43 protein-coding genes (2 of these 43 running past the window's edge) are annotated in these 57,671 nt (G+C 43.0%); 10 read left to right on the forward strand and 33 right to left on the reverse strand.

What is annotated here, in order from left to right; all coding sequences use genetic code 11:
* Positions 1-467: the 3' portion of an ATP-binding cassette domain-containing protein gene (locus HNR50_RS02690; RefSeq protein ID WP_184743337.1), read on the forward strand. Its footprint begins 355 nt before the window's first position; only the last 467 of its 822 coding nucleotides appear in the window; its start codon lies off the left edge, out of view; it ends in the stop codon at positions 465-467.
* Between the two features lie 3 nt (positions 468-470).
* Here HNR50_RS02690 and HNR50_RS02695 read toward each other — a convergent pair whose 3' ends face one another.
* Positions 471-917 carry a septum formation initiator family protein gene (locus tag HNR50_RS02695; protein WP_184743340.1) on the reverse strand — a complete coding sequence of 149 codons (447 nt, stop codon included), beginning with the start codon at positions 915-917 and terminating at the stop codon, positions 471-473.
* Between the two features lie 121 nt (positions 918-1,038).
* Here HNR50_RS02695 and HNR50_RS02700 point away from each other — a divergent pair, with 121 nt between their 5' ends.
* The 4 genes from HNR50_RS02700 (at position 1,039) to HNR50_RS02715 (ending at position 8,189) form a co-directional block, all read left to right on the forward strand.
* Positions 1,039-4,110, forward strand: a complete 3,072-nt coding sequence (locus HNR50_RS02700; protein WP_184743343.1) for a midas domain-containing protein — start codon at positions 1,039-1,041, stop codon at positions 4,108-4,110.
* Positions 4,110-5,081 (forward strand): hypothetical protein, encoded by a 972-nt coding sequence (locus HNR50_RS02705; protein WP_184743345.1) that lies wholly within the window; start codon positions 4,110-4,112, stop codon positions 5,079-5,081. Before HNR50_RS02700 ends, HNR50_RS02705 begins: the two co-directional genes overlap by 1 nt.
* Complete coding sequence (locus HNR50_RS02710) at positions 5,078-6,538, forward strand: 6-hydroxymethylpterin diphosphokinase MptE-like protein (protein WP_184743348.1); 1,461 nt, start codon at positions 5,078-5,080, stop codon at positions 6,536-6,538. Before HNR50_RS02705 ends, HNR50_RS02710 begins: the two co-directional genes overlap by 4 nt.
* Positions 6,539-6,635: 97 nt before the next feature.
* Complete coding sequence (locus HNR50_RS02715; RefSeq protein ID WP_184743351.1) at positions 6,636-8,189, forward strand: motility associated factor glycosyltransferase family protein; 1,554 nt, start codon at positions 6,636-6,638, stop codon at positions 8,187-8,189.
* On the opposite strand, the gene amrB is transcribed toward HNR50_RS02715, so the two are convergent.
* Positions 8,177-9,007, reverse strand: coding sequence for an AmmeMemoRadiSam system protein B (gene amrB / locus HNR50_RS02720; RefSeq protein ID WP_184743354.1), 831 nt, complete (start codon positions 9,005-9,007; stop codon positions 8,177-8,179). The genes HNR50_RS02715 and amrB overlap by 13 nt on opposite strands.
* A gap of 71 nt (positions 9,008-9,078) precedes the next feature.
* On the opposite strand from amrB, the gene HNR50_RS02725 reads away from it, so the two are divergent.
* On the forward strand, positions 9,079-10,833 hold the full coding sequence (locus HNR50_RS02725; protein WP_184743357.1) for a nucleotidyl cyclase domain-containing protein: 1,755 nt from the start codon (positions 9,079-9,081) through the stop codon (positions 10,831-10,833).
* A 27-nt stretch (positions 10,834-10,860) separates the two neighbouring features.
* Here HNR50_RS02725 and HNR50_RS02730 read toward each other — a convergent pair whose 3' ends face one another.
* Positions 10,861-11,793, reverse strand: a complete 933-nt coding sequence (locus HNR50_RS02730; RefSeq protein WP_184743359.1) for a ribonuclease Z — start codon at positions 11,791-11,793, stop codon at positions 10,861-10,863.
* A gap of 70 nt (positions 11,794-11,863) precedes the next feature.
* Between HNR50_RS02730 and cls the strand changes: the two genes are divergently transcribed.
* The gene (gene cls / locus HNR50_RS02735) at positions 11,864-13,330 is read left to right on the forward strand and encodes a cardiolipin synthase (protein ID WP_184743362.1); all 1,467 of its coding nucleotides are present in this window, start codon (positions 11,864-11,866) and stop codon (positions 13,328-13,330) included.
* Between the two features lie 5 nt (positions 13,331-13,335).
* Here cls and HNR50_RS02740 read toward each other — a convergent pair whose 3' ends face one another.
* Entirely contained in the window at positions 13,336-18,228 is a 4,893-nt protein-coding gene (locus HNR50_RS02740) for an Ig-like domain-containing protein (protein ID WP_184743365.1), read from the reverse strand.
* A 163-nt stretch (positions 18,229-18,391) separates the two neighbouring features.
* A complete protein-coding gene (gene sfsA, locus HNR50_RS02745) occupies positions 18,392-19,489 on the reverse strand; it encodes a DNA/RNA nuclease SfsA (protein ID WP_184743368.1) in 1,098 nt (365 codons plus the stop codon).
* A gap of 451 nt (positions 19,490-19,940) precedes the next feature.
* Here sfsA and HNR50_RS02750 point away from each other — a divergent pair, with 451 nt between their 5' ends.
* Positions 19,941-20,384, forward strand: coding sequence for a hypothetical protein (locus tag HNR50_RS02750; RefSeq protein ID WP_184743372.1), 444 nt, complete (start codon positions 19,941-19,943; stop codon positions 20,382-20,384).
* Positions 20,385-20,426: 42 nt separating this feature from the next.
* On the opposite strand, the gene tyrS is transcribed toward HNR50_RS02750, so the two are convergent.
* The 5 genes from tyrS to HNR50_RS02775 all read right to left on the reverse strand — a co-directional run bounded on the left by tyrS (position 20,427) and on the right by HNR50_RS02775 (position 26,572).
* The gene (gene tyrS, locus HNR50_RS02755; protein ID WP_184744449.1) at positions 20,427-21,659 is read right to left on the reverse strand and encodes a tyrosine--tRNA ligase; all 1,233 of its coding nucleotides are present in this window, start codon (positions 21,657-21,659) and stop codon (positions 20,427-20,429) included.
* On the reverse strand, positions 21,656-23,047 hold the full coding sequence (locus HNR50_RS02760; RefSeq protein ID WP_184743375.1) for a glycine--tRNA ligase: 1,392 nt from the start codon (positions 23,045-23,047) through the stop codon (positions 21,656-21,658). Before HNR50_RS02760 ends, tyrS begins: the two co-directional genes overlap by 4 nt.
* A gap of 70 nt (positions 23,048-23,117) precedes the next feature.
* Positions 23,118-24,593 carry a glutamate--tRNA ligase gene (gene gltX / locus HNR50_RS02765; protein ID WP_184744451.1) on the reverse strand — a complete coding sequence of 492 codons (1,476 nt, stop codon included), beginning with the start codon at positions 24,591-24,593 and terminating at the stop codon, positions 23,118-23,120.
* A gap of 208 nt (positions 24,594-24,801) precedes the next feature.
* Positions 24,802-25,695 (reverse strand): GGDEF domain-containing response regulator, encoded by an 894-nt coding sequence (locus HNR50_RS02770; protein ID WP_184743378.1) that lies wholly within the window; start codon positions 25,693-25,695, stop codon positions 24,802-24,804.
* Between the two features lie 70 nt (positions 25,696-25,765).
* Positions 25,766-26,572 carry a hypothetical protein gene (locus HNR50_RS02775; RefSeq protein ID WP_184743381.1) on the reverse strand — a complete coding sequence of 269 codons (807 nt, stop codon included), beginning with the start codon at positions 26,570-26,572 and terminating at the stop codon, positions 25,766-25,768.
* 64 nt (positions 26,573-26,636) lie between these two features.
* Here HNR50_RS02775 and HNR50_RS02780 point away from each other — a divergent pair, with 64 nt between their 5' ends.
* Both HNR50_RS02780 and HNR50_RS02785 read left to right on the forward strand, forming a co-directional pair.
* Entirely contained in the window at positions 26,637-27,803 is a 1,167-nt protein-coding gene (locus HNR50_RS02780; protein ID WP_184743384.1) for an HD-GYP domain-containing protein, read from the forward strand.
* 60 nt (positions 27,804-27,863) lie between these two features.
* Positions 27,864-29,528: a nucleoside kinase gene (locus tag HNR50_RS02785; protein WP_184743387.1), complete on the forward strand. Its 1,665-nt coding sequence runs from the start codon at positions 27,864-27,866 to the stop codon at positions 29,526-29,528.
* Here HNR50_RS02785 and HNR50_RS02790 read toward each other — a convergent pair.
* From HNR50_RS02790 to HNR50_RS02900, 23 genes are all read right to left on the reverse strand, one after another.
* The gene (locus HNR50_RS02790; protein WP_184743390.1) at positions 29,518-31,065 is read right to left on the reverse strand and encodes a tetratricopeptide repeat-containing diguanylate cyclase; all 1,548 of its coding nucleotides are present in this window, start codon (positions 31,063-31,065) and stop codon (positions 29,518-29,520) included. The two genes, HNR50_RS02785 and HNR50_RS02790, sit on opposite strands and share 11 nt — an antisense overlap.
* A 153-nt stretch (positions 31,066-31,218) precedes the next feature.
* Positions 31,219-31,944, reverse strand: a complete 726-nt coding sequence (locus tag HNR50_RS02795) for a GIN domain-containing protein (RefSeq protein WP_184743393.1) — start codon at positions 31,942-31,944, stop codon at positions 31,219-31,221.
* Complete coding sequence (locus tag HNR50_RS02800; RefSeq protein ID WP_184743396.1) at positions 31,941-32,312, reverse strand: GntR family transcriptional regulator; 372 nt, start codon at positions 32,310-32,312, stop codon at positions 31,941-31,943. Before HNR50_RS02800 ends, HNR50_RS02795 begins: the two co-directional genes overlap by 4 nt.
* Positions 32,302-33,117, reverse strand: coding sequence for a hypothetical protein (locus tag HNR50_RS02805; RefSeq protein WP_184743399.1), 816 nt, complete (start codon positions 33,115-33,117; stop codon positions 32,302-32,304). Before HNR50_RS02805 ends, HNR50_RS02800 begins: the two co-directional genes overlap by 11 nt.
* A gap of 1 nt (position 33,118) precedes the next feature.
* Complete coding sequence (locus HNR50_RS02810) at positions 33,119-33,958, reverse strand: ABC transporter ATP-binding protein (protein ID WP_184743402.1); 840 nt, start codon at positions 33,956-33,958, stop codon at positions 33,119-33,121.
* Between the two features lie 122 nt (positions 33,959-34,080).
* Positions 34,081-36,333: a tetratricopeptide repeat protein gene (locus HNR50_RS02815; RefSeq protein WP_184743405.1), complete on the reverse strand. Its 2,253-nt coding sequence runs from the start codon at positions 36,331-36,333 to the stop codon at positions 34,081-34,083.
* Positions 36,334-36,382: 49 nt separating this feature from the next.
* Entirely contained in the window at positions 36,383-38,875 is a 2,493-nt protein-coding gene (locus HNR50_RS02820; protein WP_184743408.1) for an ATP-dependent Clp protease ATP-binding subunit, read from the reverse strand.
* 12 nt (positions 38,876-38,887) lie between these two features.
* Positions 38,888-39,901 carry a hypothetical protein gene (locus HNR50_RS02825; protein WP_184743411.1) on the reverse strand — a complete coding sequence of 338 codons (1,014 nt, stop codon included), beginning with the start codon at positions 39,899-39,901 and terminating at the stop codon, positions 38,888-38,890.
* A 266-nt stretch (positions 39,902-40,167) separates the two neighbouring features.
* On the reverse strand, positions 40,168-41,484 hold the full coding sequence (locus HNR50_RS02830; RefSeq protein WP_184743414.1) for an ABC transporter permease: 1,317 nt from the start codon (positions 41,482-41,484) through the stop codon (positions 40,168-40,170).
* The gene (locus HNR50_RS02835; RefSeq protein ID WP_184743417.1) at positions 41,481-42,155 is read right to left on the reverse strand and encodes an ABC transporter ATP-binding protein; all 675 of its coding nucleotides are present in this window, start codon (positions 42,153-42,155) and stop codon (positions 41,481-41,483) included. The genes HNR50_RS02830 and HNR50_RS02835 overlap by 4 nt, the downstream gene beginning before the upstream one ends.
* Before the next feature lie 18 nt (positions 42,156-42,173).
* Positions 42,174-43,448 carry an ABC transporter permease gene (locus tag HNR50_RS02840; RefSeq protein WP_184743419.1) on the reverse strand — a complete coding sequence of 425 codons (1,275 nt, stop codon included), beginning with the start codon at positions 43,446-43,448 and terminating at the stop codon, positions 42,174-42,176.
* On the reverse strand, positions 43,445-44,458 hold the full coding sequence (locus HNR50_RS02845) for a hypothetical protein (RefSeq protein ID WP_184743422.1): 1,014 nt from the start codon (positions 44,456-44,458) through the stop codon (positions 43,445-43,447). The genes HNR50_RS02840 and HNR50_RS02845 overlap by 4 nt, the downstream gene beginning before the upstream one ends.
* 80 nt (positions 44,459-44,538) lie before the next feature.
* Positions 44,539-45,450 carry a signal recognition particle-docking protein FtsY gene (ftsY, locus tag HNR50_RS02850; RefSeq protein ID WP_184743425.1) on the reverse strand — a complete coding sequence of 304 codons (912 nt, stop codon included), beginning with the start codon at positions 45,448-45,450 and terminating at the stop codon, positions 44,539-44,541.
* Between the two features lie 21 nt (positions 45,451-45,471).
* Positions 45,472-46,923: a PEGA domain-containing protein gene (locus HNR50_RS02855; RefSeq protein WP_184743428.1), complete on the reverse strand. Its 1,452-nt coding sequence runs from the start codon at positions 46,921-46,923 to the stop codon at positions 45,472-45,474.
* Positions 46,916-47,281, reverse strand: a complete 366-nt coding sequence (locus HNR50_RS02860; protein WP_184743431.1) for a response regulator — start codon at positions 47,279-47,281, stop codon at positions 46,916-46,918. Before HNR50_RS02860 ends, HNR50_RS02855 begins: the two co-directional genes overlap by 8 nt.
* Positions 47,278-48,385 (reverse strand): peptide chain release factor 2 gene (gene prfB, locus HNR50_RS02865; RefSeq protein WP_246433748.1). Its coding sequence is split into 2 segments (ribosomal slippage): positions 47,278-48,324 and positions 48,326-48,385, totalling 1,107 coding nucleotides; the frame shifts between segments, so codons are not numbered across the junction. The genes HNR50_RS02860 and prfB overlap by 4 nt, the downstream gene beginning before the upstream one ends.
* 12 nt (positions 48,386-48,397) lie before the next feature.
* Positions 48,398-48,673 (reverse strand): CRISPR-associated protein Cas2, encoded by a 276-nt coding sequence (locus HNR50_RS02870; RefSeq protein ID WP_184743434.1) that lies wholly within the window; start codon positions 48,671-48,673, stop codon positions 48,398-48,400.
* Positions 48,674-48,726: 53 nt separating this feature from the next.
* A complete protein-coding gene (locus tag HNR50_RS02875; protein ID WP_184743437.1) occupies positions 48,727-50,577 on the reverse strand; it encodes a hypothetical protein in 1,851 nt (616 codons plus the stop codon).
* A gap of 138 nt (positions 50,578-50,715) precedes the next feature.
* Positions 50,716-52,884, reverse strand: coding sequence for a bifunctional 23S rRNA (guanine(2069)-N(7))-methyltransferase RlmK/23S rRNA (guanine(2445)-N(2))-methyltransferase RlmL (rlmKL, locus tag HNR50_RS02880; RefSeq protein ID WP_184743440.1), 2,169 nt, complete (start codon positions 52,882-52,884; stop codon positions 50,716-50,718).
* A gap of 30 nt (positions 52,885-52,914) precedes the next feature.
* Positions 52,915-54,375 carry a TrkH family potassium uptake protein gene (locus HNR50_RS02885; RefSeq protein WP_184743443.1) on the reverse strand — a complete coding sequence of 487 codons (1,461 nt, stop codon included), beginning with the start codon at positions 54,373-54,375 and terminating at the stop codon, positions 52,915-52,917.
* A complete protein-coding gene (trkA, locus tag HNR50_RS02890; RefSeq protein WP_184743445.1) occupies positions 54,375-55,781 on the reverse strand; it encodes a Trk system potassium transporter TrkA in 1,407 nt (468 codons plus the stop codon). Before trkA ends, HNR50_RS02885 begins: the two co-directional genes overlap by 1 nt.
* 47 nt (positions 55,782-55,828) lie before the next feature.
* Positions 55,829-56,953 (reverse strand): Ldh family oxidoreductase, encoded by a 1,125-nt coding sequence (locus HNR50_RS02895; protein ID WP_184743448.1) that lies wholly within the window; start codon positions 56,951-56,953, stop codon positions 55,829-55,831.
* 79 nt (positions 56,954-57,032) lie between these two features.
* Positions 57,033-57,671, reverse strand: partial view of a DeoR/GlpR family DNA-binding transcription regulator gene (locus tag HNR50_RS02900; RefSeq protein WP_184743451.1) — the 3' portion only. The gene runs 138 nt beyond the window's last position; 639 of the gene's 777 nt are visible here — the last part of the coding sequence; the start codon falls outside the window, past its right edge; the stop codon is at positions 57,033-57,035.

Below are 57,671 nucleotides of genomic sequence, written 5' to 3' on the forward strand. Positions count from 1 at the left end.
TGCTGAAAACAATCATAGATGTGCTGGAGCTTGGAAGTCTGCTTGATAAAAGAACCGGAGAAATAAGCAAAGGCGAAATGCAGAGAACTGTTATCGCGTTCTCAATACTCTATGGCTCATCAATAATCATGATGGACGAACCGGTTTTCGCCCTGGAAAATAACAGGAAAGAAGTCGTACTGGCTTATCTTAATGAATATGCGGCTCAATATGGTGTGACAATATACTATTCCATACATGAAATCGATCTGTCCAGGAAGTATTCCACATCCGCGCTCCTTTTTACTAAAGAAGGACAGATTCTTTCTGGTCCGACAAGGGAAATCATGTCGAAAGAGAACCTTGAAAAAGCTTATCAGGTTCCGATGGATATGCTATACCAGAGAGAGAATCTTTACCGGAGCCATCTCTTGGAAGATGGCCTCCCAAAGGGATTATCCGGTATCAATACAAAAGTTATCGAGTAGATTTCAAGCTCTGCTTCTGTTAACAGACATATTGAAAACGATTCCTGTTATCATGGCGATAAGAACTCCCGCCAGGCTTAGCAGACGGAAAGAGCGTTCATCAACATCCATTCTGTATTCCCTTTTTACAACGAATCCCGGTCTGTATTCATCTGCACCGGGATTCCATCTATCTATATGAACAAGATGATCGTTTTCCTCGTAGTAACCTAAAGCTCGAGCTTTTACTTTAATGAGTTCGTTATCCGAAGAGAGCGCATCAAAATCAACTGTCAATTCTCTGTTGATTTCCCGTATTTCTTCCAGGTTTTCTGTTAAGAGCTTTTTGTAGGATTCGGCCCGTACCATAGCCGACAGTCCCGTATCTCCTCCGGCAAAAACAAGCAAGCTGTAAACGACCAGTCCGGCCAGTAAAGAATAAAGTAAAATTGACCATTTCATATGTTTCATTTACGGTAACTATTCAACTTTCCTGAACACTTTCATTTTGTTTAAAAATTTCGCTTCTATTGTCCGATAATCAATAAGATGTTAAATTATAATTACGTTTGGATAAGATTCAGGAGCGTTTATGGCAGCAAATAAACCGAAGAACTTCGAAGAAGCAGAAAAAGAGCTTGAGCAATATGGGAGCTGGGTAAAAGGCAGTCCCGAGGATCTCGAAGTTGAAAGTCTTGATGATGATTACCACCTGGAAGGAAACCCTGAAAACGCACTGATGACCGAAGAAGAGGAAATGCTTCTCGGAGAATTGGAATCCAGCGAAAGCGAAAGTTCTTTCGGAGATATTTCATTTGATGAGTTCGGTGATCTCGATGACGAAGTGGATGATACCTTCGGCATGGAAATCCCCGATGATGACTTTCCCGGCCAGCTGGTTCAATCGCCTGACCTCTCCATGAAAATCCTTCAGAGCATTGAAAATGAGCTGATGGGATTGAGAAATGAAGTTAAGGATTTAAAAAAAGAATTGAGTCAGATTCAGAAAGCTCCGGAATCGCCCATAGCCGATTCTCTTTCGGAAGATGAAGGAGTGTCATCATCTACCGGATTTTTCGAAGAAGATGATGATGAGACAATTGCTCTGACCGGCGATGAACTTGATAATATCCTCGTATCGGCCTCTGTGGAAGAAGAACCCGATCTTGATGAAATAATCAGTTCCGGGGAAGAAGAGGAATTACCAGAAGAATTTAACGAATCAAATATTCTCGATGAAGATGAGCTTCAGGATACGGAAGATCTTCTGGGTGATACGGAGTTGGATAATTCCCTTCTCGATGACCTCTCGCTCGGTGAGGACGACCCGGCTTTAGCGGAACTGACTGAAACAGAAATAGATACGTCATCTGATGAAATGATTATTTCAGATGAGATTCCTGAAGATTTTGATTTGGACAATATACCTGATATGGATGACATATCAGAAAGTTTTGATGTTGATGGGGAATCTTTTCAGGTTGAAGAATTCGAAGGATCCGATGGAGAGGATTTTATTGTAGAAGAATATAATGAACAGGATTCTCTGACTCTTTCCGATGAAACAGGAGAAGAGGAACTTGTTGAGTCTTTTGCAACTGAGAACCCCATTGAAGAAGCCTTTATTGAAGAGGATGATGAAACAAACTTCGATGAAGGAGAAGAGATTGATCTTTCCATTGACGAAGACGCCCAATTCTCGCTTGATGCGCAATCCGGCAAATCAGTACCATTTGAAGATATCGAAGATATAGATCTGTCGGCCTTTGATGAAAATCTTGTCATTGAAGAGGAAAGTGATGATTTTGAGCATGTGGATCTCAATTCGTTCCTTGATGATGAAGAAGAGAATGAAATAACTGTTGATATTGAACCTGAAGAAGACGTTTTCGGCGAGATTACCATAGATGAGGAATCACTGGAACCGGATACAGTATCTGACGAAGCTGCAGATGAATCTGTTTCAGAGGAGATATCACTTGATGAAATATCACTTGATGAAATCGAAGAAGAGTCTCTGGATTCAGAAATGGATGAAATCACTCTGGACGATATCTCTTTTGATGATGAAATGTCTCTCGACGAAATTGAATTGGAAGAGGACTCAGATGGGGATATCACACTCGATGAGATCAATCTTGATGATGAAATATCAGAGATGGATGAAGAGATCAGTATTGATGATATAAATCCTGAAGATGAAGTTTCATCTGATGAAATCATCATTGAAGAAGAAAACGACGATTCTGAAGATATTACGCTTTCGGAGTTAAATATTGATGAGGGATTTCCCGATCTCGATGAAGTAGATTTCGACGAGGAGATATCTGAAGAAGAAATCACTCTTGATGATATTATTTCTGAAGATGAATCCAGCGAATTTGAAACAGATGAAATCACTCTCGATGAAGTAGATTTAGACGAAGAAATATCTGAAGAAGAAATCACTCTTGATGATATAGTTTCTGAAGATGATTCCAACGAATTTGAAACAGATGAAATATCTCTTGATGAAGTAGATTTCGATGAAGAATTATCCGAAGAGGAGATCTCTCTTGATGAAATCATATTAGAGGAAGACTCCGACGATCCGGTAATTGAAGATAGCTCGGAAATTTCATTGGATGATATACTTGTAGAATCTGATAATGACGAATTGGAAACAGATGATATTTCTCTGGATGATATCATAATTGAAGAAGAATCAGCAGAGAGCTTTTCCGGAGATGATACTTTAGATGAAATCATTCTGGAGGAAGAACCGGAAGAATCGGAAGAACTTCTACTTGATGACGAGACAGAAGAAATAACCGTCGATAACGTATTTCCTGAAGAGGAAATGCTTCTTGACGATATCATGTCCGATGAACCTGAAGAAGATTTTTCCCTGGAAGGGACCGGCTTCGAAGACGAAATAGAATTACCGGATCTGGATGAAATAATCCTTGAAGAAGATGATAATGAATCAGAATCGATCCAGAATGAAGAAATAGATTTACCCGATCTGGATGATCTCTCTCTCGATGAACAAATCGATGACAATGTTGACCTGCCGGATTTGAGTGATCTCGATTCTGATAATTCAGCTATCGAAGATATTGAACTTCCGGATCTTGATGAAATAAAGCTCGATAGCGAAGCAAAGGATTATGCAGAACCGGAGCTGCCGGATCTTGATGAAATCGTCATCGATGACGAAGAAGAAAGCGATGTTCCCAATCTTGACGATATAATCGCTGATTCCGGAGAAGGTGATACAGAGTCTGAGCTTTCTGAAATTGAACTCCCCGATCTTGATGATATCATAATCGACGATAGCGAAGATGAGATTGATACTGATCCTGCAGCTGAAGATGACATTTTCGGTGGAGATAGTGAAATTGTTGATCTTGACTCTCTGGAGCAGTTGGCTATAGAAGAACCGGATAGAGAAATGACTCCTCAGGAATTTACGGAAGATCTGTCTGAAAGAGTAGAAGAGATCCGCGATGCTGCAATGAACGGCAACATCCCTGAAGAACTCCGTGATGAAATAAAAGATATACTTCTTTATATGGATCAGCTTCTGGAATCACTTCCTGATGAAAAAATACAGGAATTTGCCCGAAGCGAACATTTCGAAGTGTATAAAAAGATATTTGAAGAACTGGGAATCAAAAAATAATGGGTCTTCTCGACAAAGCACTGACTCTTGAAACGGAAAAAAATGCAGAGATTGAAAGCTCTCTGCATTTTAATCCGAATCTTGAGAGTTTATATAACAGGTTGAATACATCAACAAAAGGATTGGATTTTCCCTCCCTTCTCTTCGGCGGTCTGGTTAATGAGCTTCAGATTCAAAAAGGTGCTTTGCTTCTTCCCGATGAAAGCCATGTTTTCACGCCCTGGGCAGTCGAAGGTTTCGATCAGACAACATCGAGAAGAATCCGAATTCCCGACAGCCTTTTACCCAGTCTCAATAAAGAGCATTTTAATTATGTCGAATTACAGAATACCGAGATCGATTTATTAAAAGATTTTTTTTCATTTCGCGAATACTCAGTTACATCCAGAGTAATATTAGTTCCACTCAAAAATAATTCTCAGGTGATTGCTGTTTTATTTATCACTGAAGGAAACTTATTAAATCAGGATAGAAGAACACTAAATGACTTATTTGAAAATATATCCCGAACCGCAGGTTCTCTGCTTAAGGAAAAAAGAGATTCCATCCTGTTAAGGCTTGAAGATGTTACTAATGAACATAATGACATCTCAACATTCCTTAAAGAACGGATCAGTTCCGATTCCTCGCCTTTCCTGCTATTGTCTCTTAAACTTGATTCTTTTATGGATAAAATAAAGAGTAATGACAGAAATTCCGTTGAATTCAGAATGATTGAAGACATTCTCAGACTAGTGAAAACATTGCTGGGGGGGAGAGGTTCCGTAACAATAAAAGATTCCCGTTCGCTCTATGTTCTCCTTGGAAGCTCTCGTCAAGAGGAAGCTGAACTCTTCATTCATCAGATAGGACTTTCCCTGTCTTATTTTTATAAACTTGATAATTCCCTCTTTAAACCTGTTTGGAAAATGGTCCGTTTTCCCGAGGACGGTTCATCCGAACAGGACCTTATTCAGCAATTGGAAAAATGAGATTTTACCGATCCGATAAAGGATTCCAATGCGCGGAGCTGGGAGGAAAAAACATTCATTCCAGATATAATCCCCGTAAGGAAGCTGAAAGATTTATAGATAAAACCGTTACGGATATGCCGGAAACCATAGTCTTAATCGGTGCCGGTTTAGGTTATTTACAGAACTATCTAAAAACAAAATTTCCTCAAGCCAGGATTATCTGCATATTTCTTGATGATGAAATCTACAAAAATTCTTTTTCGGAAAAAAACGATTTCTTATGCTGGTTCCCCGGTTCTCCCGATTCAATAAGTCAGTTTTTTTTCAAAAATATACATGAAGACAGGTTAAGCTCTCTTTCCGTAATTGAATGGGAACCCTGTGCGCAGCTTTTCCCCGGATTATCTCTGGAAATATCTAAAGCATTAAAAACAACAATTCAGGAATTGAATGGAAATATCCTTACAACAGCCTGGTTCGGCAAAAAATGGCTTCGAAATCTGATAGTCAATTATATATCTATGGATTATTACTTAAGTCCGGTTACTATTGAGAAACCGATACTCATAGCCTCATCCGGTCCAACTCTAAGCGAAATAATTGATGATCTGTCCGTTTTCAGAAACCGTTTTTTTCTTATTGCCCTTCCCTCTTCTCTCGCGGCTTTTTCCAAAGCAGGCATAACTCCTGATCTTCTGATATCTACCGATCCCGGATATTACAGTTCGGTTCACCTCTATTATCTGGGATTGAATGTTCCTTTGGCACAACCCCTGACCGCCGGAAGAGGCTTCTGGAGAAAGAATGCATCAATAATGGTTCTCAACCAGGAAACACCTTTCGAAAAGGATCTCTTTAGTATTACCGGTTTAGAGCACCAAGCTGTTAAACCTAACGGGACAGTTTCGGGAACAGCTCTTCAGTTTTCAGGCTTATATAACAATCCCGTCTATTTTGCCGGTCTGGACCTTTGTTTCAGGGATATTCAGTCTCATACAAAACCTCATAGCTTTGATGTTTTACTATTTGACAGAACACTGAGAAACAATCCTCTTCATTCCATTTATTTCAACAGAGCGTCCGGAGCTGTTCCGGATTTTTCCAGGGGAATCCGGACCGGCCGTTCACTTGATACATACAGGAACTGGTTTGAGAAGTATATAAGATCAAATAATGCTGATGTTTACAGAATCAATCCCTCTCCGGTTTCTATAGAAGGCTTCAAAAACTGCAGAGTCGAAGATATTCCGGATAAGGATTACCATAACTCATTAACGTCACAAATATCGGAAACATCCCCAGTCGAGACACGAAAAAAACAGATTAATAAATTACTGGCAAAGTGGATACAAGAACAGGAAAATGGAGAAAACAGTTCTTTTTTTTATTTTCTTGATGCTGTAAATGCAACCGGCAGCAAAAACAGAACAGATGCCATAAAATATCTGAATAAACTTAAGGTCATTTATGAATAAAACAGCACTTTTCGATAGAAATCTTCTCGCTTTGGGAACAGGTAACAAGCAACTTTCCTCGCGTTGTGCTTATTGTAAAAGCTCTAATAATTTTCACATGATTGAATCTAAAACGGGAAAAAAAGTTCCAGCTGTGGAAAATAACGGCCGGATAACACCAATGCATTCCCGCTTTGATCCTGAAAAAGAAGGATCCAGATTTCCCCAGGTTTATACGAGTCGGGGCTTTCTTCTTTTTTTCGGCTTCGGAGGAGCCTACCACATAACACCTTTTCTGAAAGATGAAACAGTAGAAAAAATTGTTATTATAGAAAAGAACCTGGATTTTTTTACCTATGTTTTAACTCAGATGGATTTAACTGATCTTCTTTTTGATAAACGGGTTGTCTTACTGGTGGAAGAGGAACAAGAATCCATCAGGAATTCACTTCTAACCCATTACCTCCCCATACTGACCGGTGATATTCAAAGCATTCTTCTCAGGCCCTCTGTTCAGATGGACGAAAATTATTACAACGAAATTGCAGAACTGATCAGAGAAACACTTGAACAGGTCAGCGATGATTTGACTGTTCAAACGCGATTTGGCAAAAAATGGTTTCGCAATACTGTAGCCAATCTCGAGAAAGCCGAAAAAGCGATTTTTAAAATCGGTTCAATCGGAAAAGCCATGATAACAGCAGCGGGTCCCTCGCTTGATGAAAATATCGAAAAAATCAGGTCTATGAGAAAAGAAATCTTCCTGATAGCTACAGATACTTCGCTCCCGGCTCTTCTTCACCGGAGCATCATTCCCGATATAGTCATATCTATCGACTGTCAGGACATCAGCTACAACCATTTTATGCAGGGTTATCCCGAACATGTTCCGCTATTGCTTGACCTGGCATCTCCCACCCGGCTCAACCGATTCACCGATAACAGGCTATATTTCTCCAGCGGCCATCCATTTTCCAGATATGTTAACAGACATTTCAGAAATTTCCCGCAAATCGATACCAGCGGAGGCAATGTAACATATGCAGCCCTTTCTCTGGCGGTTTCGCTCGGCGCAAGAGAAATTTATGTCTCAGGCGCTGACTTTTCATATCCCCGCGGTAAATCCTATGCCATGGAAACCTATCTTTATCCCTGGTTCAGGAACCTTGAATCCCGTTTCCAGTCCCTTGAAAGTTTCTTTTTCTCCTTCATCATGCACAATAATTCAATGATACGGGATGACTCAGATGGATTCATACGTTACATTTCAAAACCGATGATTGGTTACAGAAAACTCTTTGAAGCGGCAGCCACCGCCATCGACCCCAAAGTCATTCCTCTTGAGGGAAGCGGTTGCGAACTTAAAATATCGAACAGAAAATTGAATCCCTTTCCAAGTATCAGGCCGGTTTTATCAGCAGGCTCCCCCATGATGAGCTCAAAGAAGTTTCTCGGGGAATATCTTAAAAACCTTAAGATGCTGCCTCTTCCGGACGGTCCTTTATGGAGATACCGGGAAAAGTTGACTGATAGCGAATTGGAACTTATTACAACCGTTTTACCGGCTGCTGCGGAATTCAGCCGTAAATTTTCAGACAGAAAGGAATCTCTAAAAAAAGCCATTCAATGGACGATCAGCCTGCTTGAAAGAGAAATAACTCAGACGGGATAAACGAGAGCCCCATAACCCACAAAGGAAGATGACTGATGCCTGGAAAGACTGTTTTCGTATTGAAGAAGGACACCCTTCTCCGAGCCGCAGGATTTTCCCCAAAGAGCTGCGGCGGCCGCGGCTCCTGCAGAACAGGCTGACCGGTCCTGATCTGCAAGATCCAGAATATCCTTTCCCCTGAAGTTCTCCATTGCTCTAAGGATTTTCCTATCGCTGTTTTCAACCCATATCTCAGGATTTTCAATAGAATCCCCGGGAATGTAGCCATAGTTAGGTCCGTAATGTGTCAGATCTGTAGATCCGATGACAACAGCACTCTGCCCGACATCTGAAATGACGTCTCCTAACACTTCATGAAAACGCAATGAGCTGGTTCCGGCCGGAACGCGCAAAGGGACAATGGGTATATCAACAAAATGACTTTTGATAAAAGGCAGCTGGAGTTCGATCGTGTTGTCAGGGCTGTCGTCGGAAACTCCGTTCAATCTTTCAAGAAGACGATCCCTGATCCCCTTATGAACTTCCAATGCACCAAGCGGCGTATTACAGATATTGTCCGTCCAGAAAAGAAAGGGATAATCGGCAGGGAGATGTCCTCCCAGTATAAGAACAAGATCAACATCCTGTTTTAACCGTCTAATGGCATCATAGGCCAGATGACCCGAGAAATACCAACCGGCATGAGGAACAATGGCGGAAACAGAATCCATCTCCGCTTTTCCCAGTATCTCTTCGTATTTTTCTATCTGGCGTCTCACATCCTCTTCCCGTTCCGGATACCAACTGCCGGAAAAATGGGAAGATCTGATTTTATCCATTTTGGCCTCTAAAAAATCTTTTATAAATAAATAATACTGCAAAATAATCAATAATTGAATATAATAAAGTTATGAAACAGAACCTCTCTAAAATCTACACCATTGTGGTTGTATTAGTATTATTGATTCTCGGAGGATGGTCAGCCTGGGATATCTACCGGCTCAGGACCTCTAACAGCGAAGCCGCCCGTGTTAATGTTGATCAGATTAAATCAAATGTTGAATCAAGTTATAATGCAGCAAAGTCCTTTTCCGACGAATCTTTTTTCCGATCAATCAGACAGCTTTTCAAAGACAATCCCGATCTGGAAATCCTCACTGTTTATTCGCATGATTCCGATGTGGGAATTGAATATCATTACAACCGGGGTGAAGATGTCGAATTGCTGAATCTGGATGAAACGACACCACTCACAATGAAAGATCTTCCTGATTATAAATACAATCAGCTGATGAAAAGCAAACTCACTTCTTCACTGAACACACCGGGCATGTCGGGAATGGAGCTGGATCTTATTTATAAAGTTGTCGACGGTGCCACCATATATAATATTCTCATTCGCCTTCTCATAGTTGTTGTAGTTTTGTTTTTTACGACATTATTTATGATTTTTACAGTATCCAGGCATAATGCTGATGAAGATATCGAAGATGATGACAGTGACATGTCCGACCATATGGACAGTTCTTTCGACTCTGAAGACAGCCATGACGATCTTTCACTGGGCTGGGATGAAAATGAAGATTCTTCCGGTGGTGAATTTGCGATGGATGACTCCGAGTTTGATAATCTTGATCTGAATTCATCGGGGGGGGATTTTGATGATCTTAATCTCGATGACATGAATGATGATTTCGATTCAGCTTCTGAAAGCTCTTCAGATGATTTCAGTTTTGATGAATCTTCTGACGACTTCGGTAATGAACTGAATGATGAATTAAGTCTGGACGAACCTTTTGAAGATTTCAATCTTGAAGAGAGTTCAGATGATTTCGAATCGGTCTCTTCTGGAGAATCAGAGCTCAGCGAAGATACTGATGACTATTCTTTTGATGACGTTACCGATGACTTCGGTGATAGCGAGGCAGATGAATTAAATCTTGACGAGCCTGTTGATGATTTCAACCTCGAAGATGCTAGTGAGGATTTCAATCTTGATGATAATGAAAATGAAATGTCATTTGATGATCTGGACGATGTAAACCTCGATAGTGATATTCCGGAAGAAGAAGACCTTATGGCTATGGATCATGAGATCTCCCCATCTTCCGATTTTGATGATGATTTCGATTTTGACAATATTGAGGATACATTTACCGATAATGTAGATTCAGATTCCAGTGAAAACGGACCATCGTTATTTTCTCCCAAGAGCGGAGTCGGCTGGGAAGATTTTATCGAAGACAGAGTGAACTTTGAACTGGAGCGAGCCGCTTCTGAAGATCAGGATCTGGTTCTCGGTTTAATCCAATGTGACAGCCTCACAGAAGATAATTACAAAATCTTTGCAGATCAGCTCAAAGAGGATTTCAATTATCCGGATCTGATTTTTGAGTACAAGGACAAGGGATTCGCCCTGATAGTTCCCAATAATGATCTCGATCAGTCTTTAAAAACACTTGAAGCTTTCACAGGTAGAGAGATTGAAGAATACGGAGAAATCAATGTGGGTATATCTTCCCGTAACGGTCGATTGATAACCGGTGGAAGAATCTTTATGGAAGCTGAAAATGCTTTGCATAAAGCTGTTGATGATCCGGAAAAAAATATAGTCGGATTTCGTTCCGATCCGGATAAGTTCAGAGAATTTCTTTCTAAGAAATAAAAAAACGGGGTTTAAAGCCCCGTTTTTTTATTCGTTGTTCGGTATTTCAAGCACCATCTGATCTCTGCAGAGAAAGGTTTCCGGAAAGTTTTCTTTTGCTTCCTTTTTCAATCTGCGAAGTTGTTTTTCCGTGTAGCGGGGACTGTAATGTATTAATCCCATTTTTTTTACGCCTCCGGCTTTTGAGGCGATTAATCCGGCCTGATAAGCGGTAAGATGTTTTTTTTCTTTTGCAGAGTCTGCCAATTCTTTCTCGAACATCCCTTCGCAGATAAGAAGATCCGAGCCGGTAACTTCTTTGCTTATCGACTCGCGATAAAGCGTGTCAGTAACAAAGGAAAATTTCCGTCCTTTTCTTTCCATTCCCATAACATCCTGAGGATGAATAACCTTACCGTCATTAAGAACAACATCTTCGCCGCTCTGAAGTTTTGACCAGAGAGGTCCAACAGGTATTCCCGCTTCCTTAGCTTTTTCCGGATAGAAGATACCAGGGCGCGGATCCTCTTCAAGTGTATATCCGACGCAAACTTTCGAATGTTTCAGAGGGAAAGAACGCACTTTATATCCTTCCCCTTCATAGACGACTTGAGATACCGAAGGTTTTTCAATCTCCCGGATCTCGATATCATAATTAATATACATATCGAGAACTTCCCGGCTTGTCTCAACATATTCCCTGATTTTCGGAGGTCCGATTATTACCAGAGGTTCTGTTCTGTCTACTTGTGCCGAGAGCATGAGAATTCCCGGCAATCCTGTAATATGATCAGCATGAGTATGCGAAATAAAAATCGTATTTATTTTTTTCCAGCGTAAATTTAGTGATCTAAGTGAAATTTGTGTGCCTTCTCCACAGTCGAAGAGAAATAAATCTCCTTCTCTTCTCAGAAGAACCGATGTAAGATATCTCCCCGGCAGAGGCATCATGCCGCCGGTTCCTAATATAAATGTTTCCATACAGTATAAGAAAATAACAGATTTCATTTTTTAAGTGAATAGATCACAATTTTCTTTTATATTATTTATTATGTTTAAATTTGATATGTATCAGATTCTGGCCATAACAAGTATTCTGATCACTGTTGCCGCGGCGCTGAGTATTCTTCTCGATGAAGACAAAACTACCGAGTCTGTTATTTCATGGCTTCTCTTCATTTTCATTTTCAGATGGATCGGTGTAATTTTTTATATCCTTCTAGGTATTAATTGGAAAAAGAATAATCTGGTACAGGAAAAGCCTGAAGACATTTTCAAAAAGTACCTTCAGTCAGCACTGGACAGGCAAAGCCGGTTCCTGGAAAATTCTCTGAATACTGATTCAGATGAGACCTTTAACGACACGATAAAAACAATCCGACTCTTATTGTCCGGAAATAGTTCGATCCTGACATTAAATAACCGGATCAAGCTCTATTACGATGGACAGGAGGCGTTTAACGACCTCCTACGTGATATTGAACGGGCGGAAGATTCCATTCATATGGAGTTCTTTATATGGCGTTCAGACGTCCTGGGAGAGCGTATAAAAGAAGCCTTGATAAAAAAGGCTCTTCAGGGACTGGATGTGAAACTGATATTCGACGGCCTCGGCTCTTTTGGAAAAATATCTTTTAAATACAGAAGGGAATTGAAAGAAAACGGTATTCAATTCAGATATTTTCTTGATCTCAACTCAGCAATGGCAAGATTGAAAATCAATTATAGAAATCACAGGAAAATAGTTGTTATAGATGGACGTAAAGGCTATACGGGAGGAATGAATATCGGGCAGGAGTATATAGACGGAGGCAGACGGTTCAGCACATGGCGGGATACAGCTCTTCGCGTTACCGGAGATTCGGTCATGCTTCTACAAGCACTTTTTTTAACAGACTGGAACTCATCCGGACCCGCAGAATATATCGTTGATAGCAAATTTTTTCCATCCTTTCATCCTGATGAGGTTCAGATTCCCATGCAGATTGCTGTCAGCGGTCCCGATTCACGCTGGTCTTCCATTGAACAGTTATACTTCATACTTCTTACAAACGCCAATAAGGAAGTATGGATTCAAAGTCCTTATTTTGTTCCCAACGACAGTATCCTGAAAGCCATGCAGGCATCGGCACTAAGCGGAATTAAAATACATCTGATGATGACAGGCATCCCCGATAAACGGGTGCCTTTCTGGGTGGCACAGACCTATTTCGAAACTCTTCTGGAATCCGGTGTCAGAATCTACATGTACAAAGCCGGATTTCTCCATAGCAAAATGATGGTTTCCGATAAAAAAATCAGTACGGTAGGAACCTGTAATATGGATGTCAGAAGCTTTCATATCAACTTTGAAGTCAACTCAGTTATATATGATGAAAAGATCTCTTCTGAACTGGTTGACAGATTCAATCTGGATCTGGAACATTGCGAGGAAATCACACTTCAGAGTTTGAGGAAAAGAGGGTTCTTCAGAAGGGTGAGAAATAACTTTTTACGTGTATTCTCACCCATCATGTAGAAGTGCTAAAAGATTCCGATTCTAGCTCCGAAACTGATTGTCGGTGTTACACCAGCCTCAATATCTGAAGAAATAAACCAGAGCGCTGCCTCCGCGTATAGAGAATAAGAGTTGAACAACGACCAGTTCTCTATCTCAAACTTGGCAAATTCGTATTGAACGAGAACAGAACCCAGAACGACTCCGTTCTCAGTAAATGAATATCCGTCTTCAGACATAGTAAAGTAATTGAAATTGGCTCCCACAGCCAGAGACATGGAAAAGAAATCCCAGTCATACCCAAAGAAATAGCTGAAAGGTATATCCAGAATCGTAGCGAGAAGTTTTGCTCCGATAACGATTCCTGTAAAACGACCGGGAGGAGCAAGTCCTGCCTGAACCTGAAGCTTTACCACATCGTCAAAAAAGCTTAATCCGACTCCGATTTCTCCATAAGTTGAACCCAGCGCATGGAAATCGATATACAGCCCCTGTATGAAAGAAGGAACTTCGTACTTTTCTTTCCTTCCTTCCCGAATCAGAACTTCAACTGTATCAAGACCATTGGCATCGCTTGCCGTACCAACAAGCGATATATTCTCATTGAATGTTCTGTTTTCTTCGGGATAGAAAAGATCGACATCCGGTGCCGTCTCGTCAATGTTGACAAATAGCTTGGATACAGCGACAGTTCCATCTCTGAAATGAGCACTGATAATCAACTGATTGATGCCTTCCGGAAGATCATATGTTTCCAGTCGGAACTCCCAGTTTTCTCTTCCTTTTGCTCTGGAGAAAGTTTGACCATTATCCAGACTCACTTCGACATAATCAACAGTCTTTGTTTTATCGGAATCTTCCCCATTGAGACCGCTGTAACCCGCATTTCCTGTAACCATTGGCCGGCCTGATACAAATTGGCCGCTTATAATATTTCCGACCTGGACCCATGGTCCATCTGTCATATATTCAAAAGTCCGTTCCCGCGAGATGATTGATGATTCGCCTGTTCCGATTTCCACCTGAGCAACATGTTTTCCATCGGAAAGAGAGTTAACATCAATGGGAAAAGAGAATAAGCCGTTTTCATCGGCTTCCAAAGTCTCAAAAATCTCACCATCAATTTTAAGAACGATCCGTTTTGATTCTGAACCTTTGACAATTCCGTCAATAGCGAAGGGGCCGGCAAAAGACTTGCCTTCTTCGGGAAAAAAGATATCAACTGAACGGCTTTCTGAATCGGGAATGATTTTCAGATTTCTCGTTTCACTGATGCTGTTATCCGCGAAGTCGACTACTGTTATATTCAGGTTATACAATCCAGGTTTATAGCCGGATATATCATAAACTTCTCTGAATACGCCTTCCGTGACGATTTCATTTGTGAAAGTTTCAAATTCCGGATCATCCAGTGCATTGAGTTCAGCAATTACGCTCTTGAGACCTGTACCATCATAAACTTTACCATCCAGAATCAGTTGACCGGCGAAAGAGCTGCTCTCTCCCGGCGTATCAAGCTTAATCTCAGGGACAGTATTGTCAATATTGATAATCGTTGAACTGATACCGACTGTTCCTGCGCCATCGATAGCTTTAATTAGAATGGAATGAGTACCATCTCCCGGTAATCGAGTATCAAATGAATATTCCCAGAATACTGTTTTTACTGTTTCCTTTTCGATAGTTTCATTTTTCGGAGTATCTTCGCCATCGATATTAACTACCGGTTCGGGATCCTCTGCAGAAATGCCTTCCGGATTATTATTCTGAAGAATTGTTGCTTCATTAAAGGTGATACCGTTATCATATGAAATAAAAACATTTCTGATTCCGTTCTCATCAAAACTCTGCCCTTCCACGACAATTGTTGACTTTATATAGTCATCAATAGATGGATTGATAACAGTGCTTACAGGTTCAGATTTGGAAATGAGGAATTTCGACTCAACAATATCACTGGGGAAGCCACCGATATCTTCAGCATATATACTGATTTTATGTTCTCCGTCATCAAGATCATCAAGAGAAAAGGGAATGTTGTAATAAAAATTCCCTTCGATAGATCTGAATTCCCCGCCGTCTACAGAGTAATAAATAGAATCCACTGCATCATCATCAAAAACGAGACCGGTAATGGAAAAATCGTTTCTCAATGTCGAGCCGGTTGACGGGACTTCAATTACGGCAGATGGTTTATCAGCATCGAGGTCCACATTGAAAACGGGTTTGTATTCGACTTCATTTCTTCCGCCATCGACTGCTTTAAAAACAAAGAGAGAAGAATCGGAATTTTCCACCGATAAATCTATGTTATGAGAGAAGGTATTGTGGGAAGTTAACTCTACGGGATTAAAAGTTGCACCATCCTCTGAAAAATACAATTTCCCCTGACCGTGAAAACCTTCAATTACACCGCTGACCGTGATTATTCCCTCAACAGGTTCTTCCGGCCCGGGGGATAAAATACGAACTTCCGGGATTGTCCGATCGATAATAAAAGGCATGGTTGTACGCGAAATATTGCCCATATCGTCTTCCAGTACCAAAGTAAAAAAATGCGAACCTTCATTGATGGATGAAAGATCAAACTCCTGATCGATCAGATATTGTTCGCCTTCCCGGTTGAAATCAATGCTCAATGGATTACCAGATGTACCGGTAGTGCCGGAGTATTCAAGCGAAACTTTTCGGAGAGGAGACATATCGTCGAATTCCCCTTTGAGAATCATCAAATTTTGTATGAAATTACTTGATATTTCATCAATTTCTGTAATCTTCTCAACTGATTCGACAAGAACTTCTTCTCCTTCACTGTTTTTCTGAAGTGTTTCCACTGTTCTGTTTTTCTTGATTTTCACTGGAACCCGAATGGGATTCAGTGTAAGAACCGGCGGAGAGAAATCTGATGCCGCATATATTTCTTCAGAGACATACTCTTTTCCCGAAGTGCCGAACACTTTAATTTTGAAACGCACAGGTGCTGTTTCTGAAAGAGGAACGAGAGAAAATCCGCTTTCAAGAACCTCAGCTTTTATAGAATTCTGAGGAGGATCAAGTTCTACGGAACGGACTGAATCTCCGGCAATGAATCCCGTCAGGGGCATTATTTGAGATATATTAACAGGATCCTGACTCCGCAATCTGATATCCGAGATGATCAGTCCCTGGTCATTTAATTGAAGCGGATTAAAGCTTTCATCTTTTCCAGGAGCAGGGGCAATATAAATGCGACAATTTATTTCACTTTTCCGTTCCAGAGAATCCTCAACTCTCATAGATAAATCATAGGCACCGGGTTCAGGTTTTCCCGGTAAAGCAATTGAAAATAGGCCTTTGGTTACTTTCGAAGTCAATTCTTCCTGACCGTCAAAAGAATAAAAGAGTGTGATATCATTCTCTCCTCCTTCGACTCGCCCCGATATCTTTGCAGTTTTTCCCTGCTGAAAAACAGCTCCGTTAAACCAGGGAAGAATTTCTTTATCACGGGTATATTCGGTAAGGATGAGAACGGGTTCACTGGTTGCTTTATAGAAGACATACTTTGAGCTAACCCCATTAATTCCATATATATCTGTTCCGGAAATTTCAAGAATATGTTTACCCGGTTCCAGATTATAAAAATCCAGGACAAAAGGACCATAAGTATCCTGATTGATAACCTCTCCGCCATCAATAGAAAATGAAACGGAAGCTGGTCCATCGTCATCATTTACAATTCCTTTCAATACCGGTTCATCGTAATTGAGATAATCTCCATCTGTAAAATCGATCAGCGAAACGACCGGCAAGTCTTCTTCCAGAGCGGTCTTGAATTTATATTTGATCTCTTCCGTATTATCCGATAGATCAGTAGCGAGGAAAGAGATTGTCCCGCCTTTCAAGCCTGAATAATCAAATGTCTTATTCCAGTAGGGATTTCCCGGAATAAGAATGATTTCTTCTTCTTCTCCACCATCCTGCACACAGATAAACGACTTTATTCCCACTTCATCAGTTACAGTACCTGTAACGGTAATTCTTCCATTTAATATATCTTCTTCTGTTGGTGAAATGAGAGTGATAACAGGTTTTTCGTTATCGGAATAATAGACAAAAACCGTTGAACCTTCAGATCCTGTATTATCTAAAGCACGGAATCTTACATATGAGGTTCCCCCGGCATTTTCTCTTGTATCCAGATCAAGGGAAAACGCTCTTTCCGCATGTTCTTCTTTTCCTGATAATTTCAGATTTTCCCAGGTTTCTCCATCCAGACTGAACTCAAGAGACAAGACTCCATTAGTATCAACAACACTACCGCTGATTTTCTTTTTGCCCGACAGGATTTCTCCATTTTCATGAGAATCAACTGTTATGACCGGTTTCGTTTTATCCAGATTTATTTCAACAGCATACTCCGGCCCCGTAAGACCGTTAACATCTGATGCCCTGGCATAAAGAGTGTATTTTCCGTCATTCCACTTATCTGTATTGACGAAAGCGGCCCAGAATATGGTCCCGTCCGCTTTCATCCAGGTTCCATCGTTTATCCTGTACTCTACGAATGCAACAGCATCATCGTCTTTTGCGGTTCCGACTATATTGAAATTTCCACCGACACGCATAGATCTGGAAGGACTGGATATTGTCGCTACAGGCAGATCTGATTCGGAATCTATAAAAATATTGATTGGTCCATCTATAGAGATATTACCGGCTCGGTCCCGGCTACGGATTATTAAATTGTACGTTCCATCTTTAAAACCGGAAATGTCGTAATCGTATGTCCAGTTTTCCAGACCGTTTACCTTGTGGTATTCGACTGAATCCTTAACTGATTCTTCAGTCGCTAAGGTTTTATCGTCACTCTGAGCATAAGTTAAGCCGGAAACAGCTATCAACCAGAGACAAATTAACTTTTTGATCTTTACTTTATACATGAGATACCAAACCCTTGAATGATCAGATTTTTTCAAATCTCAATTATTTAAAGCAATATTCGTGCCACTGATAACAGGGCGGAAATAATACTTTAAATTCAAATATTTTCTATTGTTTTCGACATACGGGGCGACGATTCGCCCGAATTGTCGAAAAAAGTAATCAGAGCCTTAAAACAGGTCTGACCATTCGGAAATCCAGTAAGACTTTCTGAAAAAACCTAGATAATCTTGGATTTTCTTTACTTTCCAACAAATAGTATTCATTACTTTTATCGGCAATTTTTATTTTGTTTGAAGAAATACATTTCATGAACTCATGACACTCCTCAACGGGAACTCTTAATGCCCACGTCATTTCAAGCCGCGATGAATTCCTTAATATTTCAAGTGTCGATTCCGGTTTTTTCCTTTTTCGCTTGTGCTTCTCAATCCTTTTGTTCAACATTTCTTTTTCTGAGGAAAGATAGAGATAATATTTCTGATCTTTATAAAATTGCATTATATATATTCCCCGATCAAATTGACCTTCATTCTCATAGAGATTCCACAATAGGGGTACTTCCTTATGATCCTTAATTATATTCAGCTCTTTATCCCATCCGGCCGTACAGGGAATTATTTTTACCAGATCTCTAGACTCGTATAAAGTTCTTGAAAATTCAGGATCAGTATGATAATCGGGACAAAAAGCATTAATCCGGTCAGACTGTATGATAAATAGAACAGCTGTGCGGATTCCCTTCCGACTCATTTCAGCCAGTTCTTCAACATGGCGTTTACCCCGGCTTGTCACGGCATCGGGAAACATGGCTAAGTGTCCGGCAAACAATGTCGATGATTTCACCTCACAATATAGTTCCTCTCCCCTTTTGTTCTCCAGCAAAAGATCAAAACGGCTATGACCGACCGAGACTTCCCTCTTCTTTAAGTAATAACCATTAAGAGACGGAATTGATTGAGTTTTGACAAGATATTCTGCGACTTTATTATTAACATGGGTATCGAGCATTATGACTTCATCTGAATCTGATACTACTGCCATTACACGATAAGGGTATTTAACGTGATCACCCATTTTCTGAACATAAAGCGTTGCTCCCGGAATAAAAAGCTCTCCCAGCTTTCCGGGATTGGGAAGAGATGCACCGGTCGTCCTCCCCTCTACCTCAATGATAACCACAAAACGGTTTGGTCTTTCAATGAGCTTGCCTGTCTTGAAGTTATACGGAAAAAAGCGATAGTCATCTTCCTCTTTCATAACTAAAGTATACAATAATTTGTTGCTTTATTTAATACTTATTGCGAATCATTATTATTTAACCCCTTCTATGGAAAGAAATTATTTATTCTTGAAAAAAAAGTTAACACTTTTCCTTGAAAGGATTCCGAAATGGAATATAATGTTATTATTAGTCACGAATCTGTTGGAGGGGTCAGATTTTTTTCTTTCAATACTAAACATTACCCTTCTCTGCTTGTTATGGCAGGAATCGGGTTTATTGAACCTCTTGTCCGGAAATTACGGTATTTCCGGAACAGACTTTCACTATGGAAGCTGGCAGGGGGTTGCCGGTTTACCGGCTTACCTTATCAGTAATACCCGTTAACTGATATTTTCCCCGGTTTGTAATGCCCCACAATCCGGGGATTCATTTTTTATAAATACATCTTATATTGACAATGGTGATCATTGAGGACAGAATTCAGTTATGGAATCACAAATAATTATAGACTTTGTCGCGAAATATTTTTACTGGGCTTTTCTTGCATGGATATTTATGACTCTCATTCAAAGACGTCATGGAAGCAAAGGCGTAAAGAAACGAATGGCCGTACTTTATCAGGCTATTCTGATTTTTTTAATTATGGTTTATGCCACTATTCTGAAGATGAACGATCTGACAGATATTTATCTGATTATTGCAGCCATAGTTGCCCTTATGATACTATTCTTCGGCAGGAAATTGATTCTCCCTTACCACTCTCGCTGCAGGGTCTGCGGCAAGAGAATGTCATTCGAACGGATTTTTTACTATGACGATCCTTTATGCAGTGAACATGATGAAGAAGAAATCGAAATGACCGAAGAGGTTAAGAAAAAAATCAAGGAAATCAAAGAGGAAGATCAAAAGGATAAGCCCGATAATAATTGATAAAAAAGGCGATCCTTGTATCAGGATCGCCTTTTTTTGATTTTATTTCACAATTATACGGAAGAATCGTTTCTTACCTGCTTTCAGAATTAGTTCGCCATCAACAATCATTGAAGAATCAATTAAAGCATCGGGATTATTAATTTTATCGCCGTTGACTGAAGCTCCGTTTTGCATCACCAGTCTTCTGGCTTCGCTTTTCGAAGAGCAGAGCGCTGTTTCGGAAAACAGTTCAAGAATGTTTATTCCCGCAGAAAAATCTGATGCCGCCATTTCTTTAGAAGGCATTCCCGACTTATCATCAGCCCCGCCGGAAGTGAATGCCGCATGCGCCGCAGCCAAAGCCTTATCAGCTTCTTCTTTGCCATGTATGATCTTAGTCTGCTCATAAGCCAGAACTTCTTTCGCTTTGTTGATTTCCTGGCCTTCAAGAGCACCGAGTCTTTTACACTCTTCAACAGGAAGGAATGTGTACATCAGCAGGAATTTTTCAACATCGGCATCATCAACGTTTCTCCAGTACTGGAAGAAATCGTAGACGCTTGTCATGGAAGAATCCAGGAACACAGCTCCTTTTTCCGTTTTACCCATTTTCTTTCCATCCGATCGGGTGACCAGGGGAAATGTCAGTCCCATTGCTTCTCCGCCCTCAACGCGGCGAATCAGTTCCATACCGGCAACAATATTACCCCACTGATCATCTCCACCGATCTGGAGTATACAGTTTTCTCTTCTGTACAGTTCGAGAAAGTCATAGGATTGGAGGAGTTGGTAATTGAACTCGATAAACGATAGTCCTTTTTCCAATCTCAGCTTGTAGGCTTCAAAAGTCAACATGCGGTTTACGGAAAAATGCCGACCGATATCTCTTAAAAATTCTATATAGTTCAGAGGTGCAAGCCACTCGGCATTATCTACGAGTTTAGCACCGCCTTCTTCAAAGCTGATAAAGCGTGAGATCTGCTCTTTCAGTTTTTCCGCGTTGCTCTGAATCTCTTCTACAGTCTGCATTTTTCTCATATCGGATTTTCCCGAAGGATCACCGATTCGCGCCGTGCCTCCTCCGACGAGTATGATCGGAAGATGGCCGGCTTTCTGAAGATGATGCATGGCAAAGAGAGGAACCATATGACCAATATGCATGGACGGACCGGTAGGATCCACACCCACATAAATGCGGGTCGGTCCGGCTTCGAGTTTCTTCAGGAGCATTTCTTCATCAGTACACTGTTTGAAAAAGCCCCTTTCTTTCAGTACGTCTAGAGCATTCACTATTCCGGTCTCCTGTAGTTTTTAATCTCTTTCCTGATTCTTTCAGACAGTTCGGCCCTGGGAACTCTGATCTGTTCCATGGAATCTCTGAAACGCAGCGTAACATCATTATTGTCTTTACTTTCGTAATCAACTGTTATACAAAAGGGTGTCCCGATTTCATCCTGTCTTCTGTAACGCCGGCCAATCGCTCCGGATTTATCATAGAAAGTGGTAAAATCGTCTCTTAACTCATCCTGAATGTCTTTTGCCAGTTCAGCCAGTCCGTCTTTCTTGACCAGGGGAAGCACGGCAACCGTAACCGGAGCGACATTGGGATGAAAATGGAGAACTGTTCTGACATCTTCATTTCCCTTGGAATCCGTGCCCAGGTTTTCTTCATGATAGGCATCCATAAGTGCTATGAGAACGGACCTTGTCAGTCCGGCCGATGTTTCAATTACATAGGGGATATAGCGCTCATTAGTCTGGGGATCAAGATAATTGATTTCTTTTCCGCAATATTCACTATGGCGCCCCAAATCGAAATCCGTTCTGGAATGAATACCCTCAAGTTCTTCCCATCCGAATGGATACTCATATTCGATATCGTAAGCATCTTTTGCGTAATGCGCCAGCTCCCCTTCTCCGTGCTGATGGAAGCGCAGTTTGGCTGAGTTGATTCCCATTTTGTCGTAATAAGCCATTCTGGTCTTTTTCCAGTACTCGAACCATTCGTCTTCATCGCCGGGTTTAACGAAAAACTGCATTTCCATCTGTTCGAATTCACAGGTTCTGAAAATAAAGTTTTTCGTGGTTATTTCATTTCTGAATGCTTTACCGACCTGCGCGATACCGAAAGGTATGGTTACTCGGCTCGTATCGACAACATTTTTAAAGTTCACAAAAATACCCTGAGCCGTTTCCGGTCTGAGATATATGATACTGCCGGAATCGGCAACAGGTCCCATCTGCGTGCTGAACATGAGATTGAACTGTCTGGCTTCTGTAAGCTCTCCGCCGCATTCCGGACAGATCCGGCTTTTCAGAACTTCCGGCTCAAGCTTGTCTTCCCGGAAACGGGTTTTACACTGCTTGCAGTCTACAAGCGGATCAGAGAAATTTTCAACGTGACCTGATGCTTCCCAGGTTCTGGGGTGCATCATTATGGCCGCATCAAGACCGACGATGTTATCGTGTTTTCTCGTCATCTCATTCCACCACAGCTTCTGAATATTATTTTTCAGCTCGCTGCCCAGTGGTCCGTAATCCCAAGTTGCCGAAAGACCGCCGTAGATTTCACTTGATGGATATACGAAACCTCTCCGCTTACAGAGAGAGACGATCTTCTCCATAGACGCACCGTACTCGTTTACTTTTGTGTTTGCATTTTCTTTTTTGTTTTTTGCCATTTTATCCACCTTGTATAGAGAAGCTCCGTCCCGGACAGACGGAGCTAATTTTTAACAGTTTCTGTAATTTTCAGATTTCTGATTTAAGCTGAGACAGCAGACCGTCAATCCGTTGCAGAGCTCTTTTCTCACCGAGCAATGAAAGAGACTGAACCATGGGAGGAGACATTTTCGTCCCGGTTACAGCAACACGCAGAGGCTGCATGAGATCGCCGAGTTTAATTCCCTGTTCTTCAACGGTTTTGCTGAAGAGTTCTTCGTTTTCCTCATCGCTTCTACTGTCAAAACCCTCAAGAAGGGTTCTGGCCAATTCCAGCATTTTGACAGCGCCGGCTTTATCCATTTTTTTGGGAACGGCATCATCGCTGTTCCACTCAAGCTCATCGGTGTAGAGGAACCGGACCAGACCGGATACATCAGTTGTCAGTTTCAACCTTTCTCTTATGATAGGAAATGCGCCGTCAAAAACAGACTTTTCTTTATCTGTCGGAGGATTACTGACAACTTCATCGTCGATCAGTACCGACATGAGAAGCTCTTTGAGCTCTTCATGATCTTTCATTCTGATATACTGCCCGTTAAACCAATCAAGCTTTTTATAATCAAAAACTGCCGGAGCCTTATTAATTTTCTCCAGATTAAAGAGCTTTTCCAGATCTTCTTTCGTAAAAAATTCTCTCGAATCATCAAAAGACCACCCGAGAAGAGAAATGTAATTGATTATGGCTTCCGGAAGATATCCGCCTTTACGGAATTCCCGAACAGATGTTGATCCGTGCCGTTTGGAAAGCTTCGAACCGTCTTTGCCGACGACAAGAGGCAAATGGCAATAAAGAGGCGGTTCCCATCCGAAAGCTTTATAGAGAAGAACATGAAGAGGTCCCGTGGGAATCCATTCCTGGGCTCTCAGAACATGAGTTATTCCCATCATATGATCATCGATCACATTAGCCAGATGGTAAGTGGGAAAACCGTCGGATTTGAGAATAATCGGATCGGGAGAAACATCTTTGTTTTTTCTTGTTATTTCGCCCATTATAACATCGGTCAGAGTCGTTTTCCCTTCGACAGGGATACGGAAACGAACGACAAAAGGTTTACCATCAGCGAGATTCGCGTCTACTTCTTCAGCAGTGAGATTGCTGCAGTGGCGATCGTACCCCTGCTCTTTCGATTTTGTTTTTTTCTGTTCCTCTCTAAGCTGTTCAAGACGCTCTTCAGTACAGAAACACTTATAGGCATGACCGGATTCGATTAGCTTTTCCGTATATTCTCTGTATATTTCAAACCGTTCAGACTGGACATAGGGACCATAGCCCCCGTCTTTATCGGGACCTTCGTCCCAAGTAATTCCCAGCCAGTTCAACGTTTCGTAGAGATCCTGAAGCGATTCATCATTATATCTTTCCCGATCTGTATCTTCGATCCGGAGAATAAACTTCCCGCCGGAAGATTTGGCGAAAAAGTAATTGAATACAGCTGTTCTGACTCCACCGATGTGCTGAAGCCCTGTGGGAGAAGGCGCATATCTGACTCTTACACTCATCTGAACTTCCTTTTTCATTCATTTTAATAATATTCGAAGGCCTTCATACGCCGATGTTTCCTTCGTGTATGAAGACTGGTATAAAGACGGCAAAGCCGCGACATTTACGAGTAAGAACTGCCTTAACTCATGGATAGGTAATTCTTATTTGATGAGTATAACTATTGTGACGATTTATGACTATACGGGGAGACAAAATTGGTCTGTTTTACTCAATTTCCTTCAATACGAGATCCAGATCATCATTGCCGGTGCAGACTTTCGAAGAAAAAGAAAGATCTATCCGGTGATTCATCCCTTTGAACTCAAAAGAGCTCTCCTGAAACACTTTATTAATTTTGGTCTGAATGATCTCAAGACCATCAGATTCCGTTTCCGGGAGAAGAATCATAAACTTATCGCCGCTCCAACGAGCGGTCAGATCCCGCTCTCTCAGTGAACCGTGAATGAGTTCAGCTGTTTTCTTTATAATAAAATCTCCGCATTCGTAACCGTGCCTTTCGTTGTAGTGGCGGCATTTGATGATATTAGCCAGCAGAAGGGTGAATTTTTTCTGACTTCGCCTGGATCGGATTTGCTCGTCGGTAATCTTCTCCAGAAAAGCTCTCCGGTTGTAAACCCTGGTGAGGGGATCGAGACGGCTCATTATTTCCATTTCAGTAAACGCTTCGTCGAGCTGCTTGGCAATTTTGTCTTTTCTCTGGCATTCATCGGTAAATTTCTGTCTGTCCAGAACCAGAGAAATATATGGTGTTACGCGGGCGACTAATTCATAGGGCATATAGGGTTTGACAATATAATCCGAAGCTCCGCTTTCGAACGCCGCTTTTTTCGATTCATCTTCGGAAAGCATCATCAGCACGGGAATGTTCTTCAGTTCCGCTTTTTCCCGGATTCTTCTGAGAACCCTGAAACCGTCTTCGTCGGGAAGTTTATCGGCTAAAAGAACCAGATCAAAACCTTTCTTCTGGAGATGAGTTACAACATTGAGCCCCTGCTTAACATAAGAGACTTTGCTGTTCATCTTTCTAAGAAGCGGAACAGTCGTTTCAACGTTTTTTGAATCAGCTTCAACAATTAGAACATTACACAATTGAGACATAGAATTTACTCCGGAAATAGACTGATAATATAAATACCATATCCTGAAAGAAAAACAAAGCCTTCCGACCTTAAGCGGCTGTTGGTGTTTTTGCCCATGACCGCGCTTCATCAAGCAGACCGGTCAGGAGCAGGATAAAGATATTTTTCCCTCTCAATGAATCGCAATAGGAAGCCCACTTGCGGTCATCGGAGAATTTATCCTGATACTTACTTAATTCTTCGTCAGCTGTTTCTGACTTATGGCCTATCGAGTTCAGTGAAAATAGAGTCAGGAGCCTGAGAACAAAATCATTTTTGCTTTCAAGAATTTCAAGGAGTACAGCTTCGGCCATCTCCCTGTTGTTATCCCTGATAAGAGAAAAGGCATAAGCCCATTTCACCCAGTCTCTATCTGCTGTGTTTTTTATATCCTTATATTCACCATAATGCATAAGTGATGCGGCGCTGTCATCTCTCAGAAAAGGCGGGATACCCAGAAGAAGCGCATACTTGGGAAGCAGAGAAGGTTTGCGTTCAGAAATCTCCCGTGAAAGCCTTTCAATTTTATCGAGGTTTGAGACAGCCAGAGCTGTGTTGATCATCAGTCTGATATACTGCCTTCTGAAACGGCCTCTCTCATATATTTTTTCTTCAAGATATTTTGTCAGATTTGGCCAGTCTTCCTTCTCGAGATAAATGAACAGGTTCCAGTTTATAATGAAGTACCCATCCAATCCCGCGATAAGAATGAGAAAGATCAGAGCAAGATACCAGTTATCCTTCCAGAACACCGTCGAATAACTTCCGCTCAATAAAATCAGCGGCAGGAGGAAAATCAGGGCAAAAGATAAAATAACCACTATATTAAAGAGAAAAAATATAGATTTAAACTTCATTTATTGAGCTCCTATATATATAATTAACACTAGGGAAATAGAATTTTGTTTCAATGGAGTTTTAATGAACAAAATACCGCAGGAAAACATAATTGACGGCATGGTTTTTGAATCACCAGTCTATCTCGATAAAAATTATATACTTCTCACACCGGAAATTCCAGTATCGGAATCTCTGAAAAGAAACCTGATGAAATGGGAATTCAAGGAACTGGAAACCGATGGCCCTATCATCGGGAAGGAATCTCTGACGGGAAGCGATCACAATCTGTCTTCAGCTTTCCTCGACCATGATGCCAAAGAGAAAGAGGGAATTAAAAAAGCCCGCCAGTTCTATGTGGAAATACTCGATGCTGTTGAAAAAATATATCAGCGCTATTCGAGAGACCAGCATCTTGATTTAAACTATATCACTGAATATATCAAAAAAATGATTACTATGATCAAGGAGAACCACGATTACATTCTCCGCCTGCCCGATCTCGACAACTACAACAAAGATTATCTGATTACCCATTCTGTCAAATCGGCATTGCTGGCACTGACTATCGGAGAGAGTATAAAAATGCCTCAGTTCAAACTGATAGAACTCGGAATCTCCGCACTGCTCCATGAAATAGGGATGCTGAAACTTCCGGACAATCTCTACAATTTCACCAGAAAACTGAGCGACACGGAAAAGAAAGCCCTTACAACTCATACCATTCTCGGCTACAGGCTTCTGAAAGATTTCTCTCTTTCGCAGGATATTCTCATGGGTGTTCTGCAGCATCATGAAAGATGTGACGGAAGCGGATACCCGCAGCAGCTGACAGCTCCTAAAATCTCTGATTATGCCAAGATAATAAGTATCGTTTGCGCCTATGATGCCCAGATTTCCGACCGCCCCCACAGTGCTTCACGGGATGGTTATCACACGCTGATGGAAATGCTGAAAGAAGGAGTGAAATATGATGAAACGGCGTTGAGAACTCTGCTGTATTCTATTTCACTTTATCCTCTCGGTAGTCATGTTGTTCTGGAAAACGGATCCATCGGCGTAGTGGTTCACAACAACAAGGGAAATCCTAAATTCCCTTTTGTAAAAGTGCTTATCGATCCGGACAGAAAACCGCTGGCCGATATGCCCGTTATTGAAACGCGGGACGAGAAAGGTCTTAAAATTCATAATATTCTGAGCCGTGAAGAAATCATGAAGCTGAAAGCCGATGGTTTAATACAAAAGGATTAGCAAGGGGTCTTCTTATACATTACAATTTGATTTATAAGATTGTTCTGGAAGGAGATTTTCATGCAGAAAGTTAAGGTTACGATTCCCGGCGGAAAAACCATTTCCTGTGAGAATGGAATGTCATTGCGGGAGATTACCGATAAGGAGAAATTGAATTCTACGGGTTTTCCTTTTATGGCCATGAGAGTAAACAACAAGATTTACTCTTTAGCTTCTACAGTCAATTATAACTGCGTTATCGAACCTGTAGAACTGGATAGCACCGATGGATTGAGAATATACAGAAAGAGTCTTTCTTTTCTGCTTGAAATGGCATCGAAAGAGGTTTTTCCTGATTTAAGATTGAAGATAAGTCATTCGATCGGAAGCAGTATCTATTATTTCTTTGACGATATCCGAGACATAAAAGAAGAAGACCTGCAAAGCCTCAGCAATAAAATGACAGAACTCGTTGCAACGGCTTATCCCATTGACATTATCAAAGTTCCCTATATTGAAGCCGTAGAAATGTTCGGAGAATTCAATCAGCCGGAGACTCAGCTGCTTCTGCAGGGAATGAATTGTTCTTCCGTCTCCATGAACATCTGCAACGGATTTATGGCGCCTTCTTTCTATCCTCTTGTGGATAACACTTCCGCCTTGCCCTATTTTGAGATTATGAAATACAGGAACGGGTTTCTGCTTCGCTATCCCGGTTCTAAAAGTCCCAGGGAAGTTGTTCCTTTTGAAGACAGGCCTCTTCTCTATTCCATCTATGAAGAGTACAAGAACTGGGGGAAAATCCTCAATGTAAACTGTGTCGGGCAAATGAACAAACTGACGACCAACAAAAAAGAGATCCAGCATTTCATTCGCGTGTCAGAAGCGCTTCATAATAAAAAAATCGCCCATATCGCTGATGAAATCCTGCACAGGAAAGGAGATGTAAAGGTTGTTCTCATCGCCGGTCCATCTTCTTCGGGAAAAACGACTTTTACGAAAAAACTGGCCATAGAGCTTCAGGTTGTCGGTTTCAATCCGATTATTGTCTCGCTTGACGATTATTACAGGCCCCGTCATGAAGTTCCGATTGATGAATTCGGCAAGGTTGATCTGGAAGCTCTTGAAGCCCTTGATGTTCCGCTGCTGAATAAAAATCTCATAGATCTTTTTGATAACAAAGTTGTCGAAATCCCGGTTTTCGATTTTAAAATCGGAGGAAGAAGAGATACAGGAAAAAAACTGCAAATGGGAGACAGAACGATCCTTCTTATGGAAGGAATTCACGGACTGAACGAAAGACTGACACCGGATATACCCGCAAGCAGGAAGTACAAGATTTATCTCTCTGCTCTGACTCAGCTGAACATCGATGACCATAATAGAATCGCCACAACAGATAACCGGATTATCCGCAGGATGGTTCGGGACCACCACTTCAGAAACTACGATGCCTTAAATACCTTCAGGATATGGCCATCCGTTAGAAGAGGAGAAGAAAAGAATATTTTCCCTTACCAGGAGTCGGCGGATTCGGCTTTCAATTCAGCCCTGGATTATGAAATCTCGGTTTTAAAAGTGTACGCCGAGCCTCTTCTTCAATCAGTAAAACCGGACAATCCCGAATACAGTGATGCCGCGAGGTTGCTTGATTTTCTCTCCAGCTTCACACCCATACCCAGTCATATGGTTCCCGAGGATTCAATATTGCGTGAATTTATTGGAAATAGTTCTTTCAAGTATTAGTTTTATCGGTTTTCAGCTCATTTTTGCAGCTGTCAATGAACTCGTGCATTGTTCCCTCTCCACTGTACACTGCTGAAGCGGTCGTATAAGAGAGGGACATTTCTTTATCATTTATTTTAAAACGCTGCTCAATCAGAGAGTGTTCCAGCCGTTCTCCTAGAAGAATTAGACTTTCTCGATCAGTTGAGGGAAGAAGAACGGAAAATAAAAAAGGTTTCCACAAGGCTATAAAATCCTGACCTTTCAGCTCCGTATTAAGAAGATCGCCGATGAATTTCTGAAATTTTTCTCCCGCTCCGTCTTCTATATCCTTATCCAGATTTCTATACTCACTGAATGATATAAAGAGAAGAGAGAAATCTTTCCGGTCTGTTTTCCACTGGAGAAATGCCTCTCTGATTTTCTCTTCGATTGCCTTGCGGTTCGGGAGCCCCGTAACAGCATCGGTTTTTGAAAGAACCATTTCTTTTTTCAGATCCCGACTCAGCTTTTCAACAACTCTTTGATTTCTGCGGTAGAGCTGGTAAAAGATGAAGAGAAGTGCGAGAAGTCCAACCAGAAGTAGAGTGCCATAAATAATTAATCGGTTCTGTGATGCAATTCTGACCCGCTGTTCATCTATTTCCTTTTCTTTTTCCAAAGTCTCGTAATAAGCTTTAATGCTATTCAGATTCTTCTCGTTTTTACCTGAATCGTAAATTTCCTTTTGCTTATAATACAGTGATAAATAATTATAAGCTTCTTCAAACTGATTCATCTGCCTGTAGATAAAAGCCAATGAAGAATAGGCTTCCAGCCTGTTTGGTTCATCTCCGCTGCTGACAGCCAGTAAAAGCGCGTCCTGTCCATATGAAAGAGCCCTAGTATTGTCATTGAGACGTGCATAATTTCTACCGAGAAGACTCATCGCCGAGGACCTGACAGCTGTCATAGCTGCTGTTTCAGAGGTTTCCCTGATAATGGCGATAAGCCTGCTGACAGATTCCCGAAGATTCCCGTTTTTATAAGCAATATCCCCGGAAAGCAGTTGTAATTCCTGAATAATCAGCTGCTCCTCCAGTTCTTTGGCTATAAGAAGTGCCGATTCAGTGTATCCAGCTGCTTCAGTATATTGTCCCAGGTCTCTGTGAGTTTCAGCCAAGGCTTTCAGTGTAGATAGTTTTTGAATGGTATTTGCATCATCTTGATTCGCAAGACTTTCATGAAACAGTGTCAGGGCTTTTTCCTTATCATCGAGATATCGATAGACTATGCCCATATTGTAGGAGGCGTAACTTATCAAATCGGCAAACTGATATTTAAGAGCCGTATCATAGCAATAGTTCAGGTATTCAAGACTTTTATCAATTTCAAGAAGATAATAATAGGCAATGCCCATTAATGCCTGTGCTTCCGCTCCCAACTTATTGAAGTTTTCAGCTTCAGCCAGACTGAAGGCTTTTTTTGCAAGATTAAGCATTTCTCCGGCTTTGTCAGGCGTTAATGCTTCAGCCTGTTGATTATAGCTGCGAATCTGATCTTCAATAGTCGCAAACATAAAATCATTAGATTCTCCGTCCTGGGAGAAGATTGATAGAGAAAATATAAAGGCAAGAGTTAAACTTAATAATAGCCGTCTCATATTTTCTCTATTCTAGCCTTTAATGACGGGAGTTTCACGCAAAAACCGCCCCTTTCGAGGCAGTTTTTTTTAATTATGTTCCAGAGAACCGATTCCCGAAACCTGAACGGTCTGTTGAGACACCTTTCCTCTATAGTTGACGCTGGCTGCTCCGCTGACTTGTCCCGTCAGGGTTCCGCCTGTCATATTCAATCCGATCTTTGCAGCTCCGCTGATATCAAGGACACAGTTTTCCACTTTGATTTGCTCAAAATCCGCATTTGCGGCACCGTTAACGATCAGATTAAGATTTGTGATCTGTACATCTTCCGCCTCAATATTACTGGCTCCTGAATTTCTGACTTCCAGAGAATTGAGGTCGAAGTTTTTCAGTTCAATATTTCCCATGCCGGTAAACTCGATCTTTTGGATATCGGGCATTCCGATTTTGACTTTGACGACTTCTGATTGATCCGGGAGACCTCTGATATAGCCGTCATATGTCAGGGATAATGTTGATCCGTTCTTTCTAGCCTCAATAATATCCAGTAATGCTTTGTCTGCTTCTATTTCAACTGAGTAATTATCTGAACCGTATATTTCGACATCCCACATATTTTCGAAATACAGACTATCAAAATCAGAAATATCGTACGCGCGAGTATCGGTAATACCCTCCGCCTGGAGAACGGAGCTATTGTCACGGCTCCGTTTGACAAACTGCTCCGCATGATATCGGAAGAAGATCATCGCTGATAGTAAAATGAGCAGGATGAAAAGAGCGCCGCCCAGAAGCGTAATAGTGCTTTTTTTCATTTCCCGGCCTCCTTAAGATAAGTATTGTAAAGATCACTCAGTTCATCCGGTGTAATTCCCAGAAGCCTTCCGGTTCTGAATACATCGGGAAGATCAACTTTTACATAGTGATCTTTTTTGATTTTCCTTATTTTATCTGTAGATCCTTCGGAGATAAAATAACCGATGCCTCTCTGGTTGTACAGGACTTCTTCGCTCTGAAGATGATTGTAGGTTCTCATGACTGTATTGGGGTTTACTTGTAATTTCATTGATAACTCCCGGACTGACAGGATTCTGTCTCCTTCTTTCCATTTACTTGTCAGGATATTTTCACTGACATATTCTGCGATCTGAAGATAAATCGGCTGGTTTTTATTAAATTCCATCTCGAACCTCTTTTTCCGCAAGTTTGAAATAGGCCACGACATAAAAGAACGGAGCCAGGATACCCCAGAAAAAGACTTTTGCCGCTATGATTACAAATCGTCCGAACCCTGTAAGCTCAGACATGGAAAATCCGGTGAATCTCAGGAAATCCGTATCATTGAACTGTATGTTCTGCATTGTCTGAAAAAGACTACCGAATATGACTCTGGCCAATACTGCCCCGATAATGGATAGAGCTATCTGGAAAAGAGTGATACTGAGCAGCGTTTTTGCAAAGGGGTGTTTTCTGAACGTAGCAGCGCCGGCAAAAAAGATCGATTGGGAAACCAGATAATAGGGAATCAGCTGAAGAACTTCTTTGCTGAAAGGGTTGAACCAGTTATGCCTGATACCGAAAAGCAGAAGATTGAAACTTTCTGATATGGCTGCCAGGACCGGATATAACAATGTCAGAAGAATGGCATAGAAAACAGAGGAAATAAGCAGCCTTGAAAGCATTTTCTCAAATGTGGAACCCGGAAGAGTCAACCAGTATATATTTCTGGATTTATCATGGGCATCTTTGAACATTGATGATGAGAGAATATAACCTCCGGGAAACAAAAGTAGGATATAGAATATAAAATGGAATTGACTCCCATTGAGATCCGTTCCGTTTAACTTGAATAAAAGCATGTTTAATGCGCTTATGACAATCATGACTCCGGCTGCCGAGCTGAGCCATATAATCAGGTTTTTGTATTCGGAAAGCATATCTTTCCTGATGAGCTTAAGCGTTCTCTGCAATGAAAAAAACTCACTCATTTCAGACCTCCCTGCTTATGAGATTTTTGATTTTTGAACCGGAAGCCACAATTGTGTTGAAAAGAATTTCCAGATCGATCTCCCCTTCTTCTCCCGTCTCATTTCTCGTCACTATTGTGTAACCGTTCAATCCTTCCTCGCTGTAAAGCGCTTCGGGATTCTCTTCTTTTTCTACTGTCACCCTCAGATTCCTGTTAATGACCTCCATTGATTCGTTAAATAGGATTTGTCCATCATCGAGGATGATTACAGGGTCTATGAGATTTTCCACATCTTTAACCTGATGTGTCGAAATAATGATAGTTCTGTTATCGCTCATTGCCATGGAAACCAGCCTGCGAAACTGTCTTTTAGAGGGGATATCGAGACCGTTTGTGGGTTCATCAAGTAATAGAAGAGATGTACCGGAAGCCAGACCGAAAGCCAGAAGATACTTTTTTTTCTGACCGAGAGAGAATTTCGACAGCCGCTTATCCATATGGGGATCTATTTCGAACTCTTTCAGGTATTCATGGAATTTTTCTCCGTCGAAGTTCGGATAGAGACCACCGAACATAATCTCGTATTCGGAGGATTTTAACGGAGGTAGATAGAACTCCTCAGGCAGATAATACAGATCCTCGAGAAATGAAGGAAGTCTTTTAAAAGAAGATATGTTCTTTACAGCGCAGCTTCCCTCTTCAGGGTAAAGCATTCCCGAGATCACTTTAAGCAGAGTGGATTTTCCAGCTCCGTTTTTTCCCAGCAGACCATATATATTCCCCTCTTTCACATTCAGGCGGAGATTACTGAATAAAACATTTTTCCCATAACGGAAATTCAGGTTTTCAATATTTACCATTTTTACTCCTTATTAGTGTACTATTCACTTAATACACTAATAATGTAACAACTATTTTTTACTGTGTCAATAAAAAATCGCCTTTGAAAACAAAAGGCGATTAAATAAATCTATAAAACATTCTAATTTTTATTTTTGTTCATATCGTATGATTGTCTGAATCCGATGGACAGAACATTATCTTCAATTAGCGGAGAGAGAATTTGATATGTATCTTCAATCCATTGAGAGTCAGCCGCAATATACATCAGGTCTGTCATGACTAATGTCGTGAGAAATCCGGCTGTTTCATCAGGATAAGCCCCTATAAGGCTTCTGAAGATTAAAAGCGTTGAAGTTACATCGACCTTCTCGATCTGATTCATGGCCGCGGTTATAAGAACATCTTCAGGATTTCGCTTGCCCAGGGCATCCAGCTCTTTACGGAAAGCATCTCTTCTGTTCAGGGCAAGAAGAGAGACTAGTTTGATAAGGCGTAACTCATTGGGATAAACCCCAAGAGAAGTCACCATTAAATCGGAGAACTGAAGTGTCCTTGACCAGTCCTGCTGGAGAAAAATTGAGAGAGCTGTCATTTTCATTGCTTCTCTCTTGCTGTCAGAAGTTGAAGAGAGTTTTTCTGCAAGATCGGAAAAAATCCTTTCCGAAGTTTTGAAATTCAGCATATAGAAATAACTGCGTCCCATTTTGAATAACGCTTCTATAGACCTGTCTCCAACCGAAGCTTCAGCCGACCTTCTGAAAAAGTCAGCCGCGTCGTTGTACTTTCGCGCTTCCAGAGACAATTCGCCCTGTCTGAACAGGATTTCGTCTTTCCTCGGGAAATCGATATCTTTTTCAAGAAGAATGGTAAAGGCATAATCAGCTTGTTCCAATCGTCCCATGTCGTAGAGAAGAAGAGCTTTATCCACGAGAATATCGGTTCTCTGATTTTCCGTATCCGCTTCTCTCAGTGCAGTATCGAGAACAGTAAGTGCCTCATCTCCCTTATTCTGAGAAATGAGAATCCGGCCTTTTCTATGCAGAGCCGAAGCTAAATAATCCGAATCGGGAAATTCATCTATGATTCTCTCATAAGCAGACAGAGCTTCAAGCCGGTTCCCCTCCTGTTCATCAAGTTCACCTTTGACATAAAGAAAATAATCGAGATAGGCCGTATCCCTGTTTATCTGGCTGCCGATAAACATGGCAAGTTTTAAGGTATCACCTTTTTCCTGCAGGTATTCTGTTATAGTAAGAGAAGCATCATCGGCAGCAGTGCTGTCGGGATAGAGTTCGACAAGCCTGTACAGATATGAGACGGCTTCCTCATTACGTTTCCCATCCATTAAGATCTGGCCGAGATAGTAAAGGCTCATCTTCACTTTTTCTTCATCCGGACCTTTTACAGCTTCCTTGAGATATGATTCCGCTGCCGGGTTCTCAGCAGAATCAATTTTCATTAGAGCCAGTTCGAAATAATAATTCTGAATTTCGTATTCATCGTCACTGAGAGAAATAATCTCTTGATAAACTTCAGAGGCTTTTTCCATTTCTCCCGCGTCTTTCCAGGTTCTCCCCAATACTCTCAATCCGTCGAGGTAGTATTTCCCGTCGGGGTAATCGGACAGGAGCAGTTCCAGATATTTAACAGCTTCATCGCTCATGCCCAGATTCTGATAAATATCTCCAAGACGGAAAACTGCTGCTTCGCGGAATTTATTATTACTGTTCATAAACAGATAAAACTGGAGCTTGGAAGCGGCGTCTTTCAATTCTCCCATGTAATACAGCGATTCACCTATGTAAAACTGAGAATCAGAGACGAGGTTCGTATCTATGGAATTGTTAAGTATTTCCGCAAACTGTTCTCTGGCAGAAGAGAAATCCCCTTTATTAAAATAGAGAATGCCGAGTTTCAGTCTCGTCTGGGATATTATTTTTTCCTCTCCCCCTGCGACAATTCCATTTCTGTAGGCTTCCATGGCCTTTTCGGGCATGGCGGCTTTTTCATAGGATTCACCGAGATAGAGATAGCTTCGGCTTACAAAAAAGCTTTCGCTGCGGTAATCCGTCTGTTCGAGAAAATTTTCAGCAGCTTTATCATAATCCTTTAACGCGTAATAACATAAACCGAGCCAGTAGGAAACACGGCTTTTATAGGCGGAATCGGAATATTCGCTTTCAAAAAGCTGGAAAGCATTAATCGACTCGATGTAATTCTTCATATAAAAATATGAGACGGAGAGCATATAGTTTACGCCGTCTGCTCTGGGATCGTCGGGATAGATGCTGATGAAATCGTCAAAGAGATCTACCGCCCGGCTGTATAATTTTGATGAAAATGCGTCGCGTCCCTCGGAGAAGAGATCGTCAGCAGGAGTTTGAGAAAACACCGGCAGAAGAATTCCTCCTAAAAAAAAGAGGATGAGCAGATATTTTTTTTTATTTTTGTTCTTTGATCGCAACTTCATTTTTTTTCTTTTTTTCCCTGAATATGATTTTTCCTTTACGCATCTCCGCGGAAATAACGGCTCCGGCAGCATATTTCCCTTTGAGTATTTCAACAGATAAGGGGTCTTCGATTTCCTGTTGAATGGTTCTTCTCAATTGTCGGGCGCCATAGGAGATATCATAACCGATATCAATAATATGCTCTTTAACTTTTCTCGAAATGTCCAACGTGAGATTCTGGGAACCTATTCTGGCTCTCAGATCCTTAACAAGGATCTCAAGTATCTTACTGATATTATCACCTTCAAGACTGTGAAAAACAACAATTTCATCGATACGGTTGAGAAACTCCGGTCGAAAGAGCCGTTTCAGCTCGTTCATAGCTGAAGATCTTATCTCATGATAAGCCATAACTCCCGGTTCAGCCTGAAATCCGAGACCTCCGCCTTTAATTATATCACGGGCTCCGGCGTTGGAAGTCATAATGACCACCGTATTGCGGAAAGAAACCCTATGGCCGAAACTATCCTGCAGCTCGCCTTCCTCAAGTACCTGCAGGAGGAGGTTGAACACATCGGCATGAGCTTTTTCTATTTCATCGAGAAGAACGACACTGTAGGGCTTTCTCCGTATTTTTTCCGTAAGCAGACCACCCTCTTCATATCCGACATAGCCGGGAGGAGCTCCTACGAGACGGGAAACATTGTGTTTTTCCATATAATCCGACATATCGATGCGAATGAGGGCGCTTTCATTTCCGAAAAGAAATTCGGCAAGGGTTTTCGCCAGAAGCGTCTTTCCCACACCTGTGGGACCGAGAAAAATAAAAGATCCCAGAGGCCTTTTGGGTGAACTGAGCCCTGTTCTCGAACGCCTTATGGCTGCAGCAACGGCATTGATAGCCGGATCCTGACCAATGACTGTCCTGTGCAGCTCTTCCTCAATTTTCAAAAGCTTCTGAGACTCATTCTGGACGATTCTGGAAAGGGGTATACCCGTTACTTCCGAGATAATGTCCTGTATGTCCTGAACATCTACTGTCGTCACTTCGTCTTCCAGAGAATTCTTCCATTCGATTTTGAGTTCTTCAATCTCTTTTTTCAGAGAGCGGACATCATCGCGTACGTTAGCGGCTTTTTCGTAATCCTGATTATTGACAAAAGAGTTTTTCATCTCCGTTAGTTCGGTAACCCGCTTCTCCAGCTTCTGCAGCTCCGTAGGCTGTACGGAATTCTTGATCCTCTTGCTCGAACCCGCCTCATCCATCAGATCAATGGCTTTGTCGGGGAGACAGCGGTCGGAAATATAACGGCTCGACAGTTTGGCCGCGGCTTCCAGAGCCTGATCGGTAAAGGAGACTTCATGGTGTTTTTCATATCGCTCTTTAATACCTCTGAGAATATCGAGGGTGTCCTCAATGGAAGGCTCCTCAATTACGACATGTTGAAATCTTCTTTCCAGAGCCGCATCTTTTTCTATGTATTTTTTATATTCATTCATTGTCGTCGCGCCGATACACTGAAGCTCACCGCGAGACAAGGCCGGCTTAAGCATATTGGATGCGTCAATGGCACCTTCTGCACCACCGGCTCCGATTATGGTATGGAGCTCATCGATAAAGAGTATGACATTTCCTGCTTTCTCTATTTCCTTCAGTACTTTTTTAAGCCGTTCTTCAAACTCTCCGCGATACTTCGTTCCGGCGACAAGCGATGCCAGATCCAGGGCCACGAGCCTTTTCCCTTTGAAGAAAGAGGGCGCCGTCCCATCGACGATCTGCCTTGCCAGACCTTCTATAACAGCGGTTTTACCGACACCCGGCTCCCCGATGAGCACCGGATTGTTTTTTGTCCGTCTGGCCAGAATCCTGAGAACCCGGCCGATTTCCTTCTCTCTTCCTATTACGGGATCAAGCAGATCCTGAGTGACAGCCTTTGTCAGATCGCGGGAAAATTCATCGAGAAGTGATGTTACCCCCTGCTCTTTATTTATGCCCAGCCGCTTTCTGATAGCCGCCCGTTCACTTCCGCTGTCGGAAATACGCTTTCCTCCGCTCAGATCGAAAATGATGCCGCGGAAAACTTCCAGATTGACTTTGTAAAGAGACAGGAACTTCTGGGATACGCTGCCGGGCTCTCCGACAGCGGCCAGAAGGAAATGCTCCGTCCCTATGTAATCATGATTGAGGTTCCGCGCTTCATTGGCGGAATTTTCCAGAATGAGTTTCGCTCTGTGGGAAGGCGGAACATCCCCCAGATTGAAACTTCTTTTTCTGACGGGTATATTTTTCTCCAGCTCTTTAAGCATTTCGACCGTATTGACGCCCAGTCTCTGAAGTGCTACATAACCTATTCCATCCTTTTCCTTGAGGATGGCAATTATTATATGCTCGGGCAGAAGCTGATCGGAATGGAACCTCTTCGCTTCTTCCTGAGCGGATATTGTCAGTATTCTCTGTGCTCTTTGTGTTAGTCCTTTAAACATATCCAGCTCCTGTTACAGATTGAAATTCAGACCTTTTCTGATTGTTTCAGCCCGCAGTCTCATAATATCATTTTCATCCGGATTGCTCTCATATGCAAATGATCGGAGAAATCCGTTCCCGATCGAACGGAAAATTTCGGGAAAATCATCCAGCGACAGGTCTTTAAACCAATCGATCGCAGCTCCGAGCCGTACTAGAGAAAGGGCGGAAAGCGCTTCCTGTTCAGAAATCTGCCTGCAATAGCGGAGCAGACCGTAGGAACGGAATATCCTGTCCTCGAGAATAGGATAGCGCCCGTCGAGAAGATCTTCCCTCGCATCCCTCTCGTAACGGGCGAAGAGACTGGCTGCTTTCTCCAGCTGACCGGCTTCGTTTCCCCCGACGAAAGATCCATTGCGTGTTGAAATAATATAGAGCCCTCCAAGAGACTGAGTTCCCCCTCCGTCAAAACCGGTAACTTCCAGATTGGTTTCAATTGTGTTGATTATAAGATGATCCATCAGATCCGATGCGCTGAGCACGGGCAGATGAAGAAAAACCGATGCCTTGGCTGCTGATCCGCTATCGGAAATATTTGCCGTCAGATAACCGTTTTCTCCATCCATGGCGAAGTTGTACCGTTCGGCCAGAGCTTCTTCGATCGCGAAAGTGCGTTTCATAACCGGCTCAACCGCCAATCCTTCTGTGAATGAGGATATGCGGATATGATCCAGATCTCCCGTAACGATCGATGTCTGCCGCGGCTCGTCTATGGCAACGAGACCGGAGCCTTTCCTGTAAAAACGCTCGCTTATAAACTTTCTTTCTTTCAGGACGATTCTGTCAAGTTCATCAAGGTCATCAATTTTGTAGACAGTAAAATCTCTGTAGACAGGATTGGATTGTATTTCCTTTGAAAAAACCCGGTTAAGCCTTTCGATTTCCTCTTCAGACATCGTCGATATAAATTTCCAGCCATGAAGATTTCGGGCCAATCTGAAACGGGTGGACAATACGATGTCGTTATCAGTTTCTGACCGGCTCATTCGTTACCCTGCATTGCATTTTTATATGCCTGATCACATGCCTGAACGCATTATAACACTCGGGACATCCGACTCTCCCCTCTTCCAGGACAGAATAGAGGTCAGTGTAGCATAGAGGGCAGATTTCAACTGTATGTCCGGGATTAATTATCCACTTGTCTTCATCAATATAGTCACGATTCACCGAATATGGGCCCTTTACCCTTTTTCAATATAAGTGACTTTCGATCAGCTTGAAAGCAATAAAAAATGAGAGGCTTTTTTTTTTAGTGTTTCCTCAAAACTTCAAGAGGTTTGACCCTTCCCGCCCTTTTCGCCGGTATGGAAGAGGAGAGAATAGAAAGAAACAAAGTCGCCGAAACAATTATGATAATCTGATCGGGTTCAATGACGACCGGCACATTATCGAGATAGTAGGCACTGTTGAGGAGCTCGAAAGTTCCGCTTTCCTTAAGCGGTATAAAACTTCCCGCTACCAACCGGAAAAAAGAAATAAGACTGTTAAGAACTGCTTCAACTCCGCTGATTATCTCGTTGATTTTCAAAGAAATAACTATGCCGGACAATGTACCCAGCACAGTTCCCGTTATACCCGTCAGAAGACCCGTAATGAGATATGATAGAGTGATATCCTCCGGAGAAGCACCGAGGCACTTCAATACCGCCACCTCTTCTCTTTTTTCCAGGACCAGCATGACAAGAGAGGATGAAATATTGATAACGGCGACACAGACGATCAGTGCCATAATGAAAATAAGCATCATCTTTGTCGTCCTGAAGTTTTCCTGCTGAGACCTGTTCAGACTTTCCCAGGTATAAATGCCCCATCTTTTCGGAAGGGCGTCGCGGACAGCGAACATCTCCTCTCTCAAATTATCATAGGGCTTCATGGTTTTAATTCCGATTATCGCCCGGGACGAATTCTCTGCCAGAATTGAAGTCCCCGTATCAAGAGACATAAAAGCCCACATTCTGTCCAGTTCGTCATATCCCGTCGAGAAAACACCTTTGACAATGAACCTGGTGACTTTCGGCAGAAACTTTCCGTTGGAAAAGAATTTCCCCGTGAGAATTTTCAACTCGTCTCCAGGCTCGAGATTTAATTTTCTGGCCAGATCTCTTCCAATAACTATGGAATCGGCAGTGGAAATATCAAAAAGACCTTTTTCCATGGAAATATACTGCCTCACGCCGGAGTCGGAAGAATAAAAATCCTCTTCAACAGCTCTTATCGTTACGCCGTCACGTCCGCCCTGACTGTATGCCAATCCGTATCCCTGCCGCTCAACGGTAGCGTTTCTGACTTCAGGCAGATTCTTCAGGTTCTCCGCCTGTTCAATCATTTCTTCTATGGTGTGAGTGGAATAGGGGTATGTCTGAAGATGATAGGAAAAAGTCTCAAGAGTCCTTTCGGTAATCCCTCTGATCATTCCATCGGAAATATGAATGACAACGACCAGGGGTATAAGGCTGAGAGTGATGCCGATTATGGAGCCCAGAAGAGGTCTCGACAACTTAACTCCCTTTCTTCCGAATGAGAAAATTCTGAATGAAAGATAAAATAGTGTTTTCAGGCGGTTCATTTTTCTTCCAGTACTCCACCTGTCAGATGATAGGCTTTATCGACCCTTTCGGCCAGAATGAGATTATGAGTGACAAGGAGGAGAGATTTACCGAATTCTTCAACCAGGGAAAAGAGTATATCCTCAACGATCCGGGAATTTTTTTCGTCCAGGTTTCCAGTCGGTTCATCGGCCAGTATCAATTCGGGATCATTCACCAGTGATCTGGCCAGGGCAATTCTCTGCCGTTCCCCTCCTGACAACTGGGAGGGAAAATGCTCTTTCCTATCGGCCAGACCGACTTTTTCTATCAATTCCTCCGCCTTCATAAGCGCCTTTTTTTTATCGAAACCGGCTATTCTGGCCGGTATGGCGATGTTTTCCAGTGCTGAAAAATCCTTAAGAAGATAGTGGGACTGAAATACGAGACCTATTGATTTTCTACGGTATTCGGTCAGCTGTTTCTCTGTCATGGTGTGAATGGGAAAACCGCAGGAATAAATCTCTCCGCTGCTCAGATTATCCATTCCGCCGATCAGATTCAGCAGAGTGCTTTTCCCGCTTCCCGACTCTCCGGTAATAACCGTGCTCTTTCCACCTTCGACATTCATATTGAGGTCGTGGAGAATCGTCAGATCTTCAGCTCCGGTGCTGAACACTTTTTTCAGTTGATTAATTTTCAGAATATCCATATAGAATCTCCTAGTTTTCTATTCATAACGCAGAACAACAGCAGGTTTAACCGATGTCACGCCGCGGGAGGCAATCCAGGCGGCGACAACGGCCGACATCAGAGCGACAGAAGTAATATATATGACATCAGGTGTCATAATTTCAATCGGAACCCTCTGAAGATAATAGGAACTGCCTGTATAAATTGCAAAATCATCCGCCGGGCTGTTTCCTGACGACCGGATATTATTGACAAGGGTTTCCACAATCCCGAAAACCGCGTTGATATTTGTCGTTACCAGATACCCCAGTACGGCACCGAAAAGGCTTCCCAGGAAACCGATAATGGCCCCTTCGGTAATAAAAACGGCCTGGATAGCCCCCCGTGTGGCACCGACAGCTTTCATAAGTGCGATTTCTTCAATTCTCTCCACGACGGAACGTTTCATCGAATGGAAAATATTAACAGCGACAACAAGGAAAATAAGACTGATCAGTATCATCATCATAATCTTTTCCATAAGGAGAGCGCTGAAAAAGGATTTATTGTAATCCCGCCAGCTCTCCATATAAAGCCCTTCGAGTCCGCTTAACTGCCTGAGATTTCTGAGAACTTCCCTGTCCCTGTAATGATTGACCAGCTTGATCCCGTAAACCGTATCTGATTCAGGAGCAAAGAGATAAGAAGCCGACAGGGGAATAAATGCCATGGTGCTGTTTATTTCATAGTATCCCGACCGGAAAGTGCCTTTGACAAGGAATTCAAGATTGACAGGAGATAATTTTTCATAACCTTTGCCGGCAAGTGACAGCAGGTTGATTGTATCTCCCGGTCTTATGCCCAGGGAGAAAGCCAGATCCGCACCTATGACAATGGATCTTTCATCGCTCAGATCGAAGACTCCGTCGGAAATTGTAATTTTATCGGCAAAACCCTTATCAAAATCGAGAATGGACGGCTCGACAGCCCTGATGGCCGCACCGCTCTGTTCCGACATAAACCCCTGCAATATTGTCTGGATATCGATAAACGGCGTTACAGCGGCAACGCCATCCATAGAGAGTATTGATTCCTTCAGCTCGGGTGTCAGTGCTTTATCCCCGTCTATTCTGATATGGTAGGATCTGATTTCATTGATATTTGTAATAAACCCCTGCTGGAAACCATTCATGACAGCCATGACTCCCATGAGAGTCATAACACCGACAGCTATGCCTGAAATGGATAAAATCGATGCGGTATGGCCCTTCTCTTTTCTCTTTGTCAGAAAATACCGCGATGCGATATGATAAATCCATTGAATTTTTTTCACGATCCCCCCCATTCCCGGGTTCTGGTCACTTCACCGCCTGATATAAACTCTTCCCGTGTTTTGACATCTTTTCTGTAATAGACTTTCATAAAAAGCTCATCGCGGTCATAGAGTTCCTGGATGAAATTCCGTCTGTCTTCCAAATCATAAATCTTTCTGTATTCCAGAATGCCTCTATCGAAGAACTCTTCTTCCGCTAAAACATCTTCCTCGTACTTGTAGATGACAGTTTCCCTGACACCTGAACCTCTCCGGTCTTTTCTTATGAGCAGGCCTGAATCGTAAAAAAATACGGATCGTTCCAGAAACTCGTCATTAAGATACTTTTCCTCTTTCGAGACAAGTCCGGAATCATTCATAACCTGAAATGTTTTCTTTCCCGTAGATAGATCTTCTATGGAAATTTCTGAAAGAATCCCTGTATCGCTGTATGTACGGTTTTCCTGTAAAATCAATTTATCCCCCAGAAACCGCACAACTTTTTCGAGTTGCCCCTCCCGGTTGCGGTATCTGACGACTTTCACGTTCCCTTCTTTCTGCACATCCATAAACTTCGTATCGTCGAAGCTATTGACGGTGCTGCTGTTTAAAACAGTTTGATCTTCAAAAGTTTGTACAGACCGCAGTGAACCGTCATGTCTCATACTATAAACTTGAGTTCTCCCGCTTTGTCCCGTTCTTGAGATTGTAACCGAGACAGGCTTACCGTCATCACTGTACTCGTAGTTTTTTTCTTCGAGGATTCCGCCCTTATCATCGTAAAAGAATTCTTTCGTCATCCACCCGGATGTGTCGTAAAAAGTTTCCTCAACGGGTAAACCATCCCTGGACCGGGATGAATAGGACAGCTGGCCGCTCGAGGAAAAATCTCTTTCAAAACGACTGTCGACAGAACCGTTATGATAGAGGACCAGTTCATGATGCGGCCCGTCTTTTGAAACCTGAAGGATCCAGCCCGGCTCTTTTTGCCAGTCGGTTTTGTCATTCAGTTTCTCAAGTTCCATTGCCATACTGTTGGAACGATAGTAATCCTGAGAATTAATTATGAATGAGCAAACCAGCAGAAAAAAGAATAAAGCCGTTTTTTTCATTAATAACTGAACAGATCTTCAAGATAGCTCTCTGGTTGAAAAAGCTCTAAATCAGTTAACTTTTCTCCTTTACCTATAAAGGCGAAGGGAATTCCCAGTTTCCGGCTGATGGATATGATGTTACCGCCCCTGGCTGTCGAATCGTATTTTGTCAGAATGATGGCATCGAGTTCCACGGCTTCGTTAAAAACTTCAGCCTGCTGCAGACCGTTTTGACCGGTTGTCGAATCGATTACCAGGATTTTTCTGTAATTGTCGCCCGGTTCAATTTTTTTGCGAATGACTGAATCTATTTTCTGCAGCTCTTTTACAAGATTAGTGCGGTTATGCATCCTTCCTGCCGTATCAGCCAGGACAAGAGTCTCCTTTCTGGCCTTGGCAGATGCAATGGTATCAAAAATAACTGCCGAGGGATCGGCTCCCTGACCCTGATGAACAACGCGGAATCCTGTCCTTTCTCCGTGAATTTTCAATTGCTCGACAGCGGCAGCCCTGAACGTGTCACCGGCACTCAGAACGATGTCTCTATTCCCTTTTTCTCCGTAATAACGGGCCATTTTTGCGATAGAAGTGGTTTTTCCTACGCCATTGACGCCGAGTATCAGATATACATTCAGTTTATCTTTCTCAGGAATAAGTTCTATGGATTTAATCTGCTCGGCCAGAATAGACTTGAGTTCTTCAATTATTTCATTCTGGGTTGAGATTTTCTTTGCTTTTACATGATTTCTCAATTGATCGACGATCTCCATCGTCACGGTTCCGCCCATATCCGATTCTATAAGCAGATCTTCAAGGTCCTCGAAGAGAGATTCATCTATAGTATGATTATTGAGCAACTCGAGCAGGCGTCTGCCGAGATTTTTCCTGACGCCTTTGTCTGTTTTCTCTTTTTTTCCGAATTTAAACATATTTTCCCTTAAGTAACGGATTTATTCAGCCAGAGCTTCCGCCGCTTTTATATACCGTGCAAGTTTAACAAATACATCCACCAGAAGTCCACCGCTGACGGCAATCGATCCCCAGAATACCCCCTGGCTGATGAAGTAATTTTGATAGGATTCCTCCATCAGGTCCTGATAGGCCGGGTCATAGGTCAGATTGTACCGGGAGGCGTATGCGGCTTCTTCAGAAAGGAAATTCTGAGCGATACCCCCGGTAATGACTGGTGCGGCCACGGAGAGGCTGAACCATCCGAGAGATCTGTAGAATTCTCTTTTTTTCAGATCGAAAAACTCCATTCTGGTCATCTCTTCCTCTTCAAGAGCAACGGTTATAACATCAGGGCTTTCAGGAGAAATTTCAAAAGAACGATCGTAAAACCCCTCCGTTCTGATAGTGACCCAATAACTTCTGTCCTTGAAATGAGGAACAGATAGCGGAGTTTTGCCCACCCATCTGGCGCCCATATACACATCCGATCCTGCCGGATCAGTTTCAATAGTCAATAAGGCGCTGTCAGCTTCTGTCAGTTCCGCGTTTATGACAGTTTCTTCCAATGCCGTCAACTCGATTTCATCAGACCAGTACGAATTGTCCTGACCGATGGCCTCCAGAACAGCTGCTCCAGGTTCGAGGGTATTCACATAGGTTTCACCTACACCGATAAGATCACCGTTACAGTATATGAGAGCATCAGGATTATCGGTTTTAATGCGCAATGAAGACCAGGCTCTGCCCAGAAGAATGGATCGAAGTTCATCGGCAGCTTCCACGGCCAGCTCCGAAAGGAGTTCAGGTGAGGAGGTTCCGCTGTACACAATCATTTCCCGATCCAACGACCGATCATAACCGCGTACTTCCAGTCGGAAATATTCATCTATCTCCCTGAGACTGCCGGAAATGAGCAGGTCGAGATCATTAACCTTGCTTGTCACATAAGGGTCGAATCCGTCATCGGGCAGCAGATTGTCTCCGCTTTCAGATGAAACCCATAGAAGGGGAAGCATGGAAGCTGTCTCCACTGTTTGGGGATCAATGTATTTGACAAGAAGCAACTGCCCGTGAAGATCATTTATGCTTTGTGTCGAAGCGTCCTTATCACGGTCCGCCTCACTATTGAGGAAGAGAGCTCCGTCACGTTTGGAATAAGAAGTTCTGAGCTGTTCCAGGATAGAGAGTTTTTTCGCATCGAGAACTTCTTGTCTGTACCAGTCTTTTTCCGACTGGCTGAGAATATGGGTTTTCGATTGCTCAAGTTCTCTACGAATCAGATCGGGAATACTGTTTTTCAGATATTCATAACCGGGTGAGAGATCTCCGGAAAAACTCTGAATACCACTCTGCCAATTCGTTCTGTCTGAGCGAAGAGTCTCCCCCTGGGCCTGAACGACTGTGAAAAGTACAAGAATGAAAACAAAGGCCGCCGGGAAAATTTTATTCATCGAGAGACAAAGCCTTTCTGACAGCAGAAATCATTCTCGATTTCTTAAAAGGTTTAACAACGAAATCGGCAGCCCCCAACTGAATAGCTCTGATAATGTTGTCCTGATCGCTCATGGATGAACACATGACGACAACACTGGAAGGATCATACTTTTTAATGATCTCCAGTGCTTTGAGTCCATCCATCACAGGCATGGTAATGTCAAGAATGACGACATCGGGTTGGAGTTTACGGTATTTGTCGACAGCATCTCTGCCGTCGACGGCTTCACCGATCACTCTGAAACCCGAGTCTTTCAACATATCCCCGATTACCGACCTCATGAATGAGAGATCGTCGACAACTAGCGCATTCATTTTTCGTTATCTGCCCAGAGATGGTGTAGATAGGCTTCAATAAAGGGATCGAGATCTCCATCCATAACATTCTGGATATTTCCGGTTTCATGCCGGGTCCTCAAATCCTTAACCATTGTATAGGGGTGAAACACATAGGATCGAATCTGGGAGCCCCATCCGATGTCTTTCTTCTCCGCTGCTGTCTTGGCTCTTTCCTCTTCCTGCTTCTGTCGGTAATACTCATACAACCGGGACTTGAGAACCTTCATTGCCAGTTCTTTATTTTTCAACTGGGAACGTTCGTTCTGGCACTGGACAACGATATTCGTTTCGTAATGGGTGATACGGATGGCGCTGCTCGTTTTGTTGACATGCTGACCGCCGGCGCCCGATGCCCGGTATGTATCGACCCGTATGTCTTCGGGCCGGATATCGACTTCGATTGTATCATCGATGACCGGGGAAACATAAACCGAAGCGAAAGACGTATGACGCCGCGCATTGGAATCAAAAGGAGAGATCCTCACGAGACGGTGGATTCCGCCTTCTCCTTTCAGGAAGCCATGAGCCATATCTCCGTCGACCTGGAAAGATACGGATTTTATACCGCCTTCAGCTTCAACGAGATCGAGAATGGTCATTTTGTACCCTTTTCGCTCAACCCAGCGGCTGTACATCCTGTAAAGCATCGACGCCCAGTCACAGGCTTCCGTACCTCCGGCGCCGGAGTGTATCGTAACGAAAGCCGACATGGGATCAGTTTCTTCGCTGAGGAGTTCAATAGTGTTGAGAGAGGCGAACTTTTCTTCGATTGAGGACAAACCGGACAGGATTTCCTCTTCGAGAGACTCGTCTTCTTCCTCGACAGCCAGAGAATAGAGCTCCTGAATGTCTTCCACTTCCTGAACCAGCGCTTCCCAGGGCTCATATTTGTTTTTTACTTTTTTTAACTCGAGCAGTTTTTTTTCAGCCCGGTCCTTGTCGTTCCAGAAATCGGGATCTCCCGTTTCAATCTCAAGCTCTTTTGCCCGCTGTTTCAGTTCAGCCGGGTCAAAGTCGCCTCCAGGTATCCAGGATCTCTTTGCCGATCCCTTTTATTCTGCTGTTCAGATCACTGAGCATTTATAATATCTCCTATTTTTCCTTAACGATCAGCCGTCTCCATCTTTTCTCGGCGAGTGTCGTGATAACGAGAGTCTCCTCTACGGGATATTGATAAAAGCGGACCGTATCGTAAAAGTCGGTCGCCCTGTCGATATCCAGTTTCAGCCTGGAGAGATACTTATCAACGATTGAAGTCGATTCAAAAGTGTTTCTCTGCACCTGCTTGAATCCATAACGGAACAGCAGGGACTGAACAGTTTTTTCACTGTCTTCATTTCCAAGATCAAGTACGATAGAAACAAACATAATATATAACCTATTTAGAAACGCCGAGGTTGTCAATCTGTATATTCAGAGGCTTACAGATCCGATAAGCTATGGCTGTCATCCTTGTTTTTTTTCTGCTTTTGCTGGAAAGAATCGGAAAATTCATTCCACGCTTCATTCTGCTCCTGTTTGGTATAACGACGTTTCTTGACTTGTACGTCCTTTTTATCCATGGCGGCACGGCTTTTCCGTGTGAACTGCTGTTTCTGCTTTTGTCTCTTTTTGTATTCGGCGCGGCGCTCCTCTTTAGTCATGGAGGAAAAGTCGGGAATGTTCTCTTTTCTCGGTCCGCTGCTGATTAGGGAATTTTCAGCCTGTCTTGCGAGAAGAGGACGGCTCATGCCCATAAAGGTTTTTCTATAGCTGTCATAACGCCCCAGAATGCGAATGACAAGCTGTTTCCATACAGGTATCCTTAAAAAGGCATATTGAAAGATCTCAAGTATATTCAGGTCGAAAAGAACTTCCAGAGGTTTGAACTTCAGTTTTCCCGACTCGAAATAATTCTCCAGAAGGCTTTTTATTTTGGTAACATCGTTAACCTTCATCTTTCTCTTGGCTGTATGAATGATTGCTTCGGAAACGATCGCCGGTCTGTCGAGCAGTGCTATCATCATCGGATCCCAATCATTGATTTTTTCTCTGATGCTGTTGCGGAAATTTTCATTGCTGTAGAAGACCGATACATTGGATTTATTGTTCGTTCTGAGCAGAGATTCCATCAGCTTCTTGTATTCATCGAGCAGGTCTGCAGAGAACTGCGCCATATTCGATACGAAGTAGGAATAGAGATTGTCTCTGTGAATATATTTTTTTCCAATATAGACAATGTGGGGCAGCTGGGTTTTCTTTTTCGATTTTACGAAATTTTCGTAAAACTTATCTTTGAAATCAGGCCAGCGGTTCATGGCCTTTTCCATTTTATTGTTCAGACCCTTCTGATCGATGAAATAACCCTCTTCCCGGGCGATTTCGTGAGCCAGGGTTTTCAGTTCATTAAACATTTCCACTTCGTCGGCCCGGCGCTGTTCCATTTCCTTCATTTCGTTTTCCGAGAAGTAACGGATCAACTCGCAGGAGGAAAAGAAATCTTTACTTACGGTTCGGCTTTTCTGTAGGAGCTCCTCTCTCGCATCCAGTATGGTGACGGAGATTTTTCGCCAGAATGCCGGATCTTTTGAAGTCAGTTCCTTCCGGATTTCCATAATCGGCTTCGATTGAAGTTTTGCGACATAAGAGAGGATCGAAGAATTCTTTAACCCTTCCAGCATCCGGCGGGTGCACATGGAAACCAGCAGGGGAAGTGTCTGGGAGGTTGCAACAAAATAATAATCGTCGCTTGTGGGGATTTTAAACAGCTGTCCTTCCAGCCGGGTCTTTTTAAAGAAACTCCTGCTGACATTTCTCGGGGTGAGGATCTGGATAAAGGCTTCGGGAATGATTATGCCCTGATCGGCAAGCGTATCGACAGTTACCAGAGGGTGAACAGAGGACAGCTGGGCGATCTCCATTTCATCTTCAACCAGATGATAGTAAAAAGACTTGTCGCCCGTGTCGCTGAGGATTATGGTGTTTCTTTTCAGCTCGCCTTTCTCGCACTTGTGCTTTAAAAGTCCGCATTTTGCCGTTTTTAATCGGGAAAGAAGATTGACCAGATCTTTTTCGGCAAATCTGAGTCCGGAACTGTGGCGGACAAAGCGGTTGTAATCGATGCCCGGTTCCCAGTGTTCGCACAAAGACTGGAATATCTTTCTGTGTTCCGATGCGAAGTTTCCGATCTGGGAAAGGAATTCTTCGCGCCTCATGGAATCATTGCTGACAAACTCAGGTATTCGCTGTAGGTGACCGGCTAATTGTGATGTACTCTCATTACTCTTTGACATAATTATACCTGTTTACTGCTGTTTTTCTTTATCCCGGCGTCTCTGTTTTATTTTTGGAATAATCTCAAGCAAACTGCGCAAAATGAGACAGATTCCGGTGGCAAGCATAATCGGAGCGACTATATTCATTACTTTATTCTACACCTCTTTCGCCTGTATTATCCAGCTTCTGTGAATCCTGTTATTGCGCCGGAAATCCTCTGAAATAGTTTTCTCGCTGATCTCTTCCATATTGAATTTATCGAGCGCTTTTTCATCGAGCTTGAATTTTCTGAAATTGTTGGAAAAAATCAGAATTCCCCCTTTTTCGAGCCTGCCAGCTGTCAGTTTGATCAGAGAAACATGGTCCCGCTGAATATCAAAAGTGGACCGGCTGCTCTTTGAATTGGAGAATGTCGGAGGATCGAGAAATATGAGATCGAACCGGTCTTTACAGTTTTTCAGAAAAGTGAAGCAGTCCTCTTTCACATATTTGTGTTTACGGTCTCCGAAACCGTTAAGAGCCATATTATCACGGGCCCAGTCGGTGTATGTTTTGGACGAATCAACTGAGACCGTGCTTTTCGCTCCACCCGCTGCAGCATGGACTGTCGCGGTCCCCGTATAGCAGAAAAGATTGAGAAACTTCTTTCCGTTGCTCATATCTTTTATCATCGAACGGACAATTCTGTGATCGAGAAAAATTCCCGTGTCCAGGTAATCGGTAAAATTCACCCAGAACCGGCTTCCCCATTCATTGACGACCTCTCTTTTTCCTGTGGCGGCAACGCGGGAGTACTGGGCTTTGCCTTTCTGTTTTCTCCTGGTTTTCAGAAAGATATCCGAACGGCTGAGTTCCAGTACTTCCGGGAGTACCGACATAATTTCCTTAATCCGCCCATCAGCTTTTTCCTGTTCTATCTCTTCGGGAGGCGCATACTCCTGAACGAGTGCCCATTTGCCTTCATAGAGGTCTATGGCAACATTGTAATCCGGCAGATCGGCGTCATAGATTCTGTAACAACTTATATTTTCCCGTTTTGCCCACTTGGTCAGGTGTTTATTCCGCTTCCTGACTCTGTTGACAAAAGAATTCAGGGCCGGACTGATCCTCTGTTCAAGAGGAATCGCTTTTTTCCCCGAGTGTTCTTTTCTTTCATTTGGATTTTCATAAAGGGAAAAACGGGCCAGTATACATTTTATAGGTCCGTTGTAGATGCTGTTTGTCTTTTCCGCCCGCAACCCGGTGCTTTTCGACAGTTCGCCGCTGCTGGTTATCATGGTCATTTTCCAGCCGGGAAACCGTTCGCTGAAAATATCCCCCATGCTGCGGTACAGCGATCTCAGATTCTCCACATCTCCCAGTCTTTCACCGTAAGGCGGATTGACAGCAATAAGACCGGGACCTCTCCAGCTCTCATTCAACCTGAGAGCATTGAGCTCTCTTTTTTCCGCATGCACTATCCCATTCAACCCGGCTCTTTGAATATTCTCGAGTGCTCTGGGAATGACCTTGCCGTCCTGGTCATATCCCGTTACAGGCGGAATATGTTTCATTCCCTTCTCTTTACGCTCTTCCGCTTCGTCCCATAAATCCTCCCAGAGATCGGGATCGTGCTTCATCCATCCGTAAAAGCCGAAATATGTGCGATAGAGACCGGGTGCAATATCTCCGGCGATGAGAGCCGCTTCTATAGGCAGCGTGGCGCTTCCACACATCGGATCGACAAAAGCTCCACCCTGTGAAGCTATTTCCGCCCACCCGGATCGATACAGTAGTGCTGCGGCTGTGTTCTCTTTAATGGAAGCGGAGCTACCTTCAAGGCGGTAACCTCTTTTATGAAGACTATCTCCCGATAGATCGAGAGATAAGACAGCTTCCGTTCCGTGGGCATGTAAATTGATCCTCGCACGGGGCTGGCTTCTGTCCACATCGGGTCGTGAGCCGGTGAGATTCCGAAAATAGTCGGCAATGGCGTCTTTGACAATAAGGGCCGCATGCTTTTCGTTTTTCAGGGGAGAGCGCGTCAAGGTAGCCGACACGGCAAAGGTATCGTCAGGGGAAATGATGTTCTCCCATCGGATAAGAGAGGCACCTTTGTACAGCTGATCTTTATCTTCAATGGAAAATTCACGGAGAGGCAGCAATACACGATTGGCGATCCGCGACCACAGACAGGTTCTGTATGCCGCTTCAAGAGTTCCCTTAAAGGCAACGCCGGCCTTCTGCTGCTTTATATCAGTAGCCCCGAAGCTTTCAAGCTCAGAAGCCAGTAAATCCTCCAGGAAAAGAGGACAGGTTGCAAAATATTCGTGATCTGTAGACATAACATTAAATAATACAGGATCTATGCTTTTTTATCTACGTCTCCAGAAATAGGGAGTAAAAAGAATCAGAACCGTATAAATCTCAAGGCGGCCGGCCATCATGGCAAAACTGAGAAACCATTTAACCCCTTCGGGGAAGAAAGAATAGTTCATAGTCGGTCCGACAAGAGAAAACCCGGGACCGATATTACCGACCGTGGCCAGTGCCGTAGAGAAACTGGTGATCAGGTTGTAATTTCCCGGAGAAGAGGCGACCACTCCGGTCGTAACCATAAGCAGCATAAAATAGAGAAGGACAAAACCGGTTATCGTATAGACAAAATCTTTTTTAACTACAATACCGTTAATTCTTGTGGTGAAAACACCTCTGGGATTGGTCAGATGTTTCATTTCCGTTACAGATTGTTTAAAAAGGGTGACAATCCTGATAACTTTTATTCCGCCGCCTGTCGACCCGGAACAGCCGCCGACAAACATGAGGAGAAAAAGAATGAATTTGGAAAAGGACGGCCACAAATCGAAATCCGCTGTGGCATATCCTGTAGTAGTTATGATACTCGCAACCTGAAAGGAGGAAAACCTGAGGCTTTCTCCCCAGTTACTGTACACATTTCCGACCATGGGAATCGCGGCCAGTATCGTCGCCGCTATAAAAATGCCCAGATAGACTTTAAGTTCCGTATTGCGCTTGATTTCCACGAAGTTGCCTGTCATGGCCCGGTAATACAATCCGAAGTTCAAACCGGCCAGAACCATAAAAACCGTTATGATAATGTCAAAATAGGCGGAGTCGTAATGGCCGACACTGGCATTCATGGGTGAAAACCCTCCGGTAGCCAGGGTTCCGAATGTATGGGTGAGAGCATCGAAGAGGCTCATCCCCCCGGCCATGAGAAGAACTGTTTCGATGACAGTCATAGCCGTATAAATTACCCACAGCAGTTTAGCCATATGAGTGATCTTAGGTGTGATCTTGTCCATTGTAGGCCCTGGAGACTCGGCACTGACAAGCTTGACTCCCCCGATACCGAGGAGAGGCATGATGGCTACAGTCAACACGACAAAACCCATTCCCCCGAGCCAGTGAGTCAGAGACCTCCAGAAAAGAATGGAACGGGGAAGGCTCTGTATTTCTGTGAGAATCGAGGCTCCTGTCGTGGTAAAACCGGACATGGTTTCAAAATAGGCATCGGTAAAAGCGGGAATGGAACCGGAAAGATAAAACGGAAGAGCACCGGCGGCCGAAGCTATAACCCAGCTTGTCGTAACCATAAGGAAACCGTCTTTAGCGGAAAACTGCTTACCTTTCTTTTTTCTTGTAAATAAATGAAGCACCAGACCCAGAATTATGACCAGGACTATGGTCAGGCCAAAAGCGGCGGCCTGTTCGGATTCTCCTTCATAGAGGGCTATTCCAAGGGGAAAGAACATAAAACCGCCGATAACCATAACCAGGACAGCTATGACGGAAAAAATCATGGCAAAATGCATCAGCCCACTCCGAACAGGGTTTCCAGTTTTTTTATGGAATCCTTCCTGGCTATAACAACGATATGATCTCCCGGCTCAAGAGCCATCGCTCCGTTGGGAATCAGATTCTCCTCTCCTCTGGTAACCAGAATGATAAGAGTTTCCTTGGGAAGCTTGAGGTTTTTAATCTGCTGATAATTCAGAGAAGAGGACTGGCTCAAGGCGAACTCGATGATTTCAAAAGGACTTCCGGAGATATTGTGTATGCTCTTGATATTGCCCTTGCGGATAATTTTCAGAATCGTATTGACCAGAACATTATTAATACTGATTGAGACATCTATTCCCAGACTTTCAGCAATGTTTTTATAGGCTCTGGTCTGAACCAGAGAAATAGAACGCAGTACGCCGACTTTTTTAGCGTACATACTGGTTATGAGATTCAGTTCCTGATTTCCCGTGGAGGAAATGACAAGGTCGAAGTTCTTAAGCAATTCTTCTTCCCACACCTCTTCGTTGGTAATGTCTGCATGGGTTACCTGTGCCGTGGGAAATCGTTCGCTGAGGTATTTGCACTGTTCGTAATCGGCGTCGATAAGATGGAGATTGCCTGACTGTTCCTGTCTGGTCAGCCTGCTTATGAGCTTGCCTATGAGTGAGGATTCCCCTTCTGAATTGCTGACCAGATAATCAGCCACATAACATCCCAGGTGTCCGCATCCGACAATGGCTATCTTATTGATCTGCACCTTGGGTTTGCGAAAAAAACGGAAAATGACATCGAAGTCGCTCTCTCTGGCAATCACATATACCAGGTCGCCTTCCCTGAATTTCGTATTTCCGTCGGGAATTATATAATCCCGGTCTCTCATGAGAATGGGAACAAGGAAGGTCACACCGATAGTCTGGTTCACTTGCAGTAAAGACTGGCCGATCATGGAGGATTCACGGGGAACCGCGAGATTCAGCATCTGCAGTTCCGTATTATTGAATTGCAGAACATTGCTCATGGCACCGTGCTCGACTGATTTGGCGATTTCTCTCGCCGCTTCTATTTCCGGATTGATAATCTGATTGATTCCCATAAGGGATCGGGAGCTCATAGCGCTGTGACTGTAGTCGATGTTCCGGACCCGGGCGATCGTGAAGACCTCATTTCTATATGATGAGGCCAAACCGCAGGAGATCATATTCAGTTCGTCCGATTCGGTAACGCTTATAAAAAAATCCGCTTTATCAAGCCCTGCCTGCCGGAGGACATCCAGATTATTTCCCTCGTCGTTGATGATAATACAGTCAAGCTGATTGGAAACCTGTTTAGCTCTATGGGAATCTCTTTCTATTATTGTGACATGCTGATCTTCATGAATCAGCTGTCTGGCAAGATGATAGCCGACTTTACCGGCTCCCAGAATTATAATATTCACAGGGCAAACACTAAACTTTTAGGGAACCGGTGTCAAGATTACCGCTTTCAGTCCCACTCAAAACTGAAGTCGAGGTTCCAGCGGTCTCTCAATTGGGACATCTGTTTCTGGAGGACTTCCGGAACGGGGCATCCGTGATCCTTCCTGTACATTCGGGCCAGATATTCCTTCTCTCCGGCTGTATAAATCCTTTCAGCGCCGGCGGCCTTCCTCGAATTTCTTAATTCCCTGAGAATCGTACCCGCAATAGTTCTGAAGAGCTTTTCACCCATGAAAAACTCCGTATTGATGGCTATGAAAAAATGGCCGAGAGGATAAGGGATCTTGTTTCCCTCGCTGTCGAAACCGTTGAGAGCCTTCATGAATTTCCCGTCCTGGAGAGCTGCGGAAAGAATCTCTACCACCGTGGAATAACCGAAGCCTTTATAGCCTGCTGTCTCTTCCCCCAGGCCGCCCAGAGGCGTCAGCGCCGCCTTTCCCTTGGTCAGGTCGATGAGAACCTGATCCGTGTCGGTCCGTGTCTCCCCATTCTCACCGATAACCCATCCAGGAGGCAGGTCTTTTCCCGCTCTTCCGTAAACTTCGATCTTACCCCTCTGTGATACCGAAGTGGCGCAGTCGAGATTGAAATCAAATTCTTCATCAGTCGGCAGACCGATAGTCAACGGATTGGTACCCAGCATATTCTCAACACCGAAAGTAGGCGCTGTCGAAGGTCTGGCGTTGGTTCCGGTCATTCCGATCATACCGGCCTGTGTCGCCATGGAAGTGTAATAGCCGGCAATACCGTAATGTGTGGAGTTGCGGACAACGACCATAGCCAGTCCGTGGTTCTTCGCTTTTTCGATAGCCATTTCCATAGCCTTCCTGGAAACGACATGGCCCATGCCGTTATTTCCATCGAGGACAGCTGTTGTCTCCGTTTCCTTTATTATGTCGATTTTTGTAACCGGATTGACTATACCGTCATCAATCCGGTCAATATATATCGGTTTCAATCGTCCGATTCCGTGGGAATCTATCCCTCTCTTATCTGATTCAATCAGAATGTCGGATATGATATGGGCATCTTTTTCCGGTATGCCGCTTTTAAGCAATACCTGCTTCATAAAATTTTCGAGAGTTTGGAAATCCATCCAGCGGCAGTCTTTGTATTTCTCAGCATAATCCATTTTAACAACCTCTTGTTTCAGTATTCAGTTACAATTTGACATCATTTACGATCATTATCAATCATTTTATTTACACATTTTAATCAGAAACAATCAAATCAATTCCAATTTTCTCAAAATCTTTAATAAATGACGGGTCAGGGAGTTCATTCGTTACGAGAATATCAATCTCAGAGAGATCTCCGATATAATGTTGGGAGAGTAGCCCCAGCTTGCTTGAATCGGCGGCAACAATGATTCGTCCCCGGGTCTGTTCCATCATTTTTCTTGAGACAGCCGCTTCATGGGTATTATGGGAAGTCAGCCCTTTTTTAAAGCTGATGCCGTCGACTCCCAGTATGGATGTTGTAGGATGAACCCGTCCCAGGCGGTTGAGCACTTCCTCGCCGACAAGGCAGCTGGTTCCGTAGCGGAATGTTCCGCCTGTCAGAATCAGCTCACTATCGGGACGAACTTCCAATCCCGAAAGAGCCCCCACATTATTGGTTATAATCGTCAGACCCGGCACTGCTGCCAGGCTTTTTAGTATCAGAGATGTCGTGGAACCGCTGTTGATGAATACGGTCTCTCCTTCTGCAATTAAAGAGGCTGTTTTCCCGGCGATTGAAGCTTTTAATGGAATATTAAGCCTGTCTTTGTCACTGTAGCTGGGCTCGTTTATCTGCAGATTCGTACTTATTGCCCCGCCGTGGGTTCTCTCGAGCAGGCCTTCCGCTTC

The sequence above is a fragment of the Spirochaeta isovalerica genome (assembly GCF_014207565.1).
GTDB lineage: Bacteria > Spirochaetota > Spirochaetia > DSM-2461 > DSM-2461 > Spirochaeta_F > Spirochaeta_F isovalerica.

Coding starts and splice junctions, on each gene's coding strand:
- HNR50_RS02695 (WP_184743340.1), bottom strand. CDS start 917: ATGAAACATATGAAATGGTCAATTTTACTTTATTCTTTACTGGCCGGA.
- HNR50_RS02700 (WP_184743343.1), top strand. CDS start 1,039: ATGGCAGCAAATAAACCGAAGAACTTCGAAGAAGCAGAAAAAGAGCTT.
- HNR50_RS02705 (WP_184743345.1), top strand. CDS start 4,110: ATGGGTCTTCTCGACAAAGCACTGACTCTTGAAACGGAAAAAAATGCA.
- HNR50_RS02710 (WP_184743348.1), top strand. CDS start 5,078: ATGAGATTTTACCGATCCGATAAAGGATTCCAATGCGCGGAGCTGGGA.
- HNR50_RS02715 (WP_184743351.1), top strand. CDS start 6,636: ATGATTGAATCTAAAACGGGAAAAAAAGTTCCAGCTGTGGAAAATAAC.
- amrB (WP_184743354.1), bottom strand. CDS start 9,007: ATGGATAAAATCAGATCTTCCCATTTTTCCGGCAGTTGGTATCCGGAA.
- HNR50_RS02725 (WP_184743357.1), top strand. CDS start 9,079: ATGAAACAGAACCTCTCTAAAATCTACACCATTGTGGTTGTATTAGTA.
- HNR50_RS02730 (WP_184743359.1), bottom strand. CDS start 11,793: ATGGAAACATTTATATTAGGAACCGGCGGCATGATGCCTCTGCCGGGG.
- cls (WP_184743362.1), top strand. CDS start 11,864: ATGTTTAAATTTGATATGTATCAGATTCTGGCCATAACAAGTATTCTG.
- HNR50_RS02740 (WP_184743365.1), bottom strand. CDS start 18,228: ATGTATAAAGTAAAGATCAAAAAGTTAATTTGTCTCTGGTTGATAGCT.
- sfsA (WP_184743368.1), bottom strand. CDS start 19,489: ATGAAAGAGGAAGATGACTATCGCTTTTTTCCGTATAACTTCAAGACA.
- HNR50_RS02750 (WP_184743372.1), top strand. CDS start 19,941: ATGGAATCACAAATAATTATAGACTTTGTCGCGAAATATTTTTACTGG.
- HNR50_RS02760 (WP_184743375.1), bottom strand. CDS start 23,047: ATGGCAAAAAACAAAAAAGAAAATGCAAACACAAAAGTAAACGAGTAC.
- gltX (WP_184744451.1), bottom strand. CDS start 24,593: ATGAGTGTAAGAGTCAGATATGCGCCTTCTCCCACAGGGCTTCAGCAC.
- HNR50_RS02770 (WP_184743378.1), bottom strand. CDS start 25,695: ATGTCTCAATTGTGTAATGTTCTAATTGTTGAAGCTGATTCAAAAAAC.
- HNR50_RS02775 (WP_184743381.1), bottom strand. CDS start 26,572: ATGAAGTTTAAATCTATATTTTTTCTCTTTAATATAGTGGTTATTTTA.
- HNR50_RS02780 (WP_184743384.1), top strand. CDS start 26,637: ATGAACAAAATACCGCAGGAAAACATAATTGACGGCATGGTTTTTGAA.
- HNR50_RS02785 (WP_184743387.1), top strand. CDS start 27,864: ATGCAGAAAGTTAAGGTTACGATTCCCGGCGGAAAAACCATTTCCTGT.
- HNR50_RS02790 (WP_184743390.1), bottom strand. CDS start 31,065: ATGTTTGCGACTATTGAAGATCAGATTCGCAGCTATAATCAACAGGCT.
- HNR50_RS02795 (WP_184743393.1), bottom strand. CDS start 31,944: ATGAAAAAAAGCACTATTACGCTTCTGGGCGGCGCTCTTTTCATCCTG.
- HNR50_RS02800 (WP_184743396.1), bottom strand. CDS start 32,312: ATGGAATTTAATAAAAACCAGCCGATTTATCTTCAGATCGCAGAATAT.
- HNR50_RS02805 (WP_184743399.1), bottom strand. CDS start 33,117: ATGAGTGAGTTTTTTTCATTGCAGAGAACGCTTAAGCTCATCAGGAAA.
- HNR50_RS02810 (WP_184743402.1), bottom strand. CDS start 33,958: ATGGTAAATATTGAAAACCTGAATTTCCGTTATGGGAAAAATGTTTTA.
- HNR50_RS02820 (WP_184743408.1), bottom strand. CDS start 38,875: ATGTTTAAAGGACTAACACAAAGAGCACAGAGAATACTGACAATATCC.
- HNR50_RS02825 (WP_184743411.1), bottom strand. CDS start 39,901: ATGAGCCGGTCAGAAACTGATAACGACATCGTATTGTCCACCCGTTTC.
- HNR50_RS02830 (WP_184743414.1), bottom strand. CDS start 41,484: ATGAACCGCCTGAAAACACTATTTTATCTTTCATTCAGAATTTTCTCA.
- HNR50_RS02835 (WP_184743417.1), bottom strand. CDS start 42,155: ATGGATATTCTGAAAATTAATCAACTGAAAAAAGTGTTCAGCACCGGA.
- HNR50_RS02845 (WP_184743422.1), bottom strand. CDS start 44,458: ATGGCAATGGAACTTGAGAAACTGAATGACAAAACCGACTGGCAAAAA.
- ftsY (WP_184743425.1), bottom strand. CDS start 45,450: ATGTTTAAATTCGGAAAAAAAGAGAAAACAGACAAAGGCGTCAGGAAA.
- HNR50_RS02855 (WP_184743428.1), bottom strand. CDS start 46,923: ATGAATAAAATTTTCCCGGCGGCCTTTGTTTTCATTCTTGTACTTTTC.
- HNR50_RS02860 (WP_184743431.1), bottom strand. CDS start 47,281: ATGAATGCGCTAGTTGTCGACGATCTCTCATTCATGAGGTCGGTAATC.
- HNR50_RS02870 (WP_184743434.1), bottom strand. CDS start 48,673: ATGTTTGTTTCTATCGTACTTGATCTTGGAAATGAAGACAGTGAAAAA.
- HNR50_RS02875 (WP_184743437.1), bottom strand. CDS start 50,577: ATGTCAAAGAGTAATGAGAGTACATCACAATTAGCCGGTCACCTACAG.
- rlmKL (WP_184743440.1), bottom strand. CDS start 52,884: ATGTCTACAGATCACGAATATTTTGCAACCTGTCCTCTTTTCCTGGAG.
- HNR50_RS02885 (WP_184743443.1), bottom strand. CDS start 54,375: ATGCATTTTGCCATGATTTTTTCCGTCATAGCTGTCCTGGTTATGGTT.
- HNR50_RS02895 (WP_184743448.1), bottom strand. CDS start 56,953: ATGGATTATGCTGAGAAATACAAAGACTGCCGCTGGATGGATTTCCAA.